Origin of the sequence: Brucella pseudogrignonensis, from assembly GCF_032190615.1 — a bacterium.
GTDB lineage: Bacteria > Pseudomonadota > Alphaproteobacteria > Rhizobiales > Rhizobiaceae > Brucella > Brucella pseudogrignonensis_B.
In genome coordinates this window covers 382,501-440,171 of the sequence record NZ_JAVLAT010000002.1, presented here as the reverse complement: position 1 = coordinate 440,171, position 57,671 = coordinate 382,501, and the positions used below count along the sequence as shown (strand labels likewise).

The window sequence follows — 57,671 nt, the reverse complement described above, 5'->3', positions numbered from 1 at the left end:
ACTTGCCGCTTTACTCGCGAGTAAAGCTTCAGCGCGCTGAAAGCCCGACCGAGCATGCTCCAGCGCACTTTCTGCACGCGTCAATGCGGCGCGTGCAGTTTCCAGATCCGCCAAAAATAAAGCGGGTTCAATCTCGAAAAGGATCTGACCAGCGCTGACACGGGAGCCGGCCTCAACAACTTTCTTTTTAATGATCCCACTGACTTGCGGCCTGATTTCAACTTTCTTAAAAGCCGCTACTCGCCCCGGCAGTTCATCCGTAAGAAGAACGCGTTCCCGACCGACTTTAACAGTTTCAGCGTGCACTGGAACGGCTGAGGAGGCAACCTCGGCTTCCGGATCTGAACTGCTCCAATCTTGCAAAGCAAGCATGGCAGCGATGAAACATCCGCCTGCAACGATAGCGAAAATGGAGAAGCGGCGGTTTGACATAGGGTCGTCCAAATTAAATCGAATGCCACCACTTCCCATCCTTCAGTCTACGTAAGATCGAGAAAAGGTGCAGATTGTGTGGAGGTTGTGATTTTAAGCCCACTTTTATCAGTGACTCAGCCTACGATTATTTCTTTTTCGATCTATGGGTTCTTAATTAGGGAAAAACCGTCACCGCTTGTGGTTCTTTAAGGGTAGTTATAAAAAGGTGAGTGGTGAAATTCTGGACGAGCTTCCTGGAAATTGTTGATCAAATATGACATTAAACATGCGAAGGCAAACAACATGCAGCACACTATGAAAAAATTGCGTATCAACATTTCTTTCTCCTGATATTCAAATTTTTGCCAACGTGCCAAAATAATTATTTCATAACGAATAATTTATCCAACAGATGATAACTACTTAACAGTTCATAAAAATATCGAAATATTTGAAATATTAAGAAAAAATTATGTAATTACTTAAATAGCATTTACTTATCCAGTATTTTTCAAGCAAGAGTGGTGCTTTGAGCGTATCAACATTCTGGGCCAGCAAGCTTACGTCTCAAAGCAATCAGATACCCCCAGCCATCTTCCAAAGCACTTTGAGCAGCGCGAAATGAAGCAGCAACCTCATTATCGGATATTGGACCCATTAGGGTCCAGAGCCTTCCGTCAATGTCTTCTGCTTTAATGAAAAAATCTTCTCCCACTAGATCCAGGTATAAGGGGGAAAAAACAATTAGCGAAGCTTCAACAGTCATTTCGATTTTCCTGAAATGAAAAATTTAGCCAGCTTTGGAATACCATCCTTTACAAAGAGGGGTCGAACGTTAATCTCATCCCTAAGTCGGCTAGTAACGGGTGAGGTGAATGAGTATAATTGGTCTGTGGAGTTATCATGAAGGTTTTCTGCAAGCTTTATGAAGCAGGCAAAAAAGCGGGAGGTTAATAATTTTAGCCTTCCTGGTTCGGCCGCAGATGTCTGCGGTACGGTTTTCTGTCTCATCTTCGCTTCCTATGATTGAGCTATGATGAGCCGAAAATCCGCTCTTCTCGATTAATACAATTTGGTCTCATGGGCGTTGATGTCGGACAGTATGACCTTTAACTAGATTTTCGCGTAGGTATGCATTGCTGTGGCCCAACCCCTGAGATTAATCCCTCATAAGGTATGACTTACGACCGTTAGTGAGCCATTTTAATGGCCAACAAAGCGCCGCAAGTGGAACATCCGGACACCCTGTGCATACTCGTCAGGCTCATTTAAAAGCTTTTGCAAGGCTTTGTCCGAGGTCGGACTCCTTCTACAGCGCGGGCCCTTAACGTCGGGTTCGATCTGATAATTTCCATTCGCTGGATCTATACAGAACTGGATAAGCTGCTTCCTCGTCTGCTGAGGCTTAAGCAATAACCGCTGAAAGTTCTTGAGCGCCCTGATATCCCTTTGCAAACCAATATGTCGGAGAATGATCTGCACAGTCGCGTCACCAAACTCGACCATATGAAGAACTACAAAAAGCCTGGTCTGTTCTTTTGGCACTACCTCGGCGTTCGGCTCGACGTGTCCGCACATCGGCCAATTGCCTTGGATTCAAGGCACCCGCTGAGGTTTTTGTTACACTTCCGCACGAAGCAGCCCAATCAGATAAAATTAATAACAGCATCAAGCATATCGGGTATTTTTTTCCAAATAAGCTTTATATATTCTCTATTTGCTTAAAAACTCACACTCAATTTACGTTTTTGCCATATGTTACAAATCGCTCCCGCTTTTGAAGCGGGCCGGACATTTGGAATGGGCAATGTGAATGCCCACCCGGCTCCACATATCATCAAATAAAAGCATCAGCTGAACGGCTTGCGATATCGAAAACGCAAAAGTGAACCTAACGTACATTAACGCGCTGCCGAGAATTACTGAGCAGAACGAGCAGCCATTGATTTACTCCTCAAACAATAACGCAGCGTAATTCATAGCCCCATGCAAAATGCGAACAATCGATACACGATCATTATCTACTCGATAGAAAATTAAATAATTACCGTGCACCCGACGACGATAGCCATGGCATTCATAACGAGGCACTAATGGGAAACTGCCAGCTAGCTGAGCTAAGGCTTCGCACTTGTTACGCAATTCGAGAAATGAAGAAATAAGCGCGTCGAGGATTATCTTGCGCTATGTCATTTTCTGCCGAATGAGAGAACTCAACCCTCATGCTAATTTTTCAGCCTTATCATCCATTGCCAGATATTTTGCTTCCAACCGATCAACTACTTCACTTGCAGGCTTTGTCCGCCCAGCTTCGATATCAGCCATGCCGCGAGCAAGCGCAGCATCAACGGCCGCCAGTTTCGCTTCGCGTTCCTGAACAAGACCCACATCCTTGGTAACGTGCTTACCCATGATGCAACCGTTGTCTGGGTCATTGGCTCGCTTATGGCCGGTCCAGCCGTTGTGAAAAAATTCGGATTCCGTCTGTGCCAGCGCGCTAGTGGCCAATAGGCTTAGCCCAATAATTCCCGCAAACGTGCTTTTACGCATGCTGATTTCCTCAGTTTTTGTTGCTGTGATGAAAAAGGCCACGACGGCTGCGGTTATTGCTGTGCGCCTTTGGCTTCTCGCTCAGCGGCGCGAACGCAGTTCTTCAAAGCTGTGACTGCCAAAGGATTGTCAAAAAAGCTGGTATGGGCTGAGTAGTTCAGGCGAATGAATTCAACTTGCATCTCCTCAGCCTTGCGGATGAGCTTTTCTAATTTCTGCTTATCTTCAAGCGTATTGCCAGTGATGATGATTGTGCTGGGCATCGGGATAAAAACCCGTGTGAATGTCACAGGCTCACCATCAAGCTGAAGATAAGCCTTCACGTCGCCATCAGCCTCATTGATATTCCAGCTCTTTGATGAGAAGGCCAAATCAAAATCACCCTCGGCAGTGGCGAAGATCGCCAATGCGGTATCATCATCAAGCTGCATCGCCATCATGCAGCCAGGCCGCTCGACATTGCTCAGATTACTACCGACCCAATGGCCTTCCGAGAAGGCAATCTCATTGGCATCAGCTGGCATTTGAAGACCGAGCGCTCCAATGACGAGTGCTGATGCCACTTGCAGAAATTGATTTGTGCGGCGGCAAAAACCTTTTCCAAATTTGTCTCTGAACAGTTTAGGTGCATATCTTCGGTGTTCGGCGAACATGGTTCACTCCGTTGCATGAATATATCGATTGAGGATTGGGGTTTTTAGCGCCGTATATTCATCAGCCGTAATCGCACCACTCTCAAAAAGGGTGTTCAGGCGATGCAACGCTGCAATAGCGTCTTGGTTCTGCGCTTTTGCTTTTGTTGTCGATGATGGTGTTGGTTTTGGTCTTGACGATATTCCATCGTTTATCGCCGGTGACGGAACACTTAAGTTTTGGTGAAAGTCCGGATCAACGCGAACGGCAACTGGGTCGTTGACGAAGAGATTAATCCCGCTCTCACCGCCATTGCTGCCTTCTTCACTGATATGAGCATAGTGCAGCGCCCAAACCAAAGCAGCCACCCAGCCAACGACCGTGCCGCCAAATGCCAGATTAACGACGAGGATCAGCCAACGATTGGGATGTTCGCGTCGAAAGGCAACAATGGTCGGGATAAAGAGAACCAACAGAATTGCTAAAACGACGGCGATGAATGCCAGTGTGATAAGCAGGGAGTCAAAAGCGCCTTGAGCTGCCCAAGCTCGACCTGAGAGAATTAAGGTCAGCATTCCAGCCATACAGGCCAGCGGCAAAAGCCGCTTAAATTTCCTGATATATTTTCCCATGACACAAACTCAATGCGATGAGCGCGAAATCACATTCGCTTTGAGCTGTTTGAATTCATCCTCATCAATAGCCCCGGACGCCCGAAGCGAAGAGATTTTTTCAAGTTGATCAAGTGGTGTAACAGCTGAGCCGTTCGATGGCGCAATGCCGTGCTGGTTCGTAACCGGCTTCGCAGTCGCAGTATCAGCAAAACTGCTCCCAAAGCGGTTCGCGCGTGGCGTTGATGGCGAGCACATAAAAACCAACAGCGCGATTTGACCGATCAATGGCACAAGCCCTGCCAATATCCACCAGCCCGACCGATCAGTGTCGTGCAAGCGCCTAACCGTGACTGAAATAGCTGGCAGCAAATGCGCCAAGTAAACAATCGCCGTGAAAAGCCCTGCAGGCTCATCGCCTGTCGTATCGCCCACCATTTGGTCGATGACTATTGCCACGACAAGCATGATGAAAAATGTAAGGCTGAAAAACCAGTATTGCGAACGGCTGGCACGCCCTGAAAACACGGCATAGTTGCGCATTGCATCGCCATAGTAGTGCGTGAAATCCCCCTAATAAAACCCGAATGTGAGAAACGGCACGCCCTTTGTTTTGCAAGCCGCAAAGGGATGACGTTGGCTTAATGATAGCAAATAATAAATAGGGGATCAACAGTCCGTCGATTAATAGGCCGTCAATATGATTGCTGCGTGATCATGGATGTTAAAAAAATTATTGGCTGGAATGTATTGCAGTTGCGGGCTGAACGTGGCCTTTCGCAGGAGCGGTTAGCGCTTGAGGCGCAAATTGATCGTTCATATGTCGGGCGGGTAGAACGCGGCATGGAAAACGTCACCGTTTCAACGCTCGAAGCGATGGCGACTGCGCTGAATGTGCCAGTGTCAGCACTATTTGTTGAGCCGCAACCTGATGCCGAGAAACCGAAAGGACTGAAAGCAGGCAGAAAGCCAAAGCAGGTCTAAAAGCCTCAGTTGATGAAGCGGATTTCTGAAAACGAATTGCCCGCAAGGAAAAATATCAAAATCGATATAAAGTAAATACAAATTATACTATTGTATTTTTCTAGAATGATGGCATCATTATTAAGCGACAAAGTAGTATTTGTAAAACTATTGAAGCACAGCTTCGGCCTCCCGCCGCTACCGCCCCGAAGACAGCAACCCAAAACCGCTGGAGCGAACTTAAAACTGGATAAAACTTGGGGGCAACGTCAAACGCTACGAAGAAGTGTAATTTCATCCCGAAAAACTGTAAGAAGCTGAAACTAACCACTGCTCTGGCCATTCGCACAAACTGATGGGATTTACCAAGCTTTTACATAGCCTTAGGATGAAAATATGGCAAAAGTCAGCTTTTGCCATATGTTAGTAAGTCAGAGTAATTTCGTGTCACTTATGCGCTTCATCCCAGTCATAAATTGACCAATAATATTTCCCAAAAGAAGCCAATCTTTTCAATTGATTTGAATAGCACATTATCTCTTTGATAATTTTAAATTGGCACATTAATTCAAAAAAAATGTCACTGTCCTAGAATAGCATTCACTTCATCTTTCAGTATACGAGCATATTCTGTTAACGAGTTTGGAGCGAGTTTTGCACCGAGTATCGTGAAGCCTATGGATGCTCCAGCAGTCACGCCGTCCGTGAAAATCGGCACAGCGATCCCCACAATTCCTTTTATAAGTTCCTCATCATCAACTGCATATCCGCGCTCTCGCGTTTGCTCTATTAGCTCACGAATTCTGTCGGCAGTTAAACCCTTATAGCCTGAATAGCGTTCAAGATTAGCGCGAATGATGAAGTCCTGCTCATCCTGATCAAGGTAGGACAGCATGGCAATCGAGCCCGGACCAACACCCAGAGGCACTGAACCACCGATCATGCCGGTTAAGGTGGGAACAACACATTCTCCATCTCGGCGGTCAAGGCAGACAGAATCATGATTAAACCGTGCCATAAGATGCACGGTATCTCCGGTACGACGGCGCAACCGGGTCAGCGCAATCTCGCATCGGCTTATCAGACCCGGTCCCCGTGCGGCCCGCGCCCCGTAAATCGACATGCGCGCCCCCAGCCGATAGCAGCGTTTTTTATCATCTCTTGCGAGAAGTTTGTGACCAACGAGCGTGTTGAGAATGCGATGACATGTGGCGTTGTTAAGCCCTGATAACTCAGTGAGCTTCTTTAAAGTAAGCCCGTCATTGCCACCGTCAGCGACGAGATCAAGCAATTGCACAGCACGATCTAAAAGTTGGGTGCCGCCAGTTGGGGCTGTCTTAGGATTCTTGATCATCAATTCTCACATTATGAAAAATAATATGTACATAACTTGTATAGTGAGAAATATCAGTGTTCAATGATGAAATAAAGGCTGTGTGGGAAAATGATTAAAAAAGCAGCGGCCTCATATTGCGTGGATTCTGAATATTCAAAAAGGGAACTGAAATGATCAGAAAAATCGTTCTGTCGACGGTGGCCATGTGTGCGGTACTGGCAGCTCAGAATGCTGTGGCCGATACGCTTGCGACGATTAAAGAGCGCGATAAGCTCGTCGTCGGCGTCAAAAATGATTATGCGCCTTATGGTTATCTGAATGAAAAAGGCGAGATTGTCGGCTTCGAAATCGAGCTGGCAAAATATGTTGCCAAAGAGCTTTTGGGTTCCGAAGACAAAATTGAACTTGTACCGGTTGTAGCAGCAAACCGTATTGAGTTTTTATCAGCCGGTCGTGTTGATCTTGTGTTCGCGACGCTTGGAATTTCACCAGAGCGTGACCGCGTTATCGACTTCACCACACAATATGTCTCTGCTGGCGGACCCTCGGTCATGATGGCAAAGGAAGCTAAGATCGACAGCTGGGATCAGTTCAAAGGTCAGCCAGTCTGCGGCATTCAAGGTTCCTACTTCAATAAGAAGATGACTGAAGAATTCGGTATGAAGCTGGTTGCTTTCAAGAACCCGCCGGAAGCGTATCGCGCGCTTAAAGATAATCGCTGCATTGGCTTTGTTTTTGATGACATCACACTGCGCATGAAGCTGCGTGAAGCAGACTGGGCGGGCTATAAGATCGCTGTTCAGCCATATGAATTCGCACCAATGGGCGGCGGCATCCGCGAAGGTGATGTGGCTTTCAAGGAAGTCGTAGACAAAGCCATTCACAAAGCTGAAGCCGAGGGTAAGCTCATAGAGTGGGAGAAGGAGTTTAACATGCCTGCTTCCGATTATATTGCAGAGCGCGCCAAAGCTGCCGCTGCTGCAAGCAACTAAGCTCAGCTCGGAGAGGCACTTTTGTTCGGTCTTGATTATTCATGGCTCGGTGATCCGACCTACCAGCATTGGTTAGTGATTGGTGTCCTCAATACTATTCAGCTCGCAGCGATTTCGTCATTCGTTGCGGTGCTGATTGGTATGTTGGGCGCGCTTGGTCTAACCCTGCGTATTTTCTGGCTTGATGCGCTTATCGAGCTTTTTGTCGAAGTGTTTCGCAATACACCGCCTTTGCTGCAAATGCTGTTTGCGTATTTCACTCTATCGACTTTAGGTTTGAAAGTTATCGATCCGGCCACGGGCCTCTCGGTTCCGTTATTGAGTGCCTTCTCCTGCGCAGCTATTTCGCTCAGCCTTTTTGGTGGAGCGCTGGCTATCGAAGCATTCCGTTCGGGTATTGAAACGATGCCGCGCTCGATTATCGAGGCTTCTCGTTCTCTCGGTTATGGTCGTTGGTCCCGATTCTGGCGCATTGAAGCGCCGATCGCAACGCGTATCTGCCTTCCGGCACTCACAAACATCCTGAGTAATCTTTTCAAGACGACCTCTCAGGCGTCGGTGATTGCTGTCCCTGAACTGATGTATTACGCCGGGCAGATCTACAACGATAACTTCCGTACGCTCGAAGTTATGGTGCTGGTACTTGCGATCTATGTGAGCCTCGTATCGGTTCTGACCTACGCTATGGCCAAACTTGAAGCATGGATGGCTTTCCCCGGTTACGGCAAGGCAGGTTGATGATGAACAGTGTCATGACATATGAGAATAAGAAAAGAGCTGTTCTTCTTTTCATCGCGCTGGCTATTGCAACATGGGTTGCTGTCGATGCGCTCTCAGGTGGTGCTGATCAGTGGCGCCGTGTTGTTGCCCGCTTGCCTCTGCTTCTGACCGGTTCCGGTTCTGGCTGGCCGATTACTGGCGGGTTTGCCCTGAATATTCTGCTGTCGATTGCGGCTATGGCACTTGCTACAGCTCTTGGGACTGCTATGGGTCTAGCAACGATGGTGAGGAATGCCTCGGTACGTGTTCCAGCCCTGCTTGTGATGAACTTTCTTCGCAATTCGCCGTGGCTCGTGCTGCTGTTTGCGATGCTTTACATCATTCCTTTTGAAATGCGCATTTTCGGGCTTGTCATTCCTTTTCCGACCTTTGTTAAGGCTACAATTGGTCTGGCTTTGCCAACGGCTGCAAACTTTTCGGAAGTTATTCGCGGAGCTGTGCAGTCCATTCATTCTGGTCAGTGGGAAGCAGCACGGTCGCTTGGATATACTCCGATGCAAATCTACCGTTACGTTATTCTTCCACAGGCTTTCCGCCGCATGATCCCAGGCTGGATGAACCTCTATGCCTTGCTGATGATCGCAACCTCGCTTGCTACCGTAACCGGCATTCAGGACGTCATCACCATTCTGAACACGTCAATAGCCATGGAGAGCGAGCTCGCACTCGTCTACTTCTATCTGACCGTGCTCTTCCTGTTCTTTGCCTACTGCTATCCGATTGCACTGGTTGCCCGCCGTCTGGAACGCGCAGTTAAGGGAGAAAATTTATGAACCAGTCTGCCCCCCTTATTGAAATTAAAAACATCCGCAAAGCCTTTGGTAGTTTTGAAGTCCTCAAAGGCATTGATCTGTCGGTTAAAAAAGGCGAGGCCGTCTGCATTATCGGTCCTTCCGGTTCAGGCAAATCAACGATCCTTCGCTGCATCAACGGCCTGATCCCAATTGATAGCGGAACCATCCGCGTTGGACCTTATCAGGTCCATGAATTGAAAAACGAAAAGGCCATGCGTCCGCTTCGTCATGAAGTGGCAATGGTTTTCCAGCAGTATAATCTTTTTCCCCATAAGACAGCGTTGGAAAACATCATGATGGCACCAATTCAGGTGCTGGGGCATGATCGTGCCGAGGTTGAAAAGCGTGCGCGCAAACTGCTCGACAAAGTGCGCCTTTCCCATAAGGCGGATAGTTATCCAGGCCAGCTTTCAGGTGGTCAGCAGCAGCGTGTAGCAATCGCGCGCGCGCTCGCCATGCAGCCGGAAGTTATTTTGTTCGACGAAGTGACAGCGGCACTTGACCCCGAAACGGTGAAGGATGTTCTGCTGACCATTCGTGAACTTGTCGAAGATGGACTGACTTGTATTCTTGTCACGCATGAAATGAAATTTGCGCGTGAAGTTTCGCATCGCGTCTGCTTCACAGATCATGGGATGATTGTTGAGAGTGGACCCCCAGCACAGATATTTGATAATCCGCAGGACCCACGCACGCGCGAATTCCTGGGGCAGGTTCTCTAACTCTCGCATCGCATCTGAGATCACTTTATTTCAAAAGGACGAGCCTGAAGGCTTGACGTTCAATGTCCCGCTACGACCATATTTATGCTGAGAACTTCAAGGAAGCTCCCTATTGGTGGGAGGCTGCACAGCCTGAAACCAACCTTGATCCACTGCCTGCACGCGTTGATGTTGTCGTGGTCGGGTCCGGATATGCCGGGCTGAATGCGGCCACACATCTGGCCCGCGCCGGACGTTCGGTTGTCGTTCTCGATAGTGAGCAGCTGGGTGCAGGCTGTTCCACGCGTTCCGGCGGCATGGTTTCAAGCGCGCAGAAGCTTGTAGTTGGTGGTGCGATTAATGGCATTGACCCAGCGCTTGTTTCGCGACTGATCGGTGAAAGCAATGAAAGCTTTGACTATCTCAAGACATTGATTGAGAGCGAAAATCTTGATGCAGCGCTGACATTGAAGGGGCGCTTCTTCGGTGCCTATACTGCCCGTGATTATGAGACATTGAAACGGCATGGCGCGCTTCTCAATGAGAAAACCAGCGTTAAAGTGCACCAGATTTCCCGCGAAGAGCAGCGTTCGGTGATAGGTTCAGACTACTATCATGGCGGCATGGTGGTGGACGATTACGGCGGCTTACATCCTGCCATGTTTCACAAAGCCTTGCGGGAGCGTGCGAAGGCTGCCGGAGTGATTTTGCGTTCGCATGCGCGCGCCGGACGCGTGGAAGAAGTCGCAAACGGTGAAAAGATCGTTCCCACTGCACGCGGCTCGATCCGGACAACCAATGTCATTCAGGCAACCAATGGCTATACCGGAAAAGATGCATCTCCTGAGCTTGCCCGACGCCTTGTTCCGGTGAAGAGCTACCAGATCGCAACCGAGCCTCTTCCGGCTGATCTGCTTGCTGAGCTTATTCCGAATGGACGTATGGTTTCGGACACAAGACGCGATCTTATTTACAGCCGCGTTTCGCCGGATGGTACACGGATGCTTTTTGGCTCTCGCCCCGGCGTTTTTGAAATGTCAGAGAAGCAGGCTGCAAAGCGCATTTATGCGCGCATGGTAGCACTCTGGCCGCAACTTGCAGGCGTTAAAATCACCCATTCATGGGTCGGAAGCGTTGCCATGACGGCCGACAAGATTGCGCATATCGGTGAGCGTGACGGTTCGCATTTTGCGGTTGGCTGTAACGGCAATGGTGTCGCGCTGATGACCTATCTTGGCTATCAGCTCGCGCGGAAAATTCTCGGGCAGCAGAATATGCCATCGGCGTTTGACCGTGAGAAATTCATGGCCATTCCGCTTTATTCTGAAAAGCCCTGGTTCCTTCCGGTCTTCACGGGCTGGTATCGCCTGCGTGATTTTATCGACCGTCCGGGTCGGTAAAGCCAGTCAGTCAGACATTGGATAAGTACCATTTTAGTGAGTTCTATAAATGAAGCCGCTTTCTATTCCGGTCGCGCCATTTCTGGGTGATGAAACGCTGCCGAAAGCTGTCGATGTTGTCATTATCGGTGGTGGTATTGTTGGGATTACCACAGCACTTGAACTGACAGAGCGCGGTATCTCGGTTGCAGTATGCGAAAAAGGCGTGATTGCCGGTGAGCAATCAGCCCGCAACTGGGGCTGGACGCGCCAGATGGGGCGTGACGAGCGCGAACTGCCACTCTGCATGCATTCGGTTAATCTATGGTCGCAGATGAATGCGCGTATTGGTCGTGAAACGGGATGGCGACGCACTGGTATCAGCTATCTCTCCTATACCCAGCGTGAACTGAAAGACTGGCTGAACTGGGCCGAGATCGGCAAGCGTCATGGCGTTGACGCCCGCATGCTCACTCCCGCCGAAATAGCTGAGAAAATTCCGGGCAATAATGGCAATCTACTGGGTGTTTTGCACACTGGCACAGATGGCCGTGCTGAACCATGGATCGCAGTACCAGCGATGGCGGAAGCTGCGCGCGAAAAGGGTGCGCATATTTTCACCCATTGTGCGGTACGCGGCGTTGAGACAGCAGCAGGGCGTGTGAGTTCTGTTGTGACAGAGCGCGGCGAAATCCGTTGTCAGGCTGTCGTTCTGGCTGGCGGAATCTGGTCGCGCCTGTTTGCAGGCAATATGGGCATCGATTTCCCGCAGCTTAAAGTGATCGGACCGGTTGCGCGTGTGGATGGCGTTGAAGGTATTACACATATGCCGGTGGGAGCAGGAGATTTTGCTTATCGCAAGCGCCTTGATGGCAGCTTCACCGTTGCTGTGCGCAATTTAAATCTTGCTCCCATTACGCCGGATCATCTGCGACTTTTCACTGAATTTGCGCCGACATATCTGACAACATGGCGCGAACTAAGCCTGCGCTTCAATGCAACCTTCTTTCAGGAGCTTGCAACAAAACGCAAATGGCGTTTGGATGAGCAGACGATCTTCGAACAATGTCGCGTGATGGATCCGCCAGCAAATTCGGGCTTCACCCGCAAGGCTTTACGCAACATGTCGTTGCGTTTTCCGGGCTTTGCGAAGGCGCGTGTTCTCAATGAATGGTCTGGTGTCATTGATGCCACGCCCGATGCAATTCCGGTTATCAGCCCCGTTCATCATATTCCGGGCTTGCATATTGCATCGGGCTTCTCGGGACATGGTTTTGGTATCGGGCCAGGTGCAGGGCAGCTGATGGCTGATCTGATTACCGGCAGCCCGACAAGCGTCGACGCCAAGGTGTTTGACATCAGTCGGCTGCGTCCGCGTTACGCAAAGAAAAACGTGGCATAAACAGCGGACAGGCTGAAAGCTTAAGAACTTTATTATCATCGCTCAAGGAGGAACAGGCATGAGCATACGCAAGCAATCACAGACGTTTTCAGATACTCCGCGCGACTATCAGAACTATATTGATGGTGCTTTTGTACCGGCTGGCAGCGAGTTGATTGAAGTTACCAATCCTGCCACTGGTGCATTGCTTGGCAGGATACCGGAAACAAGCGCCGATGATGTCGATGCGGCGGTGAAGGCCGCGCGTGCTGCGCAGGGCGCTTGGGAAAAGCTGCCCGCCATTGAACGTGCTAACTACCTGCGTAAGATTTCTGCCAAGCTGCGCGAACACCGTGTTGAGCTGGCTGATATTATCGTCAAGGAACAGGGTAAGGTCCGTGGCCTTGCACAAGTTGAGGTCGACTTTACCGCCGACTACATGGATTATATGGCGGAATGGGCGCGCCGGATTGAAGGCGAAGTGCTGACAAGCGACCGTCCGAATGAAACGATGCTGCTGCTGCGCAAGCCGGTTGGTGTGGTTGCGGGTATTCTTCCGTGGAACTTCCCGTTCTTTCTGATCGCACGTAAAATGGCACCTGCTCTGGTGACCGGCAATACGATTGTTATTAAGCCAAGTGAAGAGACGCCGCTTAACGCCTATGTTTTTGCTGAGCTTCTGGCGGAAACTGATCTGCCAAAGGGTGTGTTCAATCTGGTTGGCGGTCGTGGATGCGTCGCTGGCGAAGCACTTGCATCACATCCGGGTGTTGATCTCATCACCTTTACGGGCAGTGTGGCGACAGGCTCGCATATTATGCAGCTCGCTGGCAAAAACCTGACAAAGGTCAATCTTGAACTCGGTGGTAAGGCTCCAGCAATCGTGCTGAAGGATGCCGATCTCGATCTGGCCGCCAAAGCGATCTATGACTCGCGCGTTATCAATACGGGTCAGGTCTGTAACTGTGCTGAGCGTGTTTATGTTGAACGTCCGGTTCACGATGCGTTTGTCGCAAAGCTTCAGACCTTGTTCGAAAATACCCGTTATGGCGATCCATCGGTTGAAGATGATCTGCATATGGGACCGCTTGTTAATCAGGCTGGCCTTGATAAGGTTGCTCAGGCTGTCGATATGGCGCGTGCGCAGGGCGCAACAGTTGTGCTGGGTGGCAAAGTTGCCGATCGCGCTTCCGGTTTCCATTACGAGCCGACGCTGATTACGGGCGCTAAATCTGATATGAACATAATGCGCAAAGAGACCTTTGGTCCGGTGCTGCCGGTTCAGATTGTCGATAGCCTGGATGAGGCAATCGCATTGTCGAATGACTCCGATTATGGTCTGACCTCTTCAATCTACACGCGTGATCTTTCTGCGGCCATGCAGGCTTCGCGTGAGCTGAAGTTCGGCGAAACCTATATCAATCGCGAGAATTTTGAAGCTATGCAGGGCTTCCATGCTGGTCGACGCAAGTCAGGCATTGGCGGCGCTGACGGAAAGCACGGACTTTACGAATTTACTGTAACGCATGTCGTTTACATACAAAGCTGAAAAAGCCTGAAACTCTGAAACAACAGGGCCCGGGAGTTCAAGCGTCCCGGGCTTTTTACGAAAAGTGGCGGGTTTGATTCAAGGAAAAACCATGGAACAGAAACGGACAATCCTGATTTCCGGTGCTAATCGCGGCATCGGTGCTGCGACGGCGCAAGCATTTATGCATGCGGGCTGGAACGTGTCTCTCGGTATAAGAACCTCACACATGCCGGATTGGGCGGATGATGCGACCACACAGGTTCATGCCTATGACGCCAGCAAGCCTGAGACAGCAATGCTCTGGGCAGATGCCGCTGTCAAGCGGTTCGGTCGCATAGATGCTGTAGTTGCCAATGCAGGAATAATGGTTCGCAATTCGGTCATTGATGCAACGGATGATGAATTTACAGCATTGATGGATGTCAACGTCAATGGTCCGCGCTTGTTGGTGAAAGCGTGCTGGGATGAACTTGTGAAGACTGGCAGCGGTCGGGTTGTAGTTGTCGCGTCTCTTTCGGCAAAGCGCGTTAAATCTGCAATTTCCGGTGCTTATTCGGTATCGAAGTTTGCGGCATTGGGGCTTTCACATGCCATCCGACATGCTGGTTTTGACAGAGGTGTGCGCTCGACAGCTGTCTGCCCTGGTTTTGTCGCAACAGATATGGGCACACCGCTTGCATCAGCCTCCGATGAATTGACACGCCCTGAAGATGTTGCAAGCTCAATACTGCATATTGTCAGCCTGCCCAATAGCGCAAGTGTGTCAGAATTCTGGGTGAATAGTCTTTTAGATGATTCCTACTGATTACTTTCTAAAAATGCATTCCTGTCGCTGACAGTTCAACAGTTTATCTTGCGCCTGATTGATTACGATGACCGATAATGTCCATAGCAGAAGTCAGATGGACATTGCACAATATGATCCTGCTGTACTTTGTCGTCCGGCATGGAAAGCTACACATAGGTTTGGTGTCAAAAAACTGAAACAATCAGAGATTTAAGAAATTCGGCTCTTTCTGGAAGAAAGCGCACTGGACGACGCTCACAATAGCCGCTCTCTATTTCGACTTCTTGCACGCCGTTAGTCAGCTACCCACCCCATGCAGGTCAATATGAACGCTAGTTTGACGCGACCACATATGGCAAAATTCACCTTTTACCATATGTGGTATTGTCATAAATGCGTCAAAAAACCTAATAACAATCAATTACTTACAATGACACTCGATATAGCTCTCTCAAGAGCGGGAAAATCAGGAACATCCCGTGCCTCTCTGTCAACGATTAAGTGCGAAATTTCCTCAATTGAACAAAAAACCGAACGCGCTGGCGCGCTAATTTTGGAATGATCCGCTAGGATTATCGTCTTCGCCGAATTACGGACCATGGCGCGTGCGATTTCGGCCCCGTGGATGAAATGGTTCATTGCCCCTCGCTCTGGATCAATGCCCCAAGGTGCCAACAACGCCACATCAGCACGATAGCGATATATGTCGTTGATGGTTGATGCACCCCAGGTTTCGAGCGGGTCTTGGCGCACATCTCCAGATAGCAAATGCACCTTATAACGATGGTAGGAATCGCTTTCTTTTCCCGAGAGCAAACGTGCTACGTCGATCGAATTGGTCAGGATATTGAGCCCCGAAAGACCATGATAATTGGCCAGCACCTCCGCCATCACCGTCGTTGTGGTGCCAGCATCAATGAACACTGTCATTTCATTTGAAAGCAGATTGAGAGCCTCCATCGCAATGGCTTGCTTTTCAAGCAGCCGTTGGTGGACGCGTACATGAAAGTCTGTGTCTTCCTTTGCAAGCGGTACAGCACCACCGCGAACACGCTTCAATTTTCCTGCCTGCTCAAGCTCCATGAGATCGCGACGGATGGTTTCGCGCGAGACGCCAATTTCCTCGGTGATCTGGTCAATCGAGACACGGCCAAAAGCCGTGAGATAATCCACGATCTTCTTATGACGTTCGTCCTGCCACATGATCCAATCCACTCATTTCTTCGGCGCATCAAAAAACACAAAAAAACACATACGCCAACTATTGCCACATTTTTTATTTGTTGCTAGCTTTATTTAAGAGAAGTTGGGGAAATAATTATGTCAACGTCAGAAATAGATCACCTTGTCCGTTTCGCAGCTGCTTTAGCAGACATAGCACGCGAAACATTGGCTGTTGAACTGACGAGAAACGAGAACACAGTTTCTGATATTGAGGTGAAACCTGATCGCAGCTTGGTCACGAAGTACGACCGCGCCATAGAACACCGTCTGCGTGCAGAAATTCGTAAACACTATCCACATCACGGTATTATTGGTGAAGAAGAAGGCAGCGTCGGTGAACATGCAACGCATGTATGGGTTCTTGATCCAATCGACGGTACAGCCCCTTTCATTGTAGGCATTCCCGTCTGGGGAACACTCATTGCACTCGCAATTGATGGCGTACCGCAGGTTGGCGTGATTGATAATCCTGTACTCGATACACGATGGATAGGTGCAACAGGGCAAGCAACGGTGCTCAATGGCCGAGCCGCACGTTGCCGTCCATGTGCCAGCATCGAAACGGCTCTGATGACCAACTCTAACCAAGACTACATGTCAGTGGATCAGTTGCCTGCTCTTAACGCACTGCGCCGCCAAACCGCCAATCGCGTATACGGCGGCGCATGCCTGAACTACGGCAGACTCGCTGAAGGACGCACAGATCTCGCAATCGACGCTGGGCAGCAGATTTATGACTTCGCTCCCTATCGTCCGATTATCGAAGGTGCGGGTGGAAAAATTACGGACTGGAATGGCCAACCTCTAACTTTATCAAGCAACGGAACCATTCTTGCTGCAGGTGACGAGCGTTGTCATGAACAGGCACTGGAACTCGTCGAATCCAGCCTGAAAGAGGTTAACGCAGCTGCATAATCCACCAGCATTTCAAGCTGATAATTATAATGAAAATGGGAACTCAAATATGGGCATTAAAATTCAAACCCTTGATGTGACTTATGGGGAAGAAAACGTCATCTCCCAATTGTCGCTAGACATTCCGCAGGGTTGTTTTTTTACTCTTTTAGGTCCATCCGGCTGTGGCAAGACAACATTACTCCGCACCATTGCCGGGTTTGTAGCAGCGTCCAACGGCTCAATCCGCTTCGGTGATACAGACGTTACCAACCTACCACCACATAAGCGCAATATCGGGATGGTTTTTCAGGATTACGCGCTATTTCCAGATAAAACAGTTCAGCAGAACGTTGCTTACGGCCTGAGCGCGCGTGGTGAAAAAGGTGAAAGCGCCAAAGCTAAAATTGGCCAAGCACTTGAACGTGTTGGCCTAAGTCATCTCGCGCAGCGTCATCCGGCTGCATTATCAGGTGGCCAGCGCCAGCGTGTGGCCCTCGCCCGCGCGCTCGTCATCAAGCCAGCCGTTCTTTTAATGGATGAACCGCTGTCAAACTTGGATGCCAAGCTTCGCATCCAAATCCGCGAGACAATTTGCGAGCTACAGCGCGAAGATAACATCACTACCGTATTTGTTACACATGACCAGGAAGAAGCACTGGCTATGTCGGATCGCATCGGCGTCATGAACCGTGGTGCGCTTGAACAAATTGGAACGCCCAAACAAATTTATACGACACCGCGTACCAGCTATGTGGCTGACTTTGTCGGCTCGGCCAACTGTCTTCCGGTCGATGTGCGATCCTCACAAAATGACTATGCTGCTGTCTCGGTTGGTACGCAGATAATCAATGCAACTGACCAGCGCACCGACAAATCAGGCCAAAGCGGCATCCTCATTCTTCGGCCCGAAAATCTACATATCTCTACAACACGCCCAGATGGCCAGCAGGCAATCTCCGGCGTGATCCGCAGTCGTCAATACCTCGGCACCAAAACAAGTTATCGGCTCGATATTTCTGACAATCAGCAACTCGTTGCCGAATTGCATGGTCCGAACCACGATGCCTTCGGGTTGGGTGATCAGATCCATGTAACGGTAAATCCGGATCAGGCACTGGTGATTGCATCATGAAAAAATCACTACAAACACTCTGGTTCTGGTTAAGCCTGCTAGCTCTGGCACTGTTATGTGTCTTTATTCTGTATCCTCTACTAACCATTCTCAGTGCCAGTTTCGTAGGCGAAGGCCCGAATGGCTGGATGCGTCTCTTAGAAAATCCACGCTATATCGCAGCAATACAGAACACACTTATACTGGCCTCCGTCGTCACAATATTCTGCACTATAATTGGTGTTCCGTTAGCATATGTGACAGCTCGCTATAGCTTTCCGGGCAAATGGCTCATCGCTCTTTTGCCATTGATTACGCTGGTACTGCCTGAAGTCATTGCAGCCCAAACCTGGCTCATGATGTTGGGTAACAACGGTTTAGTGACGAGGTTTCTGAAGGGTTACGGCATTCTCTTACCAAGCTTCTATGGCTGGTTCGGCCTCATCGTCTCCATGAGCTTCATCTATTACACCTACATCTACATTGGTGTTGTCGCAGCAATTGGAAAGTTCGATGTGCAGCTCGAAGAAGCCGCTCAATCCCTAGGAACAAGCCCAGCAAAATCCCGCTTGCGCGTCATGTTACCGGTCATTTTGCCGACAGTTCTTGCCTCGGCCCTGCTTGTTTTCACAATGGTCGTCGGAAACTTTGCAATCTCGATGATCTTGAGCCACCGACTGCCATTACTTTCGGTTGTCACCTATCAGGCAGCAGTCGCAGAAGGCGCGAGCGACATCACCATGCAGTCGACACTTGCCAGCGTCTCAGTGCTAATCGTGATGCTCGTACTGTTTTGTAACCGGTTCGTGGTGTCACGTGGACGTTTCGAAATCGTGCAGGGACGCGGAGCGAAGCCTGTTCCATTGCGAGGATTAAAAGGGCTACTGGTCGCGGTAAGTGCAGGATTTATCGTTATCGTATCACTATTGCCACTTTGCGTAATCGTCGTTGGCGCTTTCACCGCATCGCGTGGGCCTGTGATGCAATGGGGCAATTGGACATTTTCAAACATCGCTCGCGTCTTTGTCACCGCCCCTCAGCCACTCGTGAACTCCCTCACCTATGCAGCAACGGCTACGTTAATATCGATCATCTTTAGCGCCGTAGTCAGTTATCTGGTCGTGAAAAAACCAAATCTGATCACTCCAGTAATTGATTACATATCAGCCATCCCACTTGCCTTGTCTGGCACGGTTTTGGGTGTTGGCCTGCTGGCAACGTTCCATGGCGGCTGGCTACCATTATCTGGCACAGCGATGATCATTGTTTTGGCCTATGTTGTACGCCGGATGCCGTTCGGTATGCGCAACTCACAGGCTATTTTGCAGAACATTCCAAATTCGATTGAGGAAGCATCAATCAGCCTCGGTGTTCCGCCAGTACGATCCTTTTTCAAAGTTGTACTTCCTATGATGTTGCCGGCCATTGCTTCCGCTGCAATCCTGACATGGACAACAACGGTAGCTGAACTATCAGCGTCCATTCTGGTCTATTCCGGCGGGCGGGAAACACTACCAATTCAGGTTTTCCGACTGCTTGATTCCGGCCTCATGGCTTATGCGTCAGCCTATGGTCTGGTGTTGGTAACTGTCATTCTCGTACCAATCATCATCGCCACCAAACTGTTCCGGATCGATGTTTTTGCTTCAAAATAAACCGACGAAGCAGGTCAACTGCTCAATAACTTCATCAAATGCGAGGAAACTATGAAACTATCTTCTTATCTCTTAGCCGGTTCTATGTCGCTTGGCCTCACCTTGCCTGCATTGGCAAGTGACCCTGTTCTCTACACATCAAACCCTGTTCAGGCCTATGAAGCCGTTCAGGCCGTTGTGAAAGAGAAGACCGGGCAAAACCTCGGCGTGATCACCGGAGGTTCCGGTGTTTTGCTGCGACGCGCAGAAGCAGAGGCATCAGCACCTCAAAGTGACATTTTCTGGTCTTCATCCGCCAACACCCTCGGCGCTTATGAAAAACTGTTTGAGCCTTATAAGGCATCAGCACTCGAAGCTATTCCACAAAACCTGCATTACAGTGGCGATCTATTTATTCCTGCTAATGTTCACCTGGTGACAATGTTAGTAAACTCCGATCAGTTACAACGCAATTCAGCTCCAAAAACATGGGCTGATCTGGCCAAACCAGAATGGAAAGGCAAGATTATCATGCCTGATCCTGTCAACAGCTCGACTGGTTACACCATTGCATGGGGTCTTTCAAAACTGCTTGATGAAGACACGTTTAAGGCTGTTGCAGCCAATATTGTGACATCAGGTGCGGCATCCAATGTGCCCAAAGGCACAGCAATGGGAGAATACACGATTGGCCTCACGTTTGAAGCCACGGCCTATCCTTACATCGACGGCGGGCAAGAAGAATTATCGCTGGTGTATCCATCAGAAGGCACATTCATGACGCCTGAATTCGCAGGTCTGTTCAAGAATGCCCCCAGCGGCGAGAATGCTAAGAAAGCGCTCGACAGCTTGCTTTCAAAGGAAGCACAAATTGAGCTCTTGAAGGTCGCATTCCGTCGCCCAAGCCGCAACGATATCAAAGTATCTGAATTCGTTGAACTCCCGGAGCTAGCCGAGGTGAAAGTTTTTGAGCTTGATGAGGCCGACGCTGCCAAAAACCGCGACGCATTTCTAGCCGAATGGGCCAAGTTGCCTAAAGCTGGTGATCTACCGCAGTAGAAAATCTTAATCAAAAAAGCTGCCCTACCCACCGATCTCATACGAATATGTAAGTAAGTGGGAGGGCAGCGAAGACATGCCCTTCGTTCAAAATTTTGTGCTTTTGGGCGTCAGTTTTCCATCAATAATATTTGATACATGATCCGCAGCATCTCGTATAGGATCTGGTGCTAAATGTGCATACCTCTGAGTTGTTTGCGACTGACTATGGCCTAACAATTTCCCCACTAAGTATAGGCTTTGTCCCGTTGAAACGGCCGTACTTGCGAAATTATGTCGAAGATCATGGATACGCAGGTCATGCAAATCTGCTTCGCAACGAATGTCATTCCATATCTTTTGAATACTGATTGGCTTATCCCCTCCCACTGATGAAGGGAAAATCAGTGGTGAGCCAGCGACTTTTGGGAGCGATTTTATCAATGATAATGCACTGTCACCTAGGTGCACTACTTTTTGGCCAGTTTTACTATCTGGTAATTTCGCTATTCGGCGTTCGAAATCAATCCCATGACCATTGCAGAGTTAGCGCCTCGTTCCTTCTACATCCCGTCATGGAGAGGAACCTTATCGCGGCTACAGCAAATATGCTTACCCCCTTCTTTTCCGCTGAATCGAGAGCTTTTCCCAGTCGGTCCAATTCCTCAGGAGTTAAGTACCTATCATGAGTTTTTAGCTTAAACTACTTCGTGCCCAAGGCTGGATTATCAGCACGATATCCATTCTCAACAGCAAACGTCAACATTGACGATAACAAGCCTAACGTCCGATTAGCAGCTCCCTTCCCACCGGTAACTCGGGCTAGCCCTATGGCCTTCGTTTTGACTCTTGCCGCGGTTTTGCCGGTAGCAACGTCGTTGATGAATTTTTGAATATCCACTCGATGAATGTCTTTTACTTTAATTCGCCCGAATAATGGCGCTATGTGCCAAGCCATCAGCCCCTTTTCATTTGCAACGGTAACAGGCTTTTTATGAGCGCAAGCGATTTCCCAATAGATATTACCCAGCTCTTCGATGGTAATGTCATTGCGACGCGACCGTTTCTCTTCGTACGGATCAACTCCTTTAACAATTTCCCCAAGCAGGCGTTTTGCTTCGTCACGAGTTGCATCCGCGGACCATGGGGCTCCAAAAGCTCCGATCGTAAATCGCTTTAAACTTCCGTTAAGGCGGGATTGGAGAACAAATATCTTTTTTCCAGCTGGTGTAACTTTAACGCCAAATCCTTTGAGCTCGTCATCCCAATGAAGAACATCTTTGCTGATTGGTTCGATTCCATCGACGTTGCGCTTTGTTAGTTTCATTACTTTGCCCTGATTGCTAGCAATCAAATAGCAATCAATTGAACGGGAATTGCAAGGATTTATGATGATGCAGGAGGACGTTGATTATCGCTAACTAACTGTTTTCGTTATCACCAGTGACATACAGAGAAATACAGTGATCATGCGCTGCACTTTTCGTAATGATGGGGTCAGCAGTTCGAGTCTGCTAAGCGGCACCACTTTTCAAAACAAAACCAATGCAGTAGCTTAGATAAAGTTTATTGGTATTCATTGTTGTGTTTCGCGGAACCATTTCGGGGTAACGCAATCGATGCATCATTTATGGAACCATCCCCAAATCTTAAGGCTGTTTTCGTATAGCGATGCGATACCGACTATGACAGCGAGAATGGTTATAGCGAGCCACTTCATGACATGCCCCATGGTTCGCACTGTCGCGTAAAAGTTAATAGCATCTTCTAGATTGTCGATGTCGTCATCATCAAGCTTGGAAAGGAATGATTTGGTGCGCTCAGGTAATTCCACCATTTTGTGAGCGGTAGGAACTTCATTATCCATTGGCGTCATGCCTTCCACCCGCACAGCTTCGCACCCTTCTCATTGTGTGCGAGCATGGCATATACTTCCTGATTGGTCATTGTGGACAATATGGAGGCCGACGGAAGCAACAGACTTGCGACGAGACAGAACGAGCCTTGCGGACTGGCGCAAGCTGATAATGCAACGAATACTGCCAGCGTAATCACCTTGACCATTTTGACAGCCTTTCGCGGTTCTTGTCTGGCTCGCGACCCGATACGGCGGCGTCTATCTCATCAGCCACAGAGCGGGCGGTGGCACTTTCGTTTGTCTGCCTCGTCTTCTCTACGCCTTTGCCGTCAGCGCGCCCCTTGAGATACAGACCAAATGCCCCGCCAATAGCGAGGACAACATAAGCCACCCATTCATTTGAAGCGGCGACAAGGCCAATAATTGCTTCAAGCATGATCTGTTTCTCCTACCTTGTATCGCAGAAGGCGGGACTTATTGTTTATGCGGCCGCGATCAATCAGCCACCAGCCGAAGACAATCAAATTGATAACGATGCCGATATGTGCATCAGCGCCAGCATCATCGATGCCAGCCGCATGTAACCAGCCCCCCCCTGCAACTTGAAGTATCTGCCGTATGACCGGGATGAACAGAGCAATGTCCATCACTTGCCCTTTACAAAGAATGTAAAGATTACGTTGAAGAAGTTGGCCCAGAAGCTGGTTGCTGGTTTCGAAACCGGAATATCGGTTTCTGGCACAGCGGGTGACGTTGTATTACCAGTCTCCTTCACCTGATCGAGAGTGTTTTCAATCTTGGTAGGCGTGACCAGTGCCTTATTCAGCGGGCCGCCGATGTAGTAGCTCTGACCGCGTGTCAGATCGCGGTGTGCGCCCTTGGTTGCGACCAGAACCGGGAATGACGCCTACTCCTGCGCAAGCCGCTTGCCGAACTTAGTGCGGCTGATCTTTCCGGCGATGAAATCGTTATGCCCGCGACGAATGAGCAAGTGATAGCCGAGGCGATCCTGCAAGTCTGGATCAAACACCTGCGTACCTCGCAAGCCAAGCTCCTGAGCCAACCATTGCAATGTGGCTTTCATGAACTGGTAGCGACCAGACGCGGACGACTTAAAGCGCTTAGTGAATGAGGCCTGCGCGTCAATCAGCTCGCCAAGCGTCATACTTGTGACCTGTTTGGGCAGCTTGTTTTGATTATGACCATAGATCACGTCATATGATGCAAGCCCTGTGCTGCCAACTTCCGTCTGTGCGATGAAGTCAAGTAAGAGGGCTGCTCCGGCTGGTACGGTTCGATCCATGATGTTTCCTTCGTCAAATGGAAATCTACAGCCGCCCCGAAGGACGGCTGTAGATTTCCATTTGAAGGGCGAAAGACTGAGGGACTTGCTATCCAATATCTTTATCGCGAGGAATCGGACCCCACTGGCCTGTTTTTGTAAGGTTCATCCAAGCGCCTATTGAATTGCGCTTTGTACGGCTCACTAGCCTTATGGACTCACGCCAGATTAGCTTAGCAAATGAGGGACGGCTTTTACGAGGCCTGTTTCCTCCAATGGTACTTTGCAAACCTGACTGCCAGCATATAGCTGGTGTAATCTGATAAATATTCAGCTGGTTAAACGGGCCATCATCTGGATCAAAAAGAAAATGATCAACAGGGGCTGGTACTTTGTCCATCAGTTTGATCAGACGTTGTGCAGCTATTCGAGAAATGATGTATCCGCCAGTTTGTAAATGCCGCGATAATAAACGCGTTACTGCGTACGGGCCTTCTGTCGAAACGGGTCGAGAAATAAGCACCTCGTAACCGTACGCATCAATTTTCACAATTTCGGCCTCCGTAGGAATCCACTTATATGATGATAAAAGCCGTGCAGCGCCATTGCTAAATGTCACATCATCTTCAAAAATGGCGGTGAACTCGTCTTCGCTTTCAGCGGCTTTCGCAATGCATCTGCGATGCGATAGGAAACAGCCTATCTCGGTAGGACCAAGAGGAATTGGCCAGTTTTTGCTTAGCTTAATACATGATGCTAATTCCGCTTCGGACAACGCCCGCCCATCAACAGCCTCAACTCTTTCAAACCGCAGGCCATGCTTTTCAAATTGAGCAGCCATAAATTCGAGCCTATCCCGGCTGCGATCTAGATTAATGAGATAGCAATTCATTGAAGCCCCTTTTCGTGGTCTTCAAATAAGGGGCTTCAAAGTTTTAGTCAATTACGCGAGTTGCCCTGTCGGTATCCATAAAGCGTCGATTTCGTCGGGTGGCAGACCAAACATGGCCCCGAAAATATCTACCCAGGGATTAATTCGCTCCGCATACTGTCCATGATCGAAGAAGTCCTTGGCTTCTTCTCTCAAATCGCGATCTGCGATCAACTCGATCTTTGCGTAGATATCTTCCGCATAGATACCGTCTGGAACAGCTTCTGTTCGAACGACCCGCAACTTTGCCATTAAGGTCAGGCGCTGGAGATAAACAAACTTTACCGCACTTTTCAGATCGGTCAATGTAGTTGGGTCGTTTGCCTTCAGCCGCTCAAACTCGCGTCGGCTGGTAATCTAGAAGCGAAGCGTGTCCATGAACTGCGGATAATGTCGTTGCAGGATACGAAACAGTTTCACCAAATCACCGGAGCGATCATTGATGAGCTCGGCCCGTGGTGCTGATGTTCGCGTGAATAACACGCCATCATCTCAGCGAAACAACACATATGGCAAAAGTCAGAATTTGTCGTATGTCTACTCGAGATCTAAGAATCTATTTTCATGCAATCATAGAACCCGTTTTCTCATGTGCTTTTAACTATCATGATCGGTTAAAGCTCTCGATAATTACTATGGACATTGTGGGATTCACGAGCGTTAAAACATCTATACGACAAATTCCTTACGGGGGCGCCAAACATGCCATTCCATCTAACATGTTAGTCAAATATTTTTTAACAATCAATTATATTGACTCCATCGATTAGCTCTTGATAAAGAAGCGTAGAGCTGTGGAGGAGCTTGTCTCATCGGCGGCACAATATGTAGCTGATGGAGACCTCAAGCATGTTTAAAACAAATCAACTCAAGGCTCGCCTATTGGCGGGAGAGGTCGCATTCGGTTGCTGGGTGGCTGGCGGATCTGTTACCGCTGCCGAAGTTCTGGGCCATATCGGATTTGACTTCCTCCTTCTTGATCACGAGCATGGTGTCGGCGATGCTGCCACAATCGTTGATGAGCTGCGCGCCGTTGCAGGCACCCCAACGCCCGCGATTGTCCGTGTTCCGTGGAACGACCATGTTTATCTGAAGCGCATTCTCGATGCTGGCGTTCAATCGGTCATGATCCCATCCGTGGAGAATGTTGAAGAGGCTCGCTCTGCGATCGCTGGCTGCTATTACCCACCACATGGACGCCGTGGTTATGCGGCAGGCGTAGTGCGCGCCTCGACCTATGGCCTTGTTCCAGACTACATTCATAAGGCAAATGAGAACCTTCTGACAATTTGTCAGGTCGAGTCGGCGGCAGCTGTCGAACAGATTGACGCTATCTGTGCAATTGAAGGTCTTGATTGCGTCTTCATCGGCGTTAACGATCTGGCCGGATCAATCGGCAAGCTGGAACAGACGGATGATCCGGCAGTTCGTGCGCTGGTCAAGAAGGCCGAAGATGCCATTTTGCGTTCCGGAAAAATCATGGGGACTGTTCCTAACGCAGGTGCCTCAGTCGCAGATCTGGTTGAACGCGGATACCGTATCATCGCAGGACCCCATGACATCGCTCTTCTACGCGACGCAGCAAAAAGTGCTCTGGATGCATATAAAGGTATCAAGAGCTCATCTGCGTCCCAGGCAAGCGATCAGAAACTGCGCGCGTATTGATGACGATATGACGCCATTAGGCGGCACTCGGAATCTGCAAACATCACTGTCATATCTCTGAAAGACTACCCCATGTCCATCCAACGTCTTGCGCCGCGCATGAGCGTCATCGGCGCCTCTCCGACCGCCGAAATTTCCAATAAAGTCCGCGCTTTGCGTGCAGCAGGTTTCGACGTCGTAAACCTCGGTGAAGGTGAACTCGATTTCGCTACGCCAAAAGCCATCGCCGATGCGGGCATGGAAGCCATTCGCAATGGCGAAACAAAGTACACCGCCGTATCAGGCACAGCAGCTCTCAAGGCGGCAATAATTCATAAGTTCAAGTCGGAAAACAACCTGACTTATGAACCAAATCAAATCATCGCTGGTGCAGGTGCAAAGCAGCTGATTTTCAATGCGTTCTTCGCAACTCTGGATGACGGTGATGAAGTTATCATCCCGGCACCTTACTGGGTTTCTTACCCTGATATGATCCGTCTTGCTGGTGGCGTACCGGTTTCCGTCGCAACAAAGCGCAGCAACCGCTGGATCTTGCAGCCAGAAGAACTCGAAGCTGCCATTACCCCTAAAACCCGATGGGTTATTCTGAACTCGCCAAGCAATCCAACTGGTGCTGTTTACTCCAAGGATGAACTCAAAGCGTTAACTGATGTGCTTCTGCGCCATCCAAATGTACTTGTTATGGCCGATGACATTTATGAACATGTTATCTATCAAGGCACTTTTGAAACGCCAGCGGCTGTAGAGCCAGCCCTTTATGATCGCACACTGACGATCAACGGCGTATCAAAAGGCTTCTCCATGACTGGCTGGCGGCTGGGCTATTCCGGCGGTCCTGCCTGGTTGGTTTCGGCAATGGAAATGTTGCAGTCCCAGAGCACCGCGCACCCATCATCCGTCAGTCAGGGAGCCGCAGTCGTGGCGCTCAATGGCGGTCATGATTTCATGCCAGAGTGGCTTCACATTCTGGGTGAACGCCGCGCAATCGCAATGGACATGATCGCTAAGGCTGATGGCCTTGAAGCCGATGCCCCGGAAGGCGCGTTTTATGTTTTTGCAGATTGCTCAGCACTGTTCGGTCGTAAAACAGCAGACGGCAAGGTAATCACAAGCGATCTCGACGTTGCGTCTTACCTTCTGGATGAAGCCCATGTCGGCGTTGTTCATGGCGATGCTTTTGGCATGCCGGGCCACATCCGTTTTGCATATGCAGTAGCAACTGAAACCCTGCGTGGGGCGTGTGAACGCGTCGTCGCGGCAGTCAATAAGCTCCAGAAATAACATCTTCAAATTTTCAACAGGCGGTTCTGCACTGTCTGTTGAAGGACCTTCTCAACTTAAATTGGCTCTTTGAGCCAGATAAACAGGGTGAAACAATGAAAAAGGTTCTACTTAGCACTGTAATGGGAATGATTGCCGCGACAGCTGCAACGTCCATGTCTTCAGCATCCACTTTGTCGGATGTGAAGACACGTGGCGTTTTGCATTGCGGCGTCAACAGCGGGCTTGCTGGTTTTGCGGCACCCAATGACAAAGGCGAATGGTCCGGTTTTTCCGTCGATTATTGTAAAGCGGTAGCAGCTGCTGTCTTGGGCGATGCGACAAAGGTAAAGTACATTCCTTTGACCTCTAAAGAACGCACACCTGCGCTCCAGTCTGGCGAAGTAGACCTGCTCTCGCGTGAAACCACCTGGACAATCAGCCGCGATACAGCACTTGGTTTCAACTTCCGCCCCGTCAATTTCTATGATGGTCAGGGCTTCATGGTCCGCAAAGACCTTGGCGTGAAATCGGCGCTCGATCTGGATGGCGCTTCGGTCTGCTTGCAGACTGGAACCACCACTGAAATGAATGTGGCGGATTACTTCCGCGCCAATAAAATCAACTATGAGCCAATCGTTTTCGAAAAGCAGGAAGAAGTCGACGGTGCTTATGCAGCAGGCCGCTGCGATGTTTACACGACCGACCAATCGGCGCTGTACTCGCTGCGTTTGGCTTTGAAAGATCCCGACAACCACGTAATTCTGCCAGAAATCATCTCGAAAGAACCACTTGGCCTTGTTGTTCGCCATGGTGATGATCAGTGGTTCGACATTGTAAGCTGGGTTCACTACGCTCTGATCAACGCTGAAGAATTCGGCATTACACAGGCCAACGTCGAGGAAATGAAGCAGTCTGTAAATCCGGATATTCAGCGTTTCCTTGGCGTTGAAACTGGTAACAAGATCGGTGCAGATCTTGGCCTCGACAATGGATGGTCTGAGAGCACGATCAAAAGCGTAGGCAATTACGGCGAAATCTTCGAACGTAATCTTGGCAAAGATAGTCCGCTGAAAATTGATCGTGGCCTGAACCAATTGTGGAACAAGGGCGGCATCCAGTATGCCCCACCTGTTCGCTAAGAAACGCACCACCACATCAGGAAGAGCGCCAATGCGCTCTTCCTCCTATCTGCCTGGCATAGATTTGGGGTCCTTCCACCAAAACTTATTCAGGACGCGCCTGACTTTGGGAGGGAGTTAATCCATGGCTGAAAACGTCATGACTAAAGACGTTGGTCCAGACAAAAAACTGCGCTCCATGAACGATCCAAAATTTCGGGGCCAACTATTCCAGATAGCTGTGCTCATCTGTCTTGTTGCGGCAGCATATTGGATTGTCTCAAACACGATTGCAAACTTGCAGCGCGCGAACATTGCATCCGGTTTTGGCTTTCTCGAAGGTCGCGCAGGCTTCGATATCTCACAGGCATTAATACCATTTTCAAGCGACTCCACTTATGGACGCGCGCTTCTTGTGGGTTTTCTCAATACGCTGCTGGTGGCTGCCACCGGCATTGTCGCCGCAACTATTCTGGGCTTTTTGATTGGAATTGGACGACTATCCAACAATTGGCTGATCGCAAAATTATGCACAGTATATGTTGAGGTGTTCCGTAATATTCCGCCACTACTGATCGTCTTCTTCTGGTATGTCGGCGTCATTTCGATCCTGCCACAGATCCGGCAGTCGATTGAACTCCCTTTCTCAGTTTTCATCAACAATCGCGGCATTTCATTTCCGAAGCCCGACTTTGGTGGTGCCGGCGCCTGGGTTTTCACCGCTTTCATCATCGCTATTCTGGCTAGTATTGCGATTGGATTTTACTCGCGCAACAAACAGGCTGCGACGGGCAAGCGTTTGCCTGTTCTTTGGATAACAGTGGCTTTACTCCTTGCCTTGCCAACGCTCACAATGCTTATAGGAGGCGGAGCACTGTCTTTTGAGCTGCCGGAACTTGGGCGCTTTCGCCTCCAAGGCGGCATGACTCTTGGACCAGAATTTTTGTCGCTGTTCCTGTCCCTATCTTTTTATACTGCCGCATACATTGCTGAGATTGTTAGGTCCGGTATCGTTGGAATTAGCAAAGGCCAGACAGAAGCTGCACATGCATTGGGACTTTCTCCCTCGCTGACTACTCGTCTTGTTGTTATACCCCAAGCTATGCGGATCATCATTCCTCCGCTCACAAGCCAATATCTCAACCTGATGAAAGATTCCTCACTCGCCATTGCTGTTGGCTATGCCGATATCGTCTCTATCGGCGGAACAATCATGAACCAGACGGGACAGGCAATCGAAGTCATTACAATATGGGCAATCGTATTCGTATCGCTGAGCCTGACGGCTTCTGCCTTCATGAACTGGTTCAACACAAAAGTGGCGCTGAAGGAGCGGTAAAATGAGCGATACACATTTCATCCGCAAGGAAATGCACCCTGCTCTTCCTGCACCAGGAACTCGAACTGGTGCGCTGGCATGGGCCAGACGCTCATTATTTGGCAGTCTAAAAGACAGCATTTTCACCATTTTGGCTCTGCTTCTCATCGGATGGCTGCTACCGCCAGCAGTGAAATGGCTTTTCATTGACGCATCATGGACAGGCAGCGGTCGCGAAGCCTGTTCGACCATCGCCCAAGGCGGCATGCAGCCAGATGGTTGGTCCGGCGCATGCTGGGCATTCGTTAATGCAAAAATGGATCAGTTCATTTTCGGGCGCTATCCAATGGATGAGCGCTGGCGGCCAATTTCCGTTTTTGTACTCTTCACAATGCTTCTAGTTCCACTGTTGCTATCAAAAGTAGGACACAAGGCGCTAAATGCGGCTCTTATGTTCCTGTTATTGCCGGTAATTTCAGTCATCCTGCTTATTGGTGGAATTTTCGGCTTGCCCTATGTCGAGACATCGCTCTGGGGCGGGTTGCTCGTTACGCTGACGCTTTCATTTGTTGGCATTTCCGTATCACTACCACTTGGCGTCTTGCTCGCATTGGGTCGCAGATCCGAATTGCCAGTAATCCGTAAGCTTTCAACAGCGTTTATAGAACTGGTACGCGGCATTCCATTGCTAGCCGTATTGTTCATGGCAAGTGTGGTTTTGCCACTGTTCCTTCCACAAAGCTTTACAGTTGATAAATTCATTCGCGCACTGATCGGCGTCTCGCTTTTCGCATCCGCTTATATGGCTGAAGTGGTGCGCGGTGGCCTTCAGGCAATGCCTAAAGGTCAATATGAAGGTGCTGATGCTCTCGGTTTGACCTATTGGCAGAAAATGATCCTCGTCGTTCTTCCTCAAGCCTTAAAACTCGTAATCCCCGGTATCGTAAACACCTTCATCGGCTTGTTCAAAGATACATCGCTCGTCACAATTATTGCAATGTTCGACCTGCTCGGGATTGTTCGCCTCAATTTCTCAGACGCCAACTGGGCCTCACCAGTGACTCCCGTAACCGGATTAATCTTTGCGGGCTTCGTTTTCTGGATTTTCTGTTTCGCCATGTCGCGATACTCTATATTCATGGAACGACGGCTCGACACGGGTCACAAACGATAAGAATAAAGGGAATAATTTAAATGAGTGCACAAAGCGCCCTCCCGCAATCTGAGCCTGGTGTCGACATCGACCGTTCAAAACTGGAAGTCTCGAAGACCGAAGTGGCTATCGAGATCAAGAACATGCACAAGTGGTATGGCGAGTTCCACGTGCTGCGTGATATTAATCTGAAAGTCATGCGTGGCGAACGCATCGTCGTTGCTGGCCCTTCAGGCTCCGGCAAATCAACGATGATCCGTTGCGTCAACCGTCTGGAAGAACACCAGAAAGGGCAAATCATCGTTGATGGCATTGAGCTCACCAATGATTTGAAGAAGATTGATGAAGTGCGTCGCGAAGTCGGGATGGTGTTTCAGCACTTCAACCTCTTCCCGCATCTGACCATTCTGGAGAATTGCACGCTGGCCCCTATCTGGGTGCGTAAAATGCCAAAGAAGCAGGCCGAAGAAGTGGCCATGCATTATCTGAAGCGCGTGAAAATTCCGGAACAGGCCAATAAATATCCGGGCCAGCTTTCCGGTGGCCAGCAGCAGCGTGTGGCAATTGCCCGTGCGCTGTGCATGAACCCGAAAGTGATGTTGTTTGACGAGCCGACTTCAGCACTTGACCCGGAAATGGTCAAGGAAGTGCTTGATACCATGGTCAGCCTTGCTGATGAAGGCATGACCATGATCTGCGTGACGCATGAAATGGGCTTTGCCCGTCAGGTTGCAAACCGCGTGATCTTTATGGATCAGGGCCAGATTGTCGAAGAGAATGCGCCAGCCGAGTTTTTCGACAACCCGCAGCACGAGCGCACCAAACTCTTCTTGAGTCAAATTCTCCATTAGAGCCGGAGTATCAGACACATAAAAAGCGCGGCACGATTGTGTTAAACTGCCGCGCTTACAACAAACTCTTGCAATTTTGATCATCCAAGTACTCAATAATATTTCACTGATGAATCAGTTATAAGTTAGGAATTTTGAATGACGCCGTTAGGCCAACCTCGCGCAGGTGGAAAAGAAGTCATTAAGCAGCGCGAGCTTGCCTATAGCAGCATCATCGACAAGCTTCTGGCACGGGAATTTTTGCCTGGGCAATTTTTATCGCAACGACAACTTGTCGAAAGCACTGGACTACCGCTTGGACCAATCCGTGAAATCATTCCCCGGCTGGAATCCGAAGGTCTATTGACAGCGTTGCCACAGCGCGGAATTCAAATTGCACATGTGGATCTCAATCTTATCCGTGAGGCGTTTCAGTTTCGCCTGGTAATGGAAAAAGAGGCTGTACAACTTTTCACGCGCAACGCATCCGATGCCGCTATAAAATCCCTTCGTGACGAACACGAAGAAATGCTGGCGCTTGCTCAATCAAAAATCCTGAGCCCTGCCGAAGAAGAGATGGCACAGCAAATTGACTGGAAAATGCACAATACACTTATCGATGCGATGGGAAACAGCATTATCTCAACGGCATATCGCGTCAATTCAGTTAAAACCCGTTTAATCAATCAAGAGCGTTATACGATTGAAGGACGCGTCGCACCCGTTATGCAAGAACATCTGCGTATTATCGAGGCCATCGAAACAAGAAATACCGATAAGGCGACAGAAGCTTTATCGGATCACATTAACAATTCAAAAGCACTGGCACTTGACGTTTAAGTTCGGTAAAGCTGCAGACGAATTGCTACCATCATTTCAGCACGCTGAATTCTAGTATTTAGGGATAAAAATCCACTGGACTTGCCCTTATTTAGTGGAGAGGTTCTGTCACTAATTTACGGTTTATCATCTCGAACTGGATCGGCGATTTATACCCGAGTGCAGAATGTCTGCGCACAGGATTGTAGAAGCCATCAATATATTCTCCAATGGCTTTGATTGCGTCATTTCTAGTCTGGAACACGGTTCTCCAGATCAGTTCCGATTTGATCGTTTTGAAGACGGTTTCCACCATTGCATTGTCATAGCAGTTTCCTTTTCCGCTCATGGATGGAAGGATATCATGCGCCTTGAGAAGCCTACGGTAGTCATAGCTGGCATATTGGCTTCCTCTGTCTGAATGCTGGATCAGCCCGGGCTTTGGTTGACGGATTGCAATGGCTTTCTTCAAAGCACTGATCGCCAGATCCTTCTTCATCCGATCGCGCGCTTCCCACCCGATGATGCGACGCGAATAAAGATCGACAACAATTGCCAGATATAGCCAGCCTTCTGCCGTCCATATGTAACTGATATCGACACCCCATTTCTGATCCGGTCCATCACAGGTAAAGTCCTGATCCAGAAGATTGGGAGCGACGGGCTCACCATGATTGCTGTCGGTCGTGCGTTTGAACCGCGTTTTCTGCCGGGCTTTAAGGCCGTTTTCACGCATCAGTCGCGCCGTGCGGTGACGTCCTGCTCGAATACCTTCTTCGTTCAGTTCGACATGCATTCGAGGGCTGCCATAAGTTTCACGTGACAGTTCAAACTGATTGCGAATATGCGCCAGGATGATCATATCGTCGAGCTGACGACTGGGCAAACGATGCTTCCATGCATAATAACCGCTGATACTGACGCCTGCGAAAGCGCACAGCCGTGACAGAGATATATGAGCCTTCTCCGTGTCGATGAACGCAAACTTCATCGACTTGTCTCCCGAGCGAAGAAGGCCGTCGCTTTTTTTAGTAGGTCACGTTCCTGTCGCAGGAGTTCATTTTCCTTACGAAGCCGGGCAAGTTCCTCGCTCATGTCCTCATGCGGACCAGAAAGCAGATCCTTCTCAGCAAAATTGCGACGCCAGCGGTCAAGTGTTGACTTGCCAATTCCTAGGTCATCGGCAACCGATGAAATGCTTCGACCGCTCGTTGTTAAAATCCGAACGGCTTCGCGTTTAAACTCTTCTGTAAATTCTCGCTGCTTCAATTCTAGGTCTCCTGTCAGTTGTATCTAACAAAAGCCCTACACTTTTGAAGGGGAAGTCCAAAAGCGGACTGCCGCGGATTGTGTAACGTTAAATACAAAGTCACGCGAGCCATCTTTTCGATATCGTACAAATGCGCTGCCCGTAGGATAATCGGAATCGATTTGGATAGCCGTTTTTCCGCCAAGTTTTCCATACTGAAAAATGAGGATAGCAGGCGCGCCACCCGGAAACTGTTCGATGAGCGGCTGCGCCGCGCGAAAGCTGTCGCCAATAGTTGTGGCAACGATTTCAACGAGAATTTCTCCCACACATACTCTAGGACCCATTACGTCCGTTGCCAGTTCCAAAGTCATTTAAATGCTGCTTTAGCTTGCTATTGTGTAGTGATCGGCTGGCTGAGTTCAGAGTGCTTCATTCGCCAGATAGCGCTCAAGTGTTCTGGCCGTTCCATCCTGCCAGATACGTTTGAGTGCCGCCGAGAACGCCTCGATATAGGCTTGATTGGTGGCCAACGCTCCGAAGATATCGGTCATTTCGAGCCAGCGTTTCGGTTCGTCTTTGGCAAGTGATGCCTGTTTTAACAGGCGATCCCACGACGGATCATTGGGTTCTATAACTGCACCGCTATCCGTTGTTCCATAGCAGTAGCGGCACCAGAGAGCGGACACCAGTGCGAGGCCGGTGACCGAACGCCCTTTGGCAAGGCGATCTGAAACGGTGGGCAGAATAAACTTCGGCTGACGGTTGGAACCGTCAAGGCACAGGCGGCGGATTGTGTCGCCGATCTTTGGATTGGCAAAACGCTTGTCGATAAGCAGGCGATAGTCTTCCAGAACCGTATTTGGAACGGGTGGCACTTCTGGAATGATTTCTTCCTTGGTGAGCTTTTCCAGATATTGACGGATCAGGGGATGTTCCATTGCTTCATGAACAAAATGGATGTCGAGAAGTCCTCCCGGATAGGCAATGGCCGCATGTCCGCCGTTGAGGATACGGATTTTCATTAGTTCATAGGCGTCGACCTGATCGGAGAAGGTCACACCGACTTTTTGCAGCCGTGGGCGCCCGGTCGGGAATTTATCTTCGACCACCCACTGTTTGAAACCCTCACAGAAGACCGGCCAACCATCTTCAACTTCAAACTCCTTAAGCGCAATATCGCGTTCGCGCGCACCGGTCGCCGGTGTGATGCGATCAACCATTGAATTGGGAAACGCAACATTGGCGGCAATCCAATCAGCAAATTTCGGATCACTAAGCTTCGCGAGACCAACGACAGCATCTTCGGAAACATGGCCATTGCCGGGAATATTATCGCAGGACATGATCGTGAATGGCTCAACTTCGGCTTGCTTGCGTAGTTTCAGCGCCTGCACGATAAGGCCGAAGACAGTATTCGGCTTGTCGGGATGAACGCTGTCATAGACAATATCCGGATGCGCAGGATCAAAATGCTGGCTTGCCGGATTGATGTAATAACCGCCTTCAGTAATCGTCATTGAAACAATGCGGATATCCGGTGATGTAAGATAGGTCAGCAAGGCCTTCCGGCCCTCATCCGTCGATATAGTCACGTAATCGATCATCGATGCCGTAATACGCGCGCTGGAATAATCAGCTTCCTGTTCGACAACTGTTGTCAGCCAATCCTGAGCTTTCAGCGTGTCGCGCATGGCGTCATCGCTCGCACGTACGCCTGCGCCGACCAAAGCCCAGTCGTGATCAAGCCCCAGACCAAACAGGTCATCAAGATAAACAGCCTGATGCGCACGATGGAAGTTACCGATGCCAAAATGCACGATTCCGGGCTTTAATGCCGTAAAATCGTAGGCCGGTTTTTGAACCTTTTTGAAGCCTGCCAAAGTGGCGCGCATAAGTTTGGTCATGAAAACTTCCTCCTGAAATCAAGCCGGAACGAACTGAACTTTCAATGTGGCAGGATCTGTGCCCTGCTTTGTGAAGAAAGGCAGCATTTCCTCAATGGGTATGCGATGCGAAACAATGCGTGCCATTTCGCCCTTGTCGTTATGCAAAATTTCGAGCGCTTGCGGGATATTGCGAATAAGCGAATGCGAACCAGCGATACGGATCTGGCGGCGGAAGATTTCAAATGGCGCAACCGAAATACGCGCATCGGGTGCGCAGACACCGAACACCAGCACTGTGCCGCCATCTGCTGTAAAGCTGACCATACCTTCTGCGACTTTCGCGATGCCCGTAGCGTCAGCCACAAAATCAAAGCTCTTCTTTCGTGCATCAAGCTCTTCAGAGCCGGAAACAACCGACTCAAGGCCGAGGCTTTCGGTAAAAGCCAGACGGTGTTCGTTGATGTCGGCAACAGTGACTTTTTCGACGCCTTGCGCTTTGAGGGACAGCGCAAGCAAGAGTCCGATAGGGCCTGCACCAAACACCAGTGCGGTTTGAGATCCTTGCGGGCCTGTTTTCAATTCTGCCACGCCAAGACCATTGAGGACGCAGGCCAGCGGTTCTGCAAGTGCCGCCACATCGAAAGGCAGGTTGCCAATCGGGTGAAGATGCTGCGCATTGACAAGGCTTTTATTAGCAAAGCCGCCATTATGCGTTACGCCATAGGCTTTGAGGTCCGCGCAGAGATTACTCAGACCTTTCAGACAGGCGCGACAGTGGCCGCAGGGAATATTGGGGTCGACGGCTACCCGGTCGCCGGGCTTAACATTGGTAACGTCTTCCGCGACCGCGATCACGACACCGGCATATTCATGACCCGGGATTAGTGGAAATGCGCTTGAGCCGTAACGTCCATGCAGCACGTCAATATCCGTGTGGCAGAGGCCTGAAGCCTTAACGTCAATCAAGGCATGGCCAGGTTTGAGCTTAGGATCGGGGAGCTCGGCGAGTTCTGCAACACCATGCCCTGTAAAATAAATGCCTTTCATCTTTGCACCTAAAATTAGCTCAGGCCATCCAGTTGCCGCCATCGACACCAAATGTCTGGGCGAGGATGTAATCGCTTTCGGAGGAAGCTAGGAAAATCGCCATGCCCGTCAGGTCTTCCGGGTTGGCGAAGCGGCCAATCGGCACGGACTTCGCAACGGAAGCTTTCTTTTCGCCGGGCTTTAAGCCTTCCCATTCGGCAAAATTGGCATCGACCACATCCCAATGCTCGCCGTCCACGACGCCGGGCGCAATAGCATTGACTTGAATATTGTGTTTGACGAGCGCCAGCGCTGCTGACTGCGTGGCAGAAATAATTGCTGCCTTTGACAGGCAATAAAGCGTAACAAGCGCCTCACCGCGACGGCCTGCCTGACTAGCCATGTTAATGATCTTGCCACCACGACCGCGCTCGATCATGACATTCGACACCGCTTTCATCATGAAAAGCGGGCCTTTGAGGTTGATCCCAAGAACACGTTCATAGCTGTCTTCAGAAATGGCATTGATTGGTGCCATATCAAAAATTGCTGCATTGTTGACCAGAATATCTATGCCGTCATATTCCTTGTCGATCTCGGCTACGACCTTTTCAATCTCTGCAAGGTTCGTCACATCTAGCCTGACCGCTTTCACTGCACTGCCAAGGCCGCGCGCCGCTTCCTCTGCGCGTTCGATGTTGATGTCGGCGATGATGACTTTTGCACCTTCGCGCGCATAGGCTTCTGCAAAACCAAGCCCGATACCGCGAGCAGCACCAGTGATGAGGGCAACCTTGTCTTTCAGTCTCATGAGGTATTCTCCGGGAGAGCTATTTCAATAAAATCAACGGTGCGTTTTCTTGTCCGAAAGCAGAAGCGGGTGACGTTCATGGCGCTCAAGCGCCAGACCGTCGGATTGGAAGAGGTGCGCGTCGGCAGGATTGAAACCGAGATTGGCGGTCTCATGTGCACGGGCCGTGCTGCTGCCTCCGGCTTCAGCGACGATCAGATCTTTGGCTGCTAAATTCTGGACATAGAGATAGGTTTCTCCGCCGAGGCGCTCAACCACCATGATCTCACCGTCCAGAATGCCATCGTTTGCCGGATGAAGATGCTCAGGACGAACGCCGAGCACCAGTGAGGCTCCCACATCGATGCCTTCAGCTTTCACTGGAACGATTACGCTTTTAGCGTTGCTCAGTTCGACTGTGACACCATCGTCGCTTATAGCATTGACCTGAACATCAATGAAATTCATCGTCGGCGAACCAATAAAGCCAGCAACAAAGCGATTGATAGGGTGGTGGTAGAGCTCCAGGGGGGATCCCATCTGTTCCACTCTGCCATCACGAAGCACGACAATCTTATCGGCAAGCGTCATTGCTTCAACCTGATCATGGGTCACATAGATCATGGTCGCATTCAAACGATCATGAAGACGCGCAAGTTCAATACGCATTTGCACGCGCAATGCTGCATCGAGGTTGGAGAGGGGTTCATCGAACAGGAAGATTTTCGGTTCTCGCACCATAGCACGGCCAATAGCGACGCGCTGACGCTGACCACCAGAAAGCTGACGCGGCTTGCGATCAAGAAGCTTATCAAGCTGGAGTGTCTTGGCGACCTCTTCGACCTTACGGTCACGTTCAGCTTTCGGCACGCGTGCGAGTTTGAGTGCGAAACCCATATTGTCCCGCACATTCATATGCGGATAGAGAGCATAGGTCTGGAAGACCATTGCCAGACCGCGTTCATCAGGCGGCACGTCATTGCATTGCTGACCGTCAATTGTAAGATCGCCGCCAGTAATTTCTTCCAGCCCTGCGATCATGCGCAGGAGCGTAGATTTTCCCGATCCTGACGGGCCGACAAAGACAACAAATTCACGGTCTTCGATATTCAGATCCACGCCCTGAATGACATTGACGTTACCGTATGATTTGGTTGCGTTATGAAAAGAAAGCGTAGCCATTGTGGTCCCTTTATTTCACTGCGCCGAAGGTAAGGCCGCGCACCAGCTGGCGCTGGGTCATCCAACCAAACACAAGGATTGGAGCGATGGCGAGCGTGGATGCAGCCGAAAGTTTTGCCCAGAACAGACCTTCAGGAGAAGAGAACGATGCTATGAAGGCGGTTAGTGGAGCAGCCTTCGAGGCGGTCAGGTTGAGGCTCCAGAAAGCTTCATTCCAGCACAGGATTATCGAAAGTAGTGCTGTCGACGCGATCCCGGGCAGGCTGAGTGGCAGAAGCAGATACCGGATCTGCTGGCCCACCTTTGCACCATCCATGCGACTTGCCTCAAGAATTTCATGCGGCACTTCCTTGAAGAAAGAATAAAGCATCCACACAACTATCGGCAGATTGGACAGTGTGAAAATGAGGATGAGCCCGGTGCGTGAATCCAGAAGTCCGGTATCGCGCGCGATAAGATAAATCGGAACAAGTACGCCAACGGCCGGGAGCATCTTGGTCGAAAGCATCCAGAGCAATAGATCTTTGGTGCGCTTGCCGGGGAAGAATGCCGCCGCATAAGCTGCCGGTACGGCGATTATCAACGAGAGAATAGTGGCGCCAAGGCTTTCAACGACGCTGTTCATGGCATAGCGGAAATAGTCTGCACGCTGATTAACCGCCTCGAAATTTTCAAGCGTTGGCGAGAAGAACAGCTTAGGCGGCGCCACTGCATCAATCTCGGTTTTGAACGCTGCCAGCAACATCCAGAGGATTGGAAAGAACATGAGCAGCGCAACAGCCCAGCCGATAATACCGGCGGAGACTGTGGCTTTGTTGAATATACGTTTGTTAGCCATCTCAGCCTCCTAATTATCCAGATTTCGCGCAACAGTACGGATGAGGAAAAAGGCGACAATATTGGCAAGAACGATAGCAATAACGCCCGCAGCCGATGCACTGCCAATATCCCATTGCAGAAGCGCTTTAAGATAGATGAAGTAGGTCAGCGTCGTGGTCGCAATACCCGGACCGCCCGAGGTGGTGACGAGAATTTCAGCGAAAATCGCCAGAAGAAAAATCGTTTCGATCATGATCACGACCGAGATCGGTCGCAGAAGATGCGGCAGAATGATATAATAAAACATCGCCGGCCCTTTCGCGCCATCAAGACGTGCCGCTTCCATTTGCTCACGGTCAAGCGATTGCATGGCAGTCATCAGAATAAGCGTTGCAAAAGGCACCCATTGCCAGGACACAATCATAATGACCGAGGCCATGGGGAACTGCGAAAACCAGTCGATAACCGGGAGACCAAAGCTGCGCGATACGAAGGCGAAAAAGCCATTGACCGGATGCATCAGCAGATTCTTCCAAATCAATGCCGACACGGTCGGCATAACGAAGAATGGTGCAATAACCAGAAGGCGTGCAACATTTTTGCCGAAGAAATCCTGATCGAAAATTACGGCAAAGAGCACGCCGAATATGATGGATATAGCCAAGACAGATCCGAGCAGAATCAACGTTTTGGCGATTGCCGACCACAAGCCAGGGTCGGAAAGAAGGAATGAGTAATTCGAAACACCGGCAAAGCCGGTCACAAAAGGATTGATGAGATTATAATATTGGAAAGAGAACCACAGCGTCATCGCCAGTGGAACGATCATCCAAAGCAGTAACACAATAACGGCTGGTGCAAGCAGAGGCCCCGTGCGGATGCTGCGGGGCGATCTGGATGCAAAACGAGATTTTGTGCTGGCTGCAGCAGCTGTATTAGATGGCATAAATGCCCCTCCCTTTTCGCTCGACCCTCACTCCAATAAGAAGCTTGCGAAAATTTAATCTGCTGCCCGCTATTGCTATCAGGCAGCAGATCATCGGCATATATCCGTTTACTTGATGTAACCGGCCTGTGTCATAATTTGCTCTGCCTGACGCTGTGCACCATCAAGCGCTGCGTCAACACTCTGTTGACCAGCAACAGCCGACGAAATGGCCTGACCGACAATCGTACCAATAGCCTGGAATTCAGGGATCGCTACGAACTGGATACCTGTGTAAGGAACCGGATCCTTTGTCGGTTTCGTCGGATCGGCAGACTCAATAGCCGTGAGAACCGTCTCAGCGAAAGGAGCTGCTTTTTTGTAGTTCTCGTTGGCATAGGTCGACTGACGCGTACCCGGAGGAACAGCAACCCAGCCTTCCTTCTCTCCGACCAGATCAACATAACCCTTTGACGTGGCCCACTTCAGGAACGACTTTGCGGCTTCTGCCTTGTTTGTCGATGCAGGAATTGCGAGATTCCACGACCAAGCCCATGACGAGCCGTTTGGCGTCACTTCAACAGGTGCCTTTGTGAAAGCGACTTTATCGGCAACCTGACTCTGGTTTGGATCATAAATGCGGCCTGCTGCGGATGTAGCATCGATCCACATGGCGCAATGGCCAGTCGAAAAAAGTGCCTGATTTTCGTTGAAACCGTTTGAAGTAATTCCGGGAGGTCCAGCTTCTTTCATCAGATCGACGTAGAAGTTAATCGCCTTTTTCCATTCGTCGGAATTAATTTGAGGCTTCCATTCTTCATCAAACCAACGACCGCCGTACGTGTTTACGAGCGTTCCGAGATAAGCCATATTCTCGCCCCAGCCTGGCTTTCCACGCAGACAAAGACCATATTGCTCTTTCGATTTGTCGGTAAGTTTAGTCGCGAACTCCTTGATCTGCTCATAAGTCGGCTGATCCGGCATTGTGAGGCCAGCAGCGTCAAACAAATCTTTGCGATAAAGCGTGAACGAGCTCTCGGCATAGAAAGGCACTGCGTAGAGCTTCTCATCAACCGTCAGACCAGCGCGAACCGGTTCGATCAAATCATTGTAGTCGTAATCGTCACCGAGATCATCAACTTCAAGCAGCCATCCTGCTTTACCCCAGATAGGCGCTTCGTAGCCGCCGATGGTCATAATATCGAACTGACCACTTTTGGTAGCAATATCGGTGGTCACGCGCTGGCGCAGAACATTCTCTTCCAGAACCACCCAGTTGAGCTTGTTGCCGGTCTCCTTTTCCCATTCCGACGAAAGCTTCTGCATGATGATCATGTCGGCATTGTTGACTGTTGCGATGGTCAATTCTTCGGCCGAGGCTGTGTTTGCCATGATTACGCCACCTGCAACCGATGCAATAAGCCCGGCAATATAAGATTTGGTTCGCATCTCGTCTCCTCCTTTACGAATGCATAGCAAATTTCTTACATGTGTAAAATTTATCGCGCGGAGTTCCGTGGCTTGTCAAGCACGGTTTTCAAATTGTTTATCAGCCTTTAAATATATCACAACTCGGACGATTTCTTTATCCTACTCATCTATAATTTCGCCAAAATCGTCCCAATTTCATTCTAGCACATTTGTAAAAATACTGCATCTGACCCTTTTAAATCATTTGTTTGCTTGACGTTTCAATCAGCCTTTGACACTTTGAATTCATCTTGCAAGCAGGAGGATTAGCGCAAGATATTTGACAGTAATAAATTGATTCCGCTAACCTTTATGTGTTGTATTCGCCGATATAACTCATGAATGGAGGGGTCTAATAACGTGCGATCTGGCAAAATGCAGTCTTAAAACTCTGCAATAAGCTGATGTGCGCAGGGTCGGATATGACGGACAAAACAAAAGACGTGCGCAAAAACATTCGCACCATGGAGGAGTTCTCTGAGTTCGTAGGGCTGTCCCGTCCGACGGTTTCAAAGTATTTTAGTGATCCGGGCTCGGTCCGCCTGAAAACTAGAACACTGATTGAAGCGGCTATTGAGAAGTCTGGATTCAGACCAAATCTTTTCGCTATAAACTTAAATAGACGACGCACGACAATTTTGGGAATTATCATTCCCAACCAGCTTGATCACTTCTACATGGCTATGACGAAGCGTTTGCAGACACTCGCACAACGTCATGGCTATTTTGCCATCGTGCTTTCGTCTGATGGCAAACCAGAGCTTGAAAAAGAAGCCATTGAGACATTGCGATCCCTCAACGTGGCCGGGGCAATTATTGCACCGCTTGGCGAGCAATCACAGCATTCTGCACTCGCACGTCTCGCTGAGGATGTGCCGATTGTTTACGTTGACTCTCCCCTCGACAGCAGCTCTCCTTTTGTTGGTACTGACAATTCAAAGTCATTTCATCTGATTGTTGATTATCTTTGTCGCTCTGGTAGCGAGCCGTGTTATTTTTCTATGCCGGGCGTCAATAATAACGCAACAAAGCGGCGAGAAGCCTATTCTACTGCTATGGGAAAACTCGGCTTTGAGCCGAGGATTGTCGAGCTTGAACAAAGCCGTAGCTGGGATTTCGAGCAATATGCTTTTGATCAGGCTTCGCGCATTTTAAGGGAAAAGGGGCGTTTTCCAACCAGCACAATCCTGTGCGCCAATGATCGGATTGCATTTGGAGTGACGTCAGCTCTCTGGCAAGCTGGCCTGAAGATAGGCAGGCTGAATGATTGCGATATTCGTGTCGCTGGGCACGACAACAATCCGTTATCTGAGTATACTTGCCCGCCACTCACAACTGTTGCACAGGACTATAATGAAATAGGACGTCTGGCGATCGAATTGCTTTTCAAAAAGCTTGGTGACACGGACGAAAATTTGAATAACAACACTGAGAAAAATATACTTCTCAACGCAGAAATTAAACTTCGTTTGTCCGCTTAGAGCTTTTGAGAGGGTCAATGGCTTCGACGTGCATATATTATGTTCGTAGAAGAGACATAGGGAGGAGCAATTCACCGACTTTATCTCAATACTTGACTTCATCATTATGGACGAAGTGGGATATTTTCTGTCCGCGTAGGCACCCGGACAGTTACGGTTGCATCTTATCCGCAAACCTTATCAGCAAAGCTAGAACATTGTCACGAACAACTTACATTCGGCAAATTGTCAGTTGTCTTTTGACATGCGAAAATTACGGCGTTCTGCTTCCTCTGGCCTAAGGCAGTGTACGAATGGGCTGAGAAGTTCGGACGGACCTTTGCCAAAAATATCCAACGCCGCACGCCGCGCCTTGGCGATAAATGGCATCTGGATAAATGTGTGATATCCATCAAAAGTGAGCATCACATTCTTTGGCGAGCGGTTGTTCAGGATGGTTCTGTGCTGAATGTCCCTATTCAGAAACGCCGCGATACCAAGGCAGCCAAGCGTTTCATGCGCAAGCTGCTCTATGCTCAGGCTTGTGCACCACGGATTATAGTCACTGATAGACTAAGATCATAGGACGCTTCTAGGCGAGCAATAGGCCTTGGTGTTTGCGATCATCGCCAGCATAAAGGTTTGAGCAATCGGGCAGAGAATTCACATCAACCGATCCGACGACGCGAGCGTGTTATAAAGCGCTTTAAATCAGCGCGACATGTGCAACGGTTTACGTCGATACATGATCCGTTCTACAACCTATATTACTTCCCCCCGAAACCAATTCAACGCCACCGATCACCTTGAATTACGGCAGGCCGCCACAAACATGTGGCGGGAAATCACCTGACTGAAATCCGCATTGTAGATGTTTGATCCCAAGTTTTGATGGTGCGATACTTTCTTCGACTTGGAGGGATGCATTATGGGGCGTCTTCTACACGGCAGCGCCACGACAACTGAGGCTATCCGTCGGACAATACGAAATAGTAAAGAGGCCCTGAGAGAGCTCTCGAAGCGTTACGGCATCAATCACACGACAGTTGCGAAGTGGCGTAAACCCAATTTCGTTGTGTATTTTCCTACCAGACCAAAGGAACGGCGTTCAACGGTTCCGTCGGTTGAAGAAAAGGCAGCTGTTTTTGCCTTTCGCAAACACACGCTTCTGCCGCTTGATGATTGTCTCTATGCTTTGCAGCCAACCACACCGCACCTGACAAGCTTATCGCTGGATCGTTGTTTCCAGCGCACACTCGTCGCAGCGTTTCCCTACAAGATTCATAACATCCTCACCGATAACGGCAGCCATTTTACCGATCCCGGCGGCGATGGATGGACGCCGGCGGAAATCAAGGCAATGTTAGCTGAAAAGGTGAGGTTCCTCTGCCATTCATTCGGACTGGCCCGCGCTAACCTTGATATTGAATATAGACTGAATAAGCCTCATCATCCCTGGACCAACGGTCAGGTCGAGCGCATGAACTGGACACTCAAAGATGCAGCCGTCAAACGCTTATACTTCGACGATCACGCGCAGTTGCGCTCCCAAGTGTAAGACTCTATCGCAGTCTACAAATGCGGACGAAGGCTAAAGCCTCCTCGAGGCGGACATCTGCAAACAATGGACGAATCAACCGGAACGTTTCACACTCAATTCGATCCATCACATGCTGGGGCCGAACATTTAGGCGAGGCCCATTTTTTCTATCAACGACGAGTGGCTGTTCTGTATTAACGACACCTGTCTAATCTCTGCCAAGCGATTTGTGCTTACTGATTTTTCAAAGCAGCAAACTGAGCACAATGATCGGCAATTGATGTACCAGTTCCATCGGCAATGTCTTGCATTGATGTTCGGTTCTCGCCGTCGAAGCTGTAACCCTGTTCGCCAGCGCTTTCATATTGATCGCCTTGTGCGGTATCATCAGGGGTAGGGAGCATCGCTATCATCTTTGCATAAGCACCGATGACATCGTTTGAGATATGGCCTTCTGCGGCGCAAAATTTTATCAGGCCAAGCTGATTACGTGACGAATTAAACAGAAGTTGGGTATCATCTGCCAGTGCCAAAGATGAAGTTATGATCAGCGGTAAAGAAAGTAAGACGGCCAAGGATTTATGGCGCATGAGAATGGTGACTCCAGGTTTCGGAAGTTGCGTTTTCTAAGCAGCGAACATTACTGACCGGCTTTGTTTTTCGCCATCATGCGGCCAAGCGTGATTTGTGATTTGTACTGCTCACAAACTGCTTTCACATCGACATCGTTTGCCTCAGCCAGGTCTTCGAGGGACTGTTCGTCCCCCTGAAGATAGGAAATACCATCACGACCCTTTTGGATATGAAGCTCAGCTTCAGGCGAGGGGGCAACTTCGCCAAAAATTGCGACTGTTCCAACGTGGAAAAACTCTTCGGAATCGGGCTCCAGAAAACCCTGTGCGATGCAATATGCGACAATGCCCTGATCATTTTGTCGTTCCAAATAGGCTTCGTCCGCGCTGGTTTGAGACACAGCCGATACGGAGGATAACAATAGAATTGTTAATGCGGGGATTGCCAGAAATACGGTTGTGCGCGCCAATTCAGATCACCTAAGCTTGGGTTATATTTATATTGCTGGTTCAATTACACTTAATAGTGCCAATGCGCGAGCCTCAACATCATCGACATTGGTATAAGGCTTCCAATTTATAGTCAAAACACCATCCTCCATGTTGACACCATCTTTGTAATTGCTCGATGGTGCGCTCGTTTCATCATAGTGGATAACGATTGTCTTAAGTCCGTCTTTGAGAGCGGTTCTACCAATTTCAGTTACTGTGATTGTTCCAATTGCCTGTAGTATCGGATCAATGATTGGCTTACGCAGATAGTCATCGCTTGCATATGAATCTGCAAGGCCAGGTAAGGCTAAGCTTTGGGTATCGAGATCGATGGCAACCGGAAATCCGGCAAGATCCTGAATTTCTAACTCGTATTTCGGCCAGATATCCGTTGAATAGGCGGCAATGGCGCGACGCTCAGCAAGACCTAAGTTCTGGGCAAGTGCTGCAACAGGCGCAGACGAACAGAAAATACCAACCAATGCCACACAAAACAGTTTCTTCAAGATATACTCTTTTCGCAGTTTATCCGTAAGTTTCGGATATTTTCAGCCAAATAATGCGCGAGTTGTTATCATTCTGATGTTTGTTTGGAACCATCCAATTGCGGTCACTGGCTCAGACCAATTTTTCTCCTCAAACGGGTTTGAGGCTGTCAGAATTTGGCGATTTCGTGAGGCGCCGCTTATAAAAAATTGCAATAATAGTAAAATTGGTCTGGTGTTATCGGCTTTATTGGAGGGAAACTATCCATCCAATATTGGCTAAAGGCTTCGTCAACTCGTGGAGAAATTTCCGCGCGAAGAAGGGAGACTTGCCAATGACCAAACCAACATTCAACGATAGTGATGCGCGATTTTCGGGGGAAATTAAAATCCGTGCTATGGGACCAGCGGATAAAACACACTGGAAAAAACTCTATCGAGCCTATGCCGCTTTCTACAAGGTACCCATGAATGACAATATACTGGATCGCACATGGGCCTGGTTGCAAGATGCAACGCATCCATTGGAAGGGCTGGTGGCTCAATCCGGCGAAAGCATCATCGGTTTTGCCCACTTCTGGCCTCAACCAAGGCCTTTGCAAGGCCAATATGCTGGGTTTCTTGATGACCTTTTTGTCGATCCATCTCACCGCAGCCGCGGTGTTGGGCGTATGCTTATTGGGGCGCTTAGCGATATTGCAAGCATGCGCGGCTGGACAATGCTGAGTTGGGTGACTGCGCAGGACAATCTAACTGCGCGTCGTCTTTATGACGACGTTGCAAAAGCAGCCAACTGGGTCACGTACGAGCGTTCATTTGGATGATTTTGCAGCCTGCGGCGTGAACACGCTGCAGGCTTTTACACATAGCCAAAGCTTTTGTGGGCTAAAGCTTTTTGGGTTTAACTACATTTCGCTGATGGACCGACTTTGAGTGTGTGGAATATCTTTTCAAGCTTCCTGACCGCGATCTCAAGTTCTATCGGTGTATAGGCCGCGAAGCCGAGCAGAAACCCAGCTTCGCCTTCACCTGTGGCATGGAGTGCTGATAGCCCTAACAGCTCAATTTGAGAACGACGAGCCGCTTCCAAAACCACTTGCTCGGAGATGTCGCATGTTAATAGGCATGGCATTTGCAAGCCCCCCACGGGCACGCGTGGCTCAATAAAATCTGCAAGATGTTTGCGAACCAACCTAGTCAGTAATTCAAGGCGCTGCGCATAGATACCGCGCATGGTGCGAATATAGGCTCCGAAATGTCCGCCTTCTATAAAGCGGGCAAGCGTATATTGTGGAATGGATGCGGTATGCCCATCGAGAAGCGTGCGGGCGGTGGTCATTGGTTTGACCAGCTGTTCGGGCAATACGACATAACCTATTCGTAATCCCGGAAAGAGTGATTTGGTAAAAGTCCCAATATATATGGTTCTGTCATACTGATCGAGGCCTTGCATGCAGGCTGTGGGTCTGCCCGCATAATGAAACTCACTATCGTAGTCATCCTCTATTATCCAGCGGCGATGACGCTTCGCCCATTCGATCAATGCAAGCCGGCGGTCCAAGGCCAAGGTAGCACCCGTTGGGAATTGATGTGAGGGTGTGAGGAAGACAGCGCGTGCTGGATTGGGATCACTGATGATGGGCTCGATATTTATGCCTTGTTGATCCAGCGCAACGGGCACGCAATTCAACCCAGCAGCATTAAATGCTTTGCGGGCTCCATAATAAGCGGGGTCTTCGATATAGATGCGCTCACCCGGATCAAACAGCACATTCGCGCACAATGTAAGGGCCTGTTGCGAGGATGTGAGGATTAGCACGCGATCCGCACTGGCGCGTGCGCCACGTTCGAGATTTATATAGTCTGCTATCGCTTGTCGCAACGGTTCGACCCCTTGCGGGTCTCCATGCAAAAGCGTTTGCTGTCCGATCTCTTTGAGAACTTGTCTTTGTAAGCGCTCCCAAAGTGCGAGCGGGAAGTTTCTTGTGTCGGGAATACCGGGCGCGAATGGGCGTGGGGTCAAACTCTCACGCACGCCACCGCTTTGGAACATCGCGCTGCCACGCTTGCTGAGTTCTGGCGATTGATCTTTTGGTTTGGGAGAGCGTTTCGTTAGTCGACGACCGACAGAAAGCTCTGCAATTTGTGAGACGAAACTTCCGCTGCCGACGCGACGTTCAATGAAACCTTCCGCATGAAGCTGCGCATAAGCGGCTTCGACCGTATCGCGAGAAACACCCAGTGATTGTGAGAGTGCACGTGAGGCTGGAAGTGGTTTGCCGCGACTGAGTGCACCATCCACGATTAATTGCCGGATCGCGCGTTGAATACGCGCGTGAAGTGGCATGGCTGAGTGCGCTGGGTGACTAAGCCATGCCTTTACGGATTCGAGTTGCGAGTGCTTGAACAATTGGATGGTATCTCGTTTGATAATTGGTAGGGCATATCAGGCCATTGAGCGTCTAAAAGTCAAGGCTGTCAGTTGCATAAATATGCTTTTCCGGAGAAGCCCGAACATGCCCCGTACCTCTTCACGCACGCTTACTCGAATAAATGATATAATCCACCCTGTTGTTGCAGGTTTGATTTCAGTCATCGTCAATTATGGCGGTACGTTCATTCTCGTTTTTCAGGCGGCTCGTGTTGCCAATCTTAGCCCCGAATTGACCGCATCCTGGGTTTGGTCGATTTCGATCGGCGTCGGGTTTTCTGGTTTACTGCTGAGCTGGCGTTATCGTGAACCAATCATCACAGCATGGTCCACACCAGCTGCAGCGTTCCTTGTTACTGCCCTCGCCACAACATCCTATGCGGAAGCGATTGGGGCTTACATGATCTCAGCTATTGCCTTCGTTCTGCTTGGTCTGACTGGATGTTTTGAAAAAGTTATCCGGTTGATACCACCCGGCATAGCTTCGGGGTTGCTTGCAGGCATATTATTGCAACTTGGGATAGGCGCATTCAGCAGTGTGAGTGTTGATCCCATTTTGGTGGGTACGCTGATCGCTGCCTATGTCGTTTTAAAGCGTGTTTCCGCACGATATGCAGTCATTGGCATCTTGTTGATTGGGCTTTTTCTCCTGCTGATGCAGGGTCGTGTTGATCTGTCCGATCTGGAATTGAAACTGGCTGCTCCGGTTTTTACCATGCCAGAGTTTAGCCTGAACGCCACGCTCAGTATCGCACTGCCGTTGTTCCTTATCACCTTAACAGGTCAATATATGCCCGGCATGTTGGTGCTGCGCAATGATGGGTTTCAGACAAGTGCCAACCCCATCGTAACGGTAACGGGCCTGGGGTCGCTCATCATGGCGCCGTTTGGCTCCCACGCCTTCAACATTGCAGCTATTACTGCTGCCATCGCCACCGGACGGGAAGCACACGAAGATCCGTCGAAACGCTGGATTGCCGGTATCGCTGCGGGCTGTTTTTATATTCTGGTCGGAGTGTTTGGAGTAACGCTCGCAGCTGTGTTTATGGCATTCCCCGCAACGTTTATTACAACACTTGCGGGGCTTGCTCTGCTTGGCGCCATTGGCGGAAGCCTTGCTGGTGCGATGGCAGATGCTCGTTCGCGAGAAGCATCGCTTATTACTTTTCTGGCATCCGCTGCGAATATCAGTTTGCTCGGTATTGGCGGAGCATTCTGGGGGCTGGTCATTGGCCTTGTTGCGTCAATTGTGTTGAACGGACAATTTCAGCGAAAATCCGATGAGTAGAAATTGCGTAAATAGACCAATGAAAGAAGTAAGTTATTTGGCCGGCACCAGATTTCGAGACTTCTCGACATAATGATTTGGATCAAAGAAAGTCCAAATAGCATATCTTAAGCGGAGTTTTTTCGGATATGACCGCGGGACTCATTGTGTCAGCGCGGTCATTCCGCTCGCGGTAATCGAAACCTAAACTCAAAGATTTATGCATCAGATCGCGCGAACATGAGTGTGAAAGCCGCAAAGATGTTCGCCGAATGTTTCCCAAGCTATTCGCGTGAAGAGTGGAGATTCAATTTTCTTGTCCGATCATGGTCGAAATCGACGGCGTTTCTATGGTCTCTTGATCGTCAGGGTAAAGTAAGTAGCTTGATCAGTAGGCAAGAATAAAAGATGTCATGGTACCAACTCTCCATGCTTTCAGCTTCATGGCCCTATTACCGCTGATCGATACTCAGGGTCTTTTCGAAACGGAATTTTTTGAAAAGAGGAGCTTAAAACTAAAAAGTGATTAAGAAAAACGTTCAGGGCAGGTCTTCTTTGGGAGTCTCATTGAACACAACGCTCCGCCCGATAACTTGTTGCTTAATTCGAGTCGTCCACCATGAGCCACGACGATCGCTTGAACAACGGAGAGCCCTAGTCCGGTTCCTCCTGTAACCCGTGATCTTGATTCTTCTCCGCGCCAAAACGGCGTGATCTCAGTAAGACGCATGTCGCTAGGGAATCCGGATCCGTTATCACCTATTTGGACTGCCAATAAATCATCCGAAATATCAACTATGGAAAACCGTAACGTGGTTCCTTGCCCAGCATATCGACAGGTATTTTCGATAATTGCAAGAAAGGCTTGTCTCATTCTTTGAGCATCAACGAAGGCTTGAATGGGCTCCAGATCCAATTCGACTTTTATATCGCTGTCATTCAATATTGGCTTAGTTGAGATCAATACATCTTTAATCAGCTCCGATAGATCCGTCATTTGGCAATGCATCACAAGCTTCTGGCCAATTGCAAGCGATAGCGTACGAAGATCTTCGACGATCCGTGAAAGTCCGTCTATTTGAAGAACAAGACTGCCCAGAGCCTTCTTTTCCATTGGGAATACACCGTCTATCATTCCTTGCATTGACCCACGTAAAATTGTGAGAGGTGTACGCAATTCATGAGCTACTGCCATATTATTAAAACTTAACCTATTTTCCATTTGTTGCAGGCTACTCACCAAGTCGTTAAAACTATCAACCAGGCTCAAGACCTCTAATGGGCCATGATGAGGACCCACTTTTTGAATTGAGAAATCTCCTGACCTTAGGGCTTCTGCCGTCTTGGTGAGACGTTCTAGTGGCTGCGTAATTCTTCGTGTTAAATAAATCCCAATTGTACTGCAAAGAAGCGCTGATAATAAACCCGAAACTAAAACTGATAAATAAATGTTCGAATCAAACAGCTCTGAAAAACTACTGAATTGCTCAAGAAGAGCTTTCAATCCAGCGGTTTCAGGAAGGATACCCGCATTTATATCATTGTAAGCCTTCGCGGCATCTGCGGGTAGCGTCTTTAGCAGAGCATCTTCAAGATAAGAAGAATACCAATTCACGCCGAGGAAAGCTAATCCGACGCTTAGTAGCAACATTACAGCGATGATAATCGCAACCTGTGTGGCAAGTGAAAGAACAGGAACTCTCATTTTGGATCGCAGAAGCGATAGCCTATGCCCCTAACCGCGGTAAAAAAACCAAATTGTTCTTGCTTTTCGAATTTGCGCCTAAGATTTGATATATGAGTATCAACTGTACGGTATAGAGCGTCACTTTCGGGCAAGCAGGCATCAAGAATGTCACTGCGTTCATAAGCATGTGTTGGTCGTCTGATCATGTAAGCAAGGATCCGAAACTCGCTCAGAGTTAACGGAAGCAACACGCGTTGTTCGTCTTGATGAACAAAAACAGAATATGCTTTAAAGTCGATCTCAACGTTGCCAACACGGAGGATTTCAACTGTTTGCGATCCTTTGAAACGACGAAGCACAGCTTTTACGCGGGCGACAACTTCCAGAGGATTAAATGGCTTGGAGATATAATCATCGGCTCCCAGACGTAAACCGCTTAGTCTGTCCAAGTCCTCTGTCAATGCAGTTAACATTATTACAGGCGTATTCGATATTTGTCTCAATCTGGCGAGAACGGTAAAGCCGTCCAGCTTCGGTAGTCTTGCATCAAGTAGTACAAGATCAGGTGAGAGCGAGTTATGATGTTGAAGCGCTGTTTCACCATCCCCTGCACAAATTGTACGAAAGCCCTCTCGCTCTAAATAAGCGTTCAAAATCTCTGCAATCTTGGGCTCATCTTCAACGATTAGAATGAGGCTATTTTCCAATTTGGACTCCAAATAAAGGCATCGGGGTCGTAACCCCATTTAATTTCAAACGGACTTTTACAATAGAAAAAATCGAGTGCAATCTCCCGCATTGATGGAGCTAAACTTGCACCTGCAATTTGACAAACGTCACACTGTCTCTCCATCAAATCTTGACATTAAAAATTAGAACGTTGTGCCAACTGAAACAAAAGGCACTCAAATGCAAATATCGTCCTTCAGCCGTGTTCAACAGTCAAATCTGAACGACAACAACGATGCACGGCTCACCCTTCAGGCCAATCTTGCTCTTATTGCTCTTTTAGCTTCCAGCTTTCTCTTCATTATATTTCCGAATTTGGATCTAGCTATTATTCGAATTTTCGCCAATGGGCATAATTTCCCGTTGTCAGAAAACTGGATATTGTTGGCTATACGTGATGCTAATCGAAGGTTGGTGATTTATCTGATTACCATAATGATTGTATTCATTGCTTTGTATGCTGTAAAACCACAGAAATTTAATTTTGTTCGGCCTCATAAGGCATTATTCGTTATACTGACCTTCCTGTTTGGGCCTTTTTTAACTGTACAGCTACTCAAGAGTTTTATAGGTCGAGTTCGGCCTCGCGGCCTGCTTGAATTTGGCGGAACAGCAGACTTCACGCCCGTTTGGCAATATGCTGCTCAATGCGCTAGAAATTGTTCATTTCCATCGGGCGAAGCAGCGACAGCGGCTGCTACCCTATCGCTGATAATAATATTGCCAATAAAGTGGCGATGGATTGGCCTTTGCATTCTTACACCTATTTTAATTTTTGCATCCTTTAATCGCGTGATGTTCGGAGCGCATTTTCCTTCAGATGTGATTGTCGCTTGGGCTATTATGTGCTGCCTTATGACCTGGCTTTGGCGACGTATTACCAATAATTCTAAAAATATTGATTCTCTCATAGAGAGTTTGGGAGGACAACTCACTGGCTGAACTGGTAAAGATCGAGAAGCAGATCCGCGGCATCATCGAGGCGATCAAGGCTGGCATGTTTCACGAGAGCATGAAGGCAGAGATGGACACGCTGGAAGCGCGCAAAACCGAACTGAACAGCCTGCTGGCCGACGCGCCAGAGGACACACCGGACATTCTGCCGAACGCCTCGGCGATTTATGCGAAGAAGGTTTCTGCCCTCACCAAAGCGCTCAATCGCAAGGAAGAGCGGCAGGAAGCGGCGGAGACATTGCGTGGCCTGATCGAAAAGATTTTGCTGACGCCGGGGCCGGAACGTGGCGAGATTTACGCAACGCTGCACGGTGAACTGGGCACAGTTCTCAATTGGACGGAGCGTCAAGCCATTGGAAAGTCTGCTAAAACAACAAAACCCGCAGCGGATGCTACGGGTTTGTCGTTATCAGTGGTTGCGGGGGCAGGATTTGAACCTGCGGCCTTCAGGTTATGAGCCTGACGAGCTACCGGGCTGCTCCACCCCGCGTTATGAGTTACGAACCATTGCGGCCCGGGAGCGAAGTCAGGCGCCTTTTTTCAAGGCATGGGCCTGATGAGGTGAGGTCGTTTAAAAATCGATTGATTATCGATTTTAGACCGAACGGGCTGCTCCGAGCCACTCTCACGCAGTCATATATTCGGTATTTTTCGCGCTTATTGCGTTGAATGTCTGTTTTGTATTGTTTTGAGAAGATGGGATTATTTGTGTGCTTAGCAGACCTGGCAGCGACCTACTCTCCCGTGTCTTAAGACAAAGTACCATTGGCGCTGGAGCGTTTCACGGCCGAGTTCGGAATGGGATCGGGTGCAGCCGCTCCGCCATAACCACCAGGTCGGCGAAGAACACAAATATGAGAAGCTGTTGTCTTTCGTGCTGATATTGAGTTGTTTTCAGGCGCTGATAAACAATAAGCACACGACTGTGTGCCGCCGGTTGCCCGGCGCCCTCCCGGAGCCATTCACGAAGTGAATAAGGCGTGAGGGGCAAAGTTTTCATCGAACTTTGTTCGATGGATATTGTAAATGAGAATGATCAAGTCGATCGAGCTATTAGTACCGGTAAGCTACATGCGTTGCCGCACTTCCACACCCGGCCTATCAACGTGGTAGTCTTCCACGGCTCTGATAGGGAATACTCGTTTTTAGGTTAGTTTCCCGCTTAGATGCCTTCAGCGGTTATCTAGTCCGTATATAGCTACCCTGCTATGCCGTTGGCACGACAACAGGTCCACCAGAGATACGTCCATCCCGGTCCTCTCGTACTAGGGACAGATCCTATCAATATTCCTACACCCACGGCAGATAGGGACCGAACTGTCTCACGACGTTCTGAACCCAACTCACGTACCGCTTTAAATGGCGAACAGCCATACCCTTGGGACCTGCTCCAGCCCCAGGATGCGATGAGTCGACATCGAGGTGCCAAACAACCCCGTCGATATGGACTCTTGGGGGTCATCAGCCTGTTATCCCCGGCGTACCTTTTATCCGTTGAGCGATGGCCCTTCCACGCGGGACCACCGGATCACTATGACCGACTTTCGTCTCTGCTCGACTTGTCAGTCTTGCAGTCAGGCAGGCTTATGCCATTGCACTCGACGAACGATTTCCGACCGTTCTGAGCCTACCATCGCGCGCCTCCGTTACTCTTTAGGAGGCGACCGCCCCAGTCAAACTACCCACCATACACGGTCCTGGACCCGGATAACGGGCCGCAGTTAGACATCCATATAGATAAGGGTGGTATTTCAAGGATGACTCCACCATGGCTGGCGCCACGGCTTCAAAGTCTACCACCTATCCTACACATGTCGACACGAATGCCAGTGTAAAGCTATAGTAAAGGTGCACGGGGTCTTTCCGTCTAACCGCAGGAACCCCGCATCTTCACGGGGAATTCAATTTCACTGAGTCTGCGTTGGAGACAGCGGGGAAGTCGTTACGCCATTCGTGCAGGTCGGAACTTACCCGACAAGGAATTTCGCTACCTTAGGACCGTTATAGTTACGGCCGCCGTTTACTGGGGCTTCAATTCAATGCTTGCACATCTCCTCTTAACCTTCCAGCACCGGGCAGGCGTCAGACCCTATACGTCGTCTTGCGACTTCGCAGAGCCCTGTGTTTTTGGTAAACAGTCGCTACCCCCTGGTCTGTGCCACCCTCCAATAGTTGCCTAAAGAAGGGTCACGCTTCTTCCGAAGTTACGCGTGCATTTTGCCGAGTTCCTTCAACGCAGTTCTCTCAAGCGCCTTGGTATTCTCTACCAGTCCACCAGTGTCGGTTTAGGGTACGGTCTATATGCAGGAGCTATTTCCTGGAACCGCTTCGCTGCCAGATCAATCCAATAAGACCTGACAACACACGCAATCCGTCACTACCTGCAGGCCCACGAATATTAACGTGGTTCCCATCGACTACGCCTTTCGGCCTCGCCTTAGGGGCCGGCTAACCCTGCTCAGATTAACTTTAAGCAGGAACCCTTGGACTTTCGGCGAGGGAGTCTCTCACTCCCTTTATCGTTACTCATGTCAGCATTCTCACTTCCGATACCTCCAGGATGTCTCACGACTGTCCCTTCACAGGCTTACGGAACGCTCCGCTACCACGCACATACGTGCATCCACAGCTTCGGTGTATGGCTTTAGCCCCGGTACATTTTCGGCGCAAAGACCCTTATTTAGACCAGTGAGCTGTTACGCTTTCTTTAAATGATGGCTGCTTCTAAGCCAACATCCTGGTTGTTTTGGGATCCTCACATCCTTTCCCACTTAGCCATAACTTAGGGACCTTAGATGGTGGTCAGGGTTGTTGCCCTCTTCACGACGGACGTTAGCACCCGCCGTGTGTCTGCCCAGTAGTACTCCCCGGTATTCGGAGTTTGATTAGGATCAGTAAGACGGTGAGTCCCCATAGCCCATTCAGTGCTCTACCCCCGGGGGTATTCGCTGGACGCTCTACCTAAATAGATTTCGCGGAGAACCAGCTATCTCCAAGTTTGATTGGCCTTTCACCCCTAGCCACAAGTCATCCCGATCTATTGCAACAGATATGGGTTCGGTCCTCCAGTACGTGTTACCGTACCTTCAACCTGCTCATGGCTAGATCACTTGGTTTCGGGTCTAATGCAACGAACTCAACGCCCTATTCAGACTCGCTTTCGCTACGCCTACACCTACCGGCTTAAGCTTGCTCGTTACACTAAGTCGCTGACCCATTATACAAAAGGTACGCTGTCACCCAGAACGAATCTTGGGCTCCAACTGTTTGTAGGCATTCGGTTTCAGGTACTATTTCACTCCCCTCGTCGGGGTGCTTTTCACCTTTCCCTCACGGTACTGGTTCGCTATCGGTCATGCACGAGTACTTAGGCTTGGATAGTGGTCTACCCATGTTCAGACAGGATTTCACGTGTCCCGCCCTACTCAAGGACTTATGTTCATGTTGCGTGTACGGGGCTATCACCCACTCTAGCCAACCTTTCCAGATTGTTCCACTTTAATCACATAAGCCACTGGCCTGGTCCGCGTTCGCTCGCCACTACTAGCGGAGTCTCGTTTGATGTCCTTTCCTCTGGGTACTTAGATGTTTCAGTTCCCCAGGTTCGCTTCTAACCCCTATGTATTCAGAGTTAGATACCTTATTACGATAACTAGAAAGTTGAACTGTTCTTGCTTGCGCTCCAACAATTCAAATTTTCTAGCTATCTAA

54 protein-coding genes, 1 tRNA gene, 2 rRNA genes and 5 pseudogenes (2 of these 62 only partly in view) are annotated in these 57,671 nt (G+C 49.4%); 26 read left to right on the top strand and 36 right to left on the bottom strand.

Features of this window, described 5'->3' with window-relative positions:
- The 7 genes and pseudogenes from RI570_RS13420 to RI570_RS13390 form a co-directional block, all read right to left on the bottom strand.
- Positions 1 to 432 carry the start of an efflux RND transporter periplasmic adaptor subunit gene (locus RI570_RS13420; RefSeq protein ID WP_313829057.1) on the bottom strand. 729 nt of this gene lie to the left of the window's left edge, so the window shows 432 of its 1,161 coding nt (coding positions 1–432); its start codon is at positions 430 to 432; the stop codon falls past the left edge of the window.
- Between the two features lie 520 nt (positions 433 to 952).
- On the bottom strand, positions 953 to 1,180 hold the full coding sequence (locus RI570_RS13415) for a hypothetical protein (protein WP_313829056.1): 228 nt from the start codon (positions 1,178 to 1,180) through the stop codon (positions 953 to 955).
- Between the two features lie 1,181 nt (positions 1,181 to 2,361).
- A pseudogene (locus tag RI570_RS13410) lies at positions 2,362 to 2,638 on the bottom strand (type II toxin-antitoxin system RelE/ParE family toxin).
- Positions 2,635 to 2,964, bottom strand: coding sequence for a hypothetical protein (locus tag RI570_RS13405; RefSeq protein WP_313829054.1), 330 nt, complete (start codon positions 2,962 to 2,964; stop codon positions 2,635 to 2,637). Before RI570_RS13405 ends, RI570_RS13410 begins: the two are co-directional and overlap by 4 nt.
- Before the next feature lie 53 nt (positions 2,965 to 3,017).
- Entirely contained in the window at positions 3,018 to 3,527 is a 510-nt protein-coding gene (locus RI570_RS13400) for a hypothetical protein (protein ID WP_313829053.1), read from the bottom strand.
- 93 nt (positions 3,528 to 3,620) lie between these two features.
- Positions 3,621 to 4,229: a superinfection immunity protein gene (locus tag RI570_RS13395; protein ID WP_313829052.1), complete on the bottom strand. Its 609-nt coding sequence runs from the start codon at positions 4,227 to 4,229 to the stop codon at positions 3,621 to 3,623.
- Between the two features lie 9 nt (positions 4,230 to 4,238).
- On the bottom strand, positions 4,239 to 4,751 hold the full coding sequence (locus RI570_RS13390) for a DUF805 domain-containing protein (protein ID WP_313829051.1): 513 nt from the start codon (positions 4,749 to 4,751) through the stop codon (positions 4,239 to 4,241).
- 174 nt (positions 4,752 to 4,925) lie between these two features.
- On the opposite strand from RI570_RS13390, the gene RI570_RS13385 reads away from it, so the two are divergent.
- Positions 4,926 to 5,192 (top strand): helix-turn-helix transcriptional regulator, encoded by a 267-nt coding sequence (locus RI570_RS13385; protein WP_313829050.1) that lies wholly within the window; start codon positions 4,926 to 4,928, stop codon positions 5,190 to 5,192.
- A gap of 559 nt (positions 5,193 to 5,751) precedes the next feature.
- Here RI570_RS13385 and RI570_RS13380 read toward each other — a convergent pair.
- Entirely contained in the window at positions 5,752 to 6,525 is a 774-nt protein-coding gene (locus tag RI570_RS13380; protein ID WP_310012221.1) for an IclR family transcriptional regulator, read from the bottom strand.
- A 152-nt stretch (positions 6,526 to 6,677) separates the two neighbouring features.
- On the opposite strand from RI570_RS13380, the gene RI570_RS13375 reads away from it, so the two are divergent.
- The 8 genes from RI570_RS13375 to RI570_RS13340 all read left to right on the top strand — a co-directional run bounded on the left by RI570_RS13375 (position 6,678) and on the right by RI570_RS13340 (position 14,870).
- Entirely contained in the window at positions 6,678 to 7,499 is an 822-nt protein-coding gene (locus RI570_RS13375) for a transporter substrate-binding domain-containing protein (RefSeq protein ID WP_310012223.1), read from the top strand.
- A gap of 21 nt (positions 7,500 to 7,520) precedes the next feature.
- Complete coding sequence (locus RI570_RS13370; RefSeq protein ID WP_313829049.1) at positions 7,521 to 8,237, top strand: amino acid ABC transporter permease; 717 nt, start codon at positions 7,521 to 7,523, stop codon at positions 8,235 to 8,237.
- A 14-nt stretch (positions 8,238 to 8,251) separates the two neighbouring features.
- On the top strand, positions 8,252 to 9,052 hold the full coding sequence (locus tag RI570_RS13365; RefSeq protein WP_313829048.1) for an amino acid ABC transporter permease: 801 nt from the start codon (positions 8,252 to 8,254) through the stop codon (positions 9,050 to 9,052).
- A complete protein-coding gene (locus RI570_RS13360; protein ID WP_313829047.1) occupies positions 9,049 to 9,795 on the top strand; it encodes an amino acid ABC transporter ATP-binding protein in 747 nt (248 codons plus the stop codon). Before RI570_RS13365 ends, RI570_RS13360 begins: the two co-directional genes overlap by 4 nt.
- Positions 9,796 to 9,857: 62 nt before the next feature.
- A complete protein-coding gene (locus RI570_RS13355; protein WP_313829046.1) occupies positions 9,858 to 11,174 on the top strand; it encodes an FAD-binding oxidoreductase in 1,317 nt (438 codons plus the stop codon).
- A 49-nt stretch (positions 11,175 to 11,223) separates the two neighbouring features.
- Entirely contained in the window at positions 11,224 to 12,555 is a 1,332-nt protein-coding gene (locus tag RI570_RS13350) for an FAD-binding oxidoreductase (RefSeq protein ID WP_313829045.1), read from the top strand.
- A 58-nt stretch (positions 12,556 to 12,613) separates the two neighbouring features.
- On the top strand, positions 12,614 to 14,083 hold the full coding sequence (gene aldA, locus RI570_RS13345; RefSeq protein WP_313829044.1) for an aldehyde dehydrogenase: 1,470 nt from the start codon (positions 12,614 to 12,616) through the stop codon (positions 14,081 to 14,083).
- Between the two features lie 91 nt (positions 14,084 to 14,174).
- On the top strand, positions 14,175 to 14,870 hold the full coding sequence (locus tag RI570_RS13340; RefSeq protein ID WP_313829043.1) for an SDR family NAD(P)-dependent oxidoreductase: 696 nt from the start codon (positions 14,175 to 14,177) through the stop codon (positions 14,868 to 14,870).
- A 399-nt stretch (positions 14,871 to 15,269) separates the two neighbouring features.
- Here the strand turns inward: RI570_RS13340 and RI570_RS13335 are convergent, their stop codons facing one another.
- Positions 15,270 to 16,055: a DeoR/GlpR family DNA-binding transcription regulator gene (locus tag RI570_RS13335; protein WP_313829042.1), complete on the bottom strand. Its 786-nt coding sequence runs from the start codon at positions 16,053 to 16,055 to the stop codon at positions 15,270 to 15,272.
- A gap of 117 nt (positions 16,056 to 16,172) precedes the next feature.
- Between RI570_RS13335 and RI570_RS13330 the strand changes: the two genes are divergently transcribed.
- The 4 genes from RI570_RS13330 to RI570_RS13315 are packed head-to-tail and all read left to right on the top strand — an operon-like array spanning position 16,173 to position 20,777.
- Positions 16,173 to 16,991, top strand: coding sequence for an inositol monophosphatase family protein (locus RI570_RS13330; protein WP_313829041.1), 819 nt, complete (start codon positions 16,173 to 16,175; stop codon positions 16,989 to 16,991).
- 49 nt (positions 16,992 to 17,040) lie between these two features.
- Positions 17,041 to 18,105: an ABC transporter ATP-binding protein gene (locus tag RI570_RS13325; RefSeq protein ID WP_313829040.1), complete on the top strand. Its 1,065-nt coding sequence runs from the start codon at positions 17,041 to 17,043 to the stop codon at positions 18,103 to 18,105.
- Complete coding sequence (locus RI570_RS13320) at positions 18,102 to 19,739, top strand: iron ABC transporter permease (protein ID WP_313829039.1); 1,638 nt, start codon at positions 18,102 to 18,104, stop codon at positions 19,737 to 19,739. Before RI570_RS13325 ends, RI570_RS13320 begins: the two co-directional genes overlap by 4 nt.
- Before the next feature lie 51 nt (positions 19,740 to 19,790).
- Positions 19,791 to 20,777, top strand: a complete 987-nt coding sequence (locus RI570_RS13315; protein WP_313829037.1) for an extracellular solute-binding protein — start codon at positions 19,791 to 19,793, stop codon at positions 20,775 to 20,777.
- Between the two features lie 87 nt (positions 20,778 to 20,864).
- On the opposite strand, the gene RI570_RS21685 is transcribed toward RI570_RS13315, so the two are convergent.
- From RI570_RS21685 to RI570_RS13280, 8 genes and pseudogenes are all read right to left on the bottom strand, one after another.
- A complete protein-coding gene (locus RI570_RS21685; protein WP_409558694.1) occupies positions 20,865 to 21,284 on the bottom strand; it encodes a site-specific integrase in 420 nt (139 codons plus the stop codon).
- A gap of 175 nt (positions 21,285 to 21,459) precedes the next feature.
- Entirely contained in the window at positions 21,460 to 22,083 is a 624-nt protein-coding gene (locus tag RI570_RS13310) for an integrase arm-type DNA-binding domain-containing protein (RefSeq protein ID WP_313829036.1), read from the bottom strand.
- Between the two features lie 297 nt (positions 22,084 to 22,380).
- On the bottom strand, positions 22,381 to 22,623 hold the full coding sequence (locus RI570_RS13305; RefSeq protein ID WP_313830038.1) for a hypothetical protein: 243 nt from the start codon (positions 22,621 to 22,623) through the stop codon (positions 22,381 to 22,383).
- Between the two features lie 184 nt (positions 22,624 to 22,807).
- Complete coding sequence (locus RI570_RS13300; RefSeq protein WP_313829035.1) at positions 22,808 to 23,050, bottom strand: hypothetical protein; 243 nt, start codon at positions 23,048 to 23,050, stop codon at positions 22,808 to 22,810.
- On the bottom strand, positions 23,043 to 23,261 hold the full coding sequence (locus tag RI570_RS13295) for a hypothetical protein (RefSeq protein ID WP_313829034.1): 219 nt from the start codon (positions 23,259 to 23,261) through the stop codon (positions 23,043 to 23,045). Before RI570_RS13295 ends, RI570_RS13300 begins: the two co-directional genes overlap by 8 nt.
- A 260-nt stretch (positions 23,262 to 23,521) precedes the next feature.
- Positions 23,522 to 23,917, bottom strand: a complete 396-nt coding sequence (locus tag RI570_RS13290) for a hypothetical protein (protein WP_313829033.1) — start codon at positions 23,915 to 23,917, stop codon at positions 23,522 to 23,524.
- Between the two features lie 88 nt (positions 23,918 to 24,005).
- Positions 24,006 to 24,788 carry a glycosyltransferase family 25 protein gene (locus tag RI570_RS13285; protein ID WP_313829031.1) on the bottom strand — a complete coding sequence of 261 codons (783 nt, stop codon included), beginning with the start codon at positions 24,786 to 24,788 and terminating at the stop codon, positions 24,006 to 24,008.
- A 268-nt stretch (positions 24,789 to 25,056) separates the two neighbouring features.
- Positions 25,057 to 25,310 (bottom strand): annotated as a pseudogene (locus RI570_RS13280) (DNA adenine methylase); the annotation flags it as partial.
- A 366-nt stretch (positions 25,311 to 25,676) separates the two neighbouring features.
- Between RI570_RS13280 and RI570_RS13275 the strand changes: the two are divergent.
- The 7 genes from RI570_RS13275 to RI570_RS13245 all read left to right on the top strand — a co-directional run bounded on the left by RI570_RS13275 (position 25,677) and on the right by RI570_RS13245 (position 33,014).
- Positions 25,677 to 26,492 (top strand): aldolase/citrate lyase family protein, encoded by an 816-nt coding sequence (locus RI570_RS13275; RefSeq protein ID WP_313829030.1) that lies wholly within the window; start codon positions 25,677 to 25,679, stop codon positions 26,490 to 26,492.
- A 72-nt stretch (positions 26,493 to 26,564) separates the two neighbouring features.
- On the top strand, positions 26,565 to 27,773 hold the full coding sequence (locus RI570_RS13270) for a pyridoxal phosphate-dependent aminotransferase (RefSeq protein WP_313829029.1): 1,209 nt from the start codon (positions 26,565 to 26,567) through the stop codon (positions 27,771 to 27,773).
- A 95-nt stretch (positions 27,774 to 27,868) separates the two neighbouring features.
- Positions 27,869 to 28,894 (top strand): transporter substrate-binding domain-containing protein, encoded by a 1,026-nt coding sequence (locus tag RI570_RS13265; RefSeq protein WP_313829028.1) that lies wholly within the window; start codon positions 27,869 to 27,871, stop codon positions 28,892 to 28,894.
- A 124-nt stretch (positions 28,895 to 29,018) separates the two neighbouring features.
- Positions 29,019 to 30,212: an amino acid ABC transporter permease gene (locus tag RI570_RS13260; protein WP_313829027.1), complete on the top strand. Its 1,194-nt coding sequence runs from the start codon at positions 29,019 to 29,021 to the stop codon at positions 30,210 to 30,212.
- 1 nt (position 30,213) lies between these two features.
- Positions 30,214 to 31,365, top strand: coding sequence for an amino acid ABC transporter permease (locus RI570_RS13255; protein ID WP_409558672.1), 1,152 nt, complete (start codon positions 30,214 to 30,216; stop codon positions 31,363 to 31,365).
- A 20-nt stretch (positions 31,366 to 31,385) separates the two neighbouring features.
- Positions 31,386 to 32,195 (top strand): amino acid ABC transporter ATP-binding protein, encoded by an 810-nt coding sequence (locus tag RI570_RS13250; protein WP_313829026.1) that lies wholly within the window; start codon positions 31,386 to 31,388, stop codon positions 32,193 to 32,195.
- A 138-nt stretch (positions 32,196 to 32,333) separates the two neighbouring features.
- Entirely contained in the window at positions 32,334 to 33,014 is a 681-nt protein-coding gene (locus tag RI570_RS13245; RefSeq protein ID WP_313829025.1) for a GntR family transcriptional regulator, read from the top strand.
- Between the two features lie 91 nt (positions 33,015 to 33,105).
- On the opposite strand, the gene RI570_RS13240 is transcribed toward RI570_RS13245, so the two are convergent.
- The 9 genes and pseudogenes from RI570_RS13240 to RI570_RS13200 all read right to left on the bottom strand — a co-directional run bounded on the left by RI570_RS13240 (position 33,106) and on the right by RI570_RS13200 (position 42,322).
- Positions 33,106 to 34,262 (bottom strand): IS3 family transposase gene (locus RI570_RS13240; protein ID WP_409558671.1). Its coding sequence is split into 2 segments (ribosomal slippage): positions 33,106 to 34,001 and positions 34,001 to 34,262, totalling 1,158 coding nucleotides; the frame shifts between segments, so codons are not numbered across the junction.
- Positions 34,263 to 34,322: 60 nt separating this feature from the next.
- Positions 34,323 to 34,616 (bottom strand): annotated as a pseudogene (locus tag RI570_RS13235) (sugar kinase); the annotation flags it as partial.
- A gap of 48 nt (positions 34,617 to 34,664) precedes the next feature.
- Positions 34,665 to 36,149, bottom strand: a complete 1,485-nt coding sequence (locus RI570_RS13230) for a mannitol dehydrogenase family protein (RefSeq protein ID WP_313829024.1) — start codon at positions 36,147 to 36,149, stop codon at positions 34,665 to 34,667.
- A gap of 18 nt (positions 36,150 to 36,167) precedes the next feature.
- The gene (locus RI570_RS13225; RefSeq protein WP_313829023.1) at positions 36,168 to 37,178 is read right to left on the bottom strand and encodes a zinc-dependent alcohol dehydrogenase family protein; all 1,011 of its coding nucleotides are present in this window, start codon (positions 37,176 to 37,178) and stop codon (positions 36,168 to 36,170) included.
- Positions 37,179 to 37,197: 19 nt separating this feature from the next.
- Entirely contained in the window at positions 37,198 to 37,968 is a 771-nt protein-coding gene (locus tag RI570_RS13220; RefSeq protein ID WP_313829021.1) for an L-iditol 2-dehydrogenase, read from the bottom strand.
- Between the two features lie 33 nt (positions 37,969 to 38,001).
- Positions 38,002 to 39,129: a sn-glycerol-3-phosphate ABC transporter ATP-binding protein UgpC gene (locus RI570_RS13215; RefSeq protein WP_313829019.1), complete on the bottom strand. Its 1,128-nt coding sequence runs from the start codon at positions 39,127 to 39,129 to the stop codon at positions 38,002 to 38,004.
- Between the two features lie 10 nt (positions 39,130 to 39,139).
- A complete protein-coding gene (locus RI570_RS13210; protein ID WP_313829017.1) occupies positions 39,140 to 39,967 on the bottom strand; it encodes a carbohydrate ABC transporter permease in 828 nt (275 codons plus the stop codon).
- Between the two features lie 9 nt (positions 39,968 to 39,976).
- Positions 39,977 to 40,894 (bottom strand): sugar ABC transporter permease, encoded by a 918-nt coding sequence (locus tag RI570_RS13205; protein WP_313829015.1) that lies wholly within the window; start codon positions 40,892 to 40,894, stop codon positions 39,977 to 39,979.
- A gap of 108 nt (positions 40,895 to 41,002) precedes the next feature.
- Entirely contained in the window at positions 41,003 to 42,322 is a 1,320-nt protein-coding gene (locus tag RI570_RS13200; protein ID WP_313829014.1) for a sugar ABC transporter substrate-binding protein, read from the bottom strand.
- Between the two features lie 485 nt (positions 42,323 to 42,807).
- Between RI570_RS13200 and RI570_RS13195 the strand changes: the two genes are divergently transcribed.
- From RI570_RS13195 to RI570_RS13185, 3 genes and pseudogenes are all read left to right on the top strand, one after another.
- Positions 42,808 to 43,824, top strand: coding sequence for a LacI family DNA-binding transcriptional regulator (locus tag RI570_RS13195; RefSeq protein WP_313830035.1), 1,017 nt, complete (start codon positions 42,808 to 42,810; stop codon positions 43,822 to 43,824).
- Between the two features lie 279 nt (positions 43,825 to 44,103).
- Positions 44,104 to 44,656: pseudogene (locus tag RI570_RS13190) on the top strand (IS6 family transposase); the annotation flags it as partial.
- 75 nt (positions 44,657 to 44,731) lie between these two features.
- A pseudogene (locus RI570_RS13185) lies at positions 44,732 to 45,494 on the top strand (integrase core domain-containing protein).
- Between the two features lie 82 nt (positions 45,495 to 45,576).
- Here RI570_RS13185 and RI570_RS13180 read toward each other — a convergent pair.
- From RI570_RS13180 to RI570_RS13170, 3 genes are read right to left on the bottom strand one after another with little or no spacing between them, the layout of a single operon-like run.
- Positions 45,577 to 45,933 (bottom strand): hypothetical protein, encoded by a 357-nt coding sequence (locus RI570_RS13180; protein ID WP_313829013.1) that lies wholly within the window; start codon positions 45,931 to 45,933, stop codon positions 45,577 to 45,579.
- A 50-nt stretch (positions 45,934 to 45,983) separates the two neighbouring features.
- Positions 45,984 to 46,385, bottom strand: a complete 402-nt coding sequence (locus RI570_RS13175) for a hypothetical protein (protein ID WP_313829012.1) — start codon at positions 46,383 to 46,385, stop codon at positions 45,984 to 45,986.
- A gap of 27 nt (positions 46,386 to 46,412) precedes the next feature.
- Entirely contained in the window at positions 46,413 to 46,913 is a 501-nt protein-coding gene (locus tag RI570_RS13170) for a hypothetical protein (RefSeq protein WP_313829010.1), read from the bottom strand.
- Positions 46,914 to 47,227: 314 nt separating this feature from the next.
- Between RI570_RS13170 and RI570_RS13165 the strand changes: the two genes are divergently transcribed.
- Positions 47,228 to 47,716 carry a GNAT family N-acetyltransferase gene (locus tag RI570_RS13165; RefSeq protein WP_313829008.1) on the top strand — a complete coding sequence of 163 codons (489 nt, stop codon included), beginning with the start codon at positions 47,228 to 47,230 and terminating at the stop codon, positions 47,714 to 47,716.
- A gap of 77 nt (positions 47,717 to 47,793) precedes the next feature.
- Here the strand turns inward: RI570_RS13165 and RI570_RS13160 are convergent, their stop codons facing one another.
- Positions 47,794 to 49,302 (bottom strand): PLP-dependent aminotransferase family protein, encoded by a 1,509-nt coding sequence (locus RI570_RS13160; protein WP_313829007.1) that lies wholly within the window; start codon positions 49,300 to 49,302, stop codon positions 47,794 to 47,796.
- Positions 49,303 to 49,408: 106 nt separating this feature from the next.
- Between RI570_RS13160 and RI570_RS13155 the strand changes: the two genes are divergently transcribed.
- On the top strand, positions 49,409 to 50,611 hold the full coding sequence (locus RI570_RS13155; protein ID WP_313829006.1) for a benzoate/H(+) symporter BenE family transporter: 1,203 nt from the start codon (positions 49,409 to 49,411) through the stop codon (positions 50,609 to 50,611).
- 505 nt (positions 50,612 to 51,116) lie between these two features.
- Here RI570_RS13155 and RI570_RS13150 read toward each other — a convergent pair.
- Together RI570_RS13150 and RI570_RS13145 are read right to left on the bottom strand one after the other, a co-directional pair.
- Positions 51,117 to 52,295, bottom strand: coding sequence for a HAMP domain-containing sensor histidine kinase (locus tag RI570_RS13150; protein ID WP_313829005.1), 1,179 nt, complete (start codon positions 52,293 to 52,295; stop codon positions 51,117 to 51,119).
- On the bottom strand, positions 52,292 to 52,984 hold the full coding sequence (locus RI570_RS13145; RefSeq protein WP_313829003.1) for a response regulator: 693 nt from the start codon (positions 52,982 to 52,984) through the stop codon (positions 52,292 to 52,294). Before RI570_RS13145 ends, RI570_RS13150 begins: the two co-directional genes overlap by 4 nt.
- Positions 52,985 to 53,159: 175 nt before the next feature.
- On the opposite strand from RI570_RS13145, the gene RI570_RS13140 reads away from it, so the two are divergent.
- Positions 53,160 to 53,948, top strand: coding sequence for a phosphatase PAP2 family protein (locus tag RI570_RS13140; RefSeq protein WP_313829002.1), 789 nt, complete (start codon positions 53,160 to 53,162; stop codon positions 53,946 to 53,948).
- On the opposite strand, the gene RI570_RS13135 is transcribed toward RI570_RS13140, so the two are convergent.
- From RI570_RS13135 to RI570_RS13120, 4 genes are all read right to left on the bottom strand, one after another.
- On the bottom strand, positions 53,938 to 54,309 hold the full coding sequence (locus RI570_RS13135) for a hypothetical protein (protein WP_313829001.1): 372 nt from the start codon (positions 54,307 to 54,309) through the stop codon (positions 53,938 to 53,940). The genes RI570_RS13140 and RI570_RS13135 overlap by 11 nt on opposite strands.
- A 64-nt stretch (positions 54,310 to 54,373) precedes the next feature.
- Positions 54,374 to 54,450: transfer RNA gene (locus RI570_RS13130), tRNA-Met, on the bottom strand.
- A 231-nt stretch (positions 54,451 to 54,681) separates the two neighbouring features.
- Positions 54,682 to 54,796 (bottom strand): 5S ribosomal RNA (gene rrf / locus RI570_RS13125).
- Between the two features lie 196 nt (positions 54,797 to 54,992).
- Positions 54,993 to 57,671, bottom strand: a 23S ribosomal RNA gene (locus tag RI570_RS13120) (it continues 133 nt past the right edge of the window).

Coding starts and splice junctions, on each gene's coding strand:
- RI570_RS13415 (WP_313829056.1), bottom strand. CDS start 1,180: ATGACTGTTGAAGCTTCGCTAATTGTTTTTTCCCCCTTATACCTGGAT.
- RI570_RS13405 (WP_313829054.1), bottom strand. CDS start 2,964: ATGCGTAAAAGCACGTTTGCGGGAATTATTGGGCTAAGCCTATTGGCC.
- RI570_RS13395 (WP_313829052.1), bottom strand. CDS start 4,229: ATGGGAAAATATATCAGGAAATTTAAGCGGCTTTTGCCGCTGGCCTGT.
- RI570_RS13390 (WP_313829051.1), bottom strand. CDS start 4,751: ATGCGCAACTATGCCGTGTTTTCAGGGCGTGCCAGCCGTTCGCAATAC.
- RI570_RS13385 (WP_313829050.1), top strand. CDS start 4,926: ATGGATGTTAAAAAAATTATTGGCTGGAATGTATTGCAGTTGCGGGCT.
- RI570_RS13380 (WP_310012221.1), bottom strand. CDS start 6,525: ATGATCAAGAATCCTAAGACAGCCCCAACTGGCGGCACCCAACTTTTA.
- RI570_RS13375 (WP_310012223.1), top strand. CDS start 6,678: ATGATCAGAAAAATCGTTCTGTCGACGGTGGCCATGTGTGCGGTACTG.
- RI570_RS13365 (WP_313829048.1), top strand. CDS start 8,252: ATGACATATGAGAATAAGAAAAGAGCTGTTCTTCTTTTCATCGCGCTG.
- RI570_RS13360 (WP_313829047.1), top strand. CDS start 9,049: ATGAACCAGTCTGCCCCCCTTATTGAAATTAAAAACATCCGCAAAGCC.
- RI570_RS13355 (WP_313829046.1), top strand. CDS start 9,858: ATGTCCCGCTACGACCATATTTATGCTGAGAACTTCAAGGAAGCTCCC.
- RI570_RS13350 (WP_313829045.1), top strand. CDS start 11,224: ATGAAGCCGCTTTCTATTCCGGTCGCGCCATTTCTGGGTGATGAAACG.
- aldA (WP_313829044.1), top strand. CDS start 12,614: ATGAGCATACGCAAGCAATCACAGACGTTTTCAGATACTCCGCGCGAC.
- RI570_RS13340 (WP_313829043.1), top strand. CDS start 14,175: ATGGAACAGAAACGGACAATCCTGATTTCCGGTGCTAATCGCGGCATC.
- RI570_RS13335 (WP_313829042.1), bottom strand. CDS start 16,055: ATGTGGCAGGACGAACGTCATAAGAAGATCGTGGATTATCTCACGGCT.
- RI570_RS13330 (WP_313829041.1), top strand. CDS start 16,173: ATGTCAACGTCAGAAATAGATCACCTTGTCCGTTTCGCAGCTGCTTTA.
- RI570_RS13325 (WP_313829040.1), top strand. CDS start 17,041: ATGGGCATTAAAATTCAAACCCTTGATGTGACTTATGGGGAAGAAAAC.
- RI570_RS13320 (WP_313829039.1), top strand. CDS start 18,102: ATGAAAAAATCACTACAAACACTCTGGTTCTGGTTAAGCCTGCTAGCT.
- RI570_RS13315 (WP_313829037.1), top strand. CDS start 19,791: ATGAAACTATCTTCTTATCTCTTAGCCGGTTCTATGTCGCTTGGCCTC.
- RI570_RS13310 (WP_313829036.1), bottom strand. CDS start 22,083: ATGAAACTAACAAAGCGCAACGTCGATGGAATCGAACCAATCAGCAAA.
- RI570_RS13305 (WP_313830038.1), bottom strand. CDS start 22,623: ATGGATAATGAAGTTCCTACCGCTCACAAAATGGTGGAATTACCTGAG.
- RI570_RS13300 (WP_313829035.1), bottom strand. CDS start 23,050: ATGCTTGAAGCAATTATTGGCCTTGTCGCCGCTTCAAATGAATGGGTG.
- RI570_RS13295 (WP_313829034.1), bottom strand. CDS start 23,261: ATGGACATTGCTCTGTTCATCCCGGTCATACGGCAGATACTTCAAGTT.
- RI570_RS13290 (WP_313829033.1), bottom strand. CDS start 23,917: ATGGATCGAACCGTACCAGCCGGAGCAGCCCTCTTACTTGACTTCATC.
- RI570_RS13285 (WP_313829031.1), bottom strand. CDS start 24,788: ATGAATTGCTATCTCATTAATCTAGATCGCAGCCGGGATAGGCTCGAA.
- RI570_RS13275 (WP_313829030.1), top strand. CDS start 25,677: ATGTTTAAAACAAATCAACTCAAGGCTCGCCTATTGGCGGGAGAGGTC.
- RI570_RS13270 (WP_313829029.1), top strand. CDS start 26,565: ATGTCCATCCAACGTCTTGCGCCGCGCATGAGCGTCATCGGCGCCTCT.
- RI570_RS13265 (WP_313829028.1), top strand. CDS start 27,869: ATGAAAAAGGTTCTACTTAGCACTGTAATGGGAATGATTGCCGCGACA.
- RI570_RS13260 (WP_313829027.1), top strand. CDS start 29,019: ATGGCTGAAAACGTCATGACTAAAGACGTTGGTCCAGACAAAAAACTG.
- RI570_RS13255 (WP_409558672.1), top strand. CDS start 30,214: ATGAGCGATACACATTTCATCCGCAAGGAAATGCACCCTGCTCTTCCT.
- RI570_RS13250 (WP_313829026.1), top strand. CDS start 31,386: ATGAGTGCACAAAGCGCCCTCCCGCAATCTGAGCCTGGTGTCGACATC.
- RI570_RS13245 (WP_313829025.1), top strand. CDS start 32,334: ATGACGCCGTTAGGCCAACCTCGCGCAGGTGGAAAAGAAGTCATTAAG.
- RI570_RS13230 (WP_313829024.1), bottom strand. CDS start 36,149: ATGACCAAACTTATGCGCGCCACTTTGGCAGGCTTCAAAAAGGTTCAA.
- RI570_RS13225 (WP_313829023.1), bottom strand. CDS start 37,178: ATGAAAGGCATTTATTTTACAGGGCATGGTGTTGCAGAACTCGCCGAG.
- RI570_RS13220 (WP_313829021.1), bottom strand. CDS start 37,968: ATGAGACTGAAAGACAAGGTTGCCCTCATCACTGGTGCTGCTCGCGGT.
- RI570_RS13215 (WP_313829019.1), bottom strand. CDS start 39,129: ATGGCTACGCTTTCTTTTCATAACGCAACCAAATCATACGGTAACGTC.
- RI570_RS13210 (WP_313829017.1), bottom strand. CDS start 39,967: ATGGCTAACAAACGTATATTCAACAAAGCCACAGTCTCCGCCGGTATT.
- RI570_RS13205 (WP_313829015.1), bottom strand. CDS start 40,894: ATGCCATCTAATACAGCTGCTGCAGCCAGCACAAAATCTCGTTTTGCA.
- RI570_RS13200 (WP_313829014.1), bottom strand. CDS start 42,322: ATGCGAACCAAATCTTATATTGCCGGGCTTATTGCATCGGTTGCAGGT.
- RI570_RS13195 (WP_313830035.1), top strand. CDS start 42,808: ATGGAGGAGTTCTCTGAGTTCGTAGGGCTGTCCCGTCCGACGGTTTCA.
- RI570_RS13180 (WP_313829013.1), bottom strand. CDS start 45,933: ATGCGCCATAAATCCTTGGCCGTCTTACTTTCTTTACCGCTGATCATA.
- RI570_RS13165 (WP_313829008.1), top strand. CDS start 47,228: ATGACCAAACCAACATTCAACGATAGTGATGCGCGATTTTCGGGGGAA.
- RI570_RS13155 (WP_313829006.1), top strand. CDS start 49,409: ATGCCCCGTACCTCTTCACGCACGCTTACTCGAATAAATGATATAATC.
- RI570_RS13150 (WP_313829005.1), bottom strand. CDS start 52,295: ATGAGAGTTCCTGTTCTTTCACTTGCCACACAGGTTGCGATTATCATC.